Source organism: Synechococcus sp. MU1617 (assembly GCF_020514235.1).
Taxonomy (GTDB): Bacteria; Cyanobacteriota; Cyanobacteriia; order PCC-6307; family Cyanobiaceae; genus Parasynechococcus.
Map to the genome: position 1 here is coordinate 1 of NZ_VTLB01000003.1, position 54,645 is coordinate 54,645.

The following is a 54,645-nucleotide window of genomic DNA, read 5'->3' on the forward strand; positions in this document are numbered from 1 at the left end:
CCTGAGAAAATAGCTCGATGCCAGGTAAAACATTCTCTGAATAGGTTGATGATGCGCTGATTGCTGAAGCAGTCACCATCACCACCTGCGAAGAAGCCACCTCATCTTGAGGTGGCTTTTTTGTTGTAAGGTTTTAGTAGTCTTTTGCGCCAATCTGTGCCAAGACGTTCGCTTCTTCGACGCTTAAGTGGGCAGATATGGCAGGCCTGCCAGCGTTGGAATAACGCTGAATGTGTTGATTTAAGTGCTGCGTTTGCTTATTTCGTTCTTCAGTCGTTCTTCCCGCTGCTTTTAATCGCGTTGTCTGTCGCTGCACGGGTGTTTGGCAAAACGGACAGTGTGGATAATGTTCTGGCCTCCGTGACGCAGGTCTTGCCGCCATCAGCAATCAGCCTGGTTGATTCAACTTTGCGTGGCTTGGTCGATCAAGGCTTCGGGGCTGGAATTCTCGGTGTTGTTGTTTTACTCCTCACAGCTAGTAATGCCTATTTAACGCTCCAGCGTGGAGCTGATCGGTTGTGGTCCGAGATTCTGCCGGAACCATTAATTGGTTTGTCTTGGTGGCAACAAGTTGTGCAGTTTTGTAGAACGCGTATTGAGGCTTTTCTGACTGTTTTTGCGATATCTGTTTTGATTGTTTTTCAACAGTTGGTGCTTAGCGTCGGGCAGCTTCCAGAAGAGATTCTTGGCATTTTGGATGGGGTTGTTCCTGGCTTGATGGGATTTGTGCGCTCCAGTCCAATTCTTCCCCTCGGGCGGATTCTTGTGCCAGCCTTGATCTTGTCCTTGATGGCCTGGCTGCTTCAGGTGGTGTTGCCCAGTCGTCGTGTTCCTTCGATCCCTCTCATCCCTGGCTCCTTGTTGATTGGATTTGGTCTGGCTTTTCTCAATAAAATTTTGAGTTTGAGTATTGTTTCCCTCGGTAATCGCTATCAGGCCTATGGCGTAATTGGCAGTGTTTTGGTTTTGACGCTTTGGGTCTGGTTGGTGGGTGTAATTCTTTATTTTGGCCAGTGTTTAAGTGTGGAATTGGTTGCAGTTCGTCTTGCCAAACCTCGGCTCGGGGAACCGAACAGTGTGACGCCTTGAACTTTGATTCAATTCTGCGAAGCTGATTCAACGGACCCTCTCCGTTGAAGCCAATGAACCGACCACCAGCAGTGTTGTGGATTGCAGTTGTTTTGCTGCTGCTGGTGCCAACCGCTGCCGGTCGTCTCTTGCTTGATCTCGCCGGTGGTGTGCTGCTGGCTCTAATCGCGCTTCCGTTGATCCTCTCGGGGCTGGGCTGGATTGGTTGGAAGCTTTTGCAGTCCAGGATGATCAGCTGTACCGCCTGCGGTGCCACCGGACTGAAGGGGGCTGGAGTTTGTGCAGTCTGTGGAACGCCCTATCCCAGTGCAGGAGACAATCCCGCCAGTGCTGCAGTCCCGTCTACTCCCGCCAGTGATCTCACCATTGACGTTGTCGCTCACGACGTGGATTCCGATTCTTGAGCCTGCAGCTGTCGTTCCCGCAGGAATAAGAAAAACGGAGCAGCACAGGCAAAGGCCACGCCAAAACTTAAGGGGATGGCCAGCCACCAGCCTTTGATCTTTTGACGTGGGCCTTCCACACAGATCCATAGCGTGACGGCACTGGCTCCCACCAGCAGGTCAGCGCTCAAGGAGCGTGAGGCGGCTGTGCTGTTGGAATCGGCGATAAATCGCGCCAAATCAAAGGCCTGTCCACCCCCTTCAGCGATGAACTCCAGGTTGGCTTTCCAGGGCAGGATCGCTCCCAACACAGCCAGAAGCAGATAGATCCAAGGCAGGGCTTTACGCATCGTTTGTGGCTTTGAGGGTTGTGGGATCGAGTTCGATAATCGACTGTTCGACGCTGTCGAGCAGCTTCTGGCAACGGTTCAGATAAACCTCGCCGTGGAGAACTTTTTGCTGCAAGTCCGCCAAGGCAACATTGTCGTTCTGCAGCTCAGCAAGCAGTAGATCCAGAGCCTGCATGGCTTCTTCGTAGCTCAGGCCTTCGGCATCCTTTCGCCAACCTTCGATGCGATCACGGTGCTCTTTGTTGACTTGGCGCTTGCTCATCAGGAGGTGGTGTTGGGTTCACTGCGCTGGATCTGATCGACCCGGGCCTCAAGGCTTCCGTCGCTCATTCGAATGTTGAGCTGATCACCGATCTTGACGGATTCCAGGCCTGAGATGGACTCGCCGGCTTCGTTGCTGATCAGGGCTAAGCCGCGTTTCAGCCAGCGTTCCGGTGAAAGCGCCTTGAGCAGTTGGTGCTTTTGGGCAAGCTCCTGGCGTAAGCGCCTGATCTTCTCCAGTGGAGATTGTTGCTGCAGCGCAACGGTCCGATCCTGAAGCCGCTGACGCTCGCGAAGGATCCTTCCCAGCAGTGCGTCTCTCAATCGGCTTTGCCGTTGCACAAGTGCCTGGCGTTCCGCCTCGCGGTCGGGCAGCAGTGCCACGATCGCCGCCGTTGGTGTGGCTGCGCGATGGTCTGCCACCAGGTCGGCGACGGTGAGATCGTCCTCATGGCCCAAGCCTGTTACGACAGGTATGGGGTAGTCCGCCAGGAGGCGGCAAAGGGCCTCGTTGTCGAACACTGCCAAGTCTTCTCGGCTGCCACCGCCGCGGGCGAGCACCAAAGCTTGAAGTCCCAGCTCGGTGGAGCGTTCGGCCAAGTTCTCCAGGGTGCTGATGATCGTCGGGGCCACGGACCCCTGCACAGGAATCGGCACCACGATCAGTTGGGTCAGGGGCCAGCGTTCCGCCGCGGTGCGGAGCATGTCGGCCAGGGCGGAACTAGGCACGCTGGTGAGCACTGCGATGGACGAGGGTTGGCTCGGAAGCGGCCTCTGACGGCTGGGGTCGATCACCCCTTGCTGTTCCAGCAGTTGACGCACCCGTTCAAAGTCGCGGAGCACCGTGCCGAGACTGGGGCGGATGTCCAGCGCCTGAACCGTAAGGCTGGCCCGCGCTGCCCAGAAATTGAGCTTGCCCACAACGGTGACGCCGTCCCCGTCCTTGGGCTGATAGCTCAACTGCGCCAGTTTCGAAGCCCACACCACACCGGAAATACTGGCGGATCCGTCGGTGAGCGTGAGCCACAGGTGGCCCTTCTTGAGTTGAGGGCGGGAGATTGTTGCCTCCAGCAAAAAACGCGGCGCAAAGCCGCGTTCCAGCAGGCTTCCGATGGCTGTGTTCAGCTCAGCAACGGAATAGGTCGGAAGACGATCAACGCTCAAGGCGGCTGTAGGCGTAACCCCAGTAAATGCAGATAACGGCCGAGATGCTGGTCAGCAGAACGCCCCAGTGCTGGTGGATTTGGGTGGCACCAATCGTGCAGATCACCAAGGCGCTGCTGAGCAGCCTTGATCCATCACGTCTGTTCTGAACGTATAGCGGTGCCAACGATTGCCTCGGTGGAATCCTTCCCACTGTGCTGCATCAGCGGTGGCTGGTGGAGAGACAACAAAAAACCCCCCGGCAGGCCGAGGGGTCTTGTGAATCCGCGGCGCGGAATCAGCCGAGGCCGATCTGGGACAGGATGCCCTGGCCGGTCAGGAGCTCGGTGCCGAGGCCGATCACGATGCCCAGCATGGCCAGACGACCGTTCCAGGTCTCAGCGAAGTTGACGAAGCCGAAGCGTGCGTTGTCGGACATTGGTGTGAACCAGGTGGTTTCTACAAATGTAACAAAGGTTGGAGTTTTGTTGCATGTGCTAAGGGCTACGCAATTGGCCTTCCGCACATTTTTCAAGGTCGTCCTTCGTCCGACCTGCGTTTGGTCCGGGACGTCGGCAGCGCCTCGCGGGGATCGTCGGGCCAGGGGTGCTTGGGGTAGCGTCCCCTCATCTCCCGGCGCACCTCCTGGTAGCTGCCTTGCCAGAAGCCTTTGAGGTCGCGTGTGCGTTGCAGGGGACGTCCGGCTGGTGAGAGCAGTTCCAGCGTGATGGGGATGCGGCCATTCAGCACGTGGGGGCCGTCGTCAGATCCGAACATCTCCTGCAATTTCACGGCGAGGATGACCTCATCGGCGGTGTAAAGGAGTGCCGCCTGGCGGCCGGAGGGTATCGGGATGCGGCGCGGCAGCAGACCATCCAGTTGTTGCCTGAAGCTCCAGTTCAGATCGCCCCAAAGTGCTTCTTCCAAAACTGTGACGCTGATGTCGTTCCAGCCCAGGCAGCCTTCCAGGCTGGGACCAAGCCAGGTGTCAGCCTGCTCCAGCAGTGTTGTCAGATCGCGATCAGGCCAGGGGGCGCCAACCTTTTGGTGCATCAATGCCAGCCTTTGGCGCAGCTGATGGGAGCTGTCTGTCCATGGCAGGGCATCAAGGCTGGCACTCTTCTTCAGCTGCTCAATCAGCAGGGTTCGGCAGAGCGCTGGGGCTGGCGAAGGCTGTGGCGTGCGGCGCACCACCAACGCCCCCAGTTTCAGCTGGCGTTCGGCGCGGACCCGCTGGCGGTCAGGATCCCAGCTGGCCTCGTCCTGCCAGTGGCCGTCCCGCTCAGCGATGCTCTCCAGAGTGCTCTGGCTCAGGGCTACTGCCATCTGGATCCGCGTGTCCCTGCCGCCCATGTCGACCCTGGCAACGGCCAGGGCTGGACTGCCCAGGAGCGGATCCCAGGGCAGCAGCGTGGCTCCGCGGCCCTGACGCAGCTGATAGCGACCGGTCTGGTCTGGACGCTGTTGCGCCAGCCATTCCGGAAAGGCCGCCAGGATCAGATCGCCAGCATTGACGGAAGCGTCTCGCTCCTGGTGTGAGGTGCCAAGTCGTTTCAGTTGACGTCGGAGTTGCTGGCTGAGCGTTCGCAGGGACGGATGGCGCTGGATGTTGTTGAGCCGGGCCTCGAGATCGCTGCCGATTTGGCGGCGATCGAAGGGATCCCGTTCGCTGAGGATTGCCGCCAGATCACACCCCAGCTGTGGGGCGCCCTGTTCATGGGCTTCCAGCAGCAGCATTCCGAGACGGGGGTGAACACCTAGGCCGCCGATCAACCGTCCTCGCTCGCTGATGCGGCCGTCGAGCTCCAGCAGGCCGAGTTGTTGCAGGCCGTGCTGTCCCTCCTGCATGGCTGCTGCGGGGGGAGGGTCCAACCACGGCAACTCTTCTCCTAGCCCAGCTCCCCACTGGGCCAGTTCCATCAGCACCGGCTGGGGATCTGCCAGCAGAAGTTCAGGGGGGTGAAAGGGGGGGCGTCGTTGTTGCTCTGCCGGCGACCAGAGGCGGATGCAGCGGCCCGGACACTGTCGTCCTGCCCGGCCCCGGCGCTGCTCTGCACTGGCCAGGCTGGAGACCACCGTCTCCAGGCCCTCCATGCGGGTGTTGGGGTCATAGCGCAGTTGACGGCTGAGGCCACTGTCAATCACCAGGCGAACTCCATCGATGGTGAGGGAGCTCTCGGCAATGGCGCTGGCCAGGATGATGCTTCCGTCCTGGTTGGGTTCGCAGCGCTGCAGGGCTGAACTCTGCTGCTGCAAGGGCAGTTGACCATGCAGCGCCTGAATCTTCCAGTTCTGCAGGGAAGGGGCGGCCGTCAGGGTCTGCCTGCAGCGTTCAATCTCCGCTAGCCCCGGCAGGAAAACAAGAACACCGCTCCCCTGCGGTTGGTCGAGGGTGTGTTGCTCGATGGCGCGTAACACCTGCTTTGGCAGGGGTTCGTCCGGCCGTGGTGGTTGGTGGTGGGTCTCCACCGGGTAACAGCGGCCCGGGCTTTCCAGCACCGTCGCTTTGGGGAGTCGTTCCCTTAGATCGGATAGATCCAGCGTGGCCGACATCAAGATCACGGCGAGATCGGGATTCAGCAGAGGCCTCGCCTCTCGCAGCAAGGCGAGGGACAGGTCCGCATCACGCCCCCGCTCATGAAATTCATCAAAGATCACGCACCCCACCCCATCCAGCGAGGGGTCGCTCTGCAAGCGCCGCAGGAAGAGGCCGCCAGTGATCACCTCCACCTGGGTGCGCCCGGAACGCTTCTGTTCCCCGCGCACGGCATACCCGATGCGCGCACCGATCTCTTCTCCGAGGCTCGCGGCAAGGCGGGCGGCGGCAGCTTTGGTGGCCAGCCGCCGTGGCTCGATCATCCAGATTTTCTGACGGTCTTTAAGAATGCAATGGCCTTCCGTCAGGGCTCCGATCAGCGCCAGGGGAACCCGTGTGGTCTTGCCCGCCCCAGGCGGTGCCTGGAGCAGAACCGTTTGCCCTGGGCGCACCACAGAACAGATCTGCTCCAACAGGGCATCGATCGGGAACTGGCTCAAAGCGGTGTTGCCGCTCGCTTCACGGGACGAGATTCATCAGACCTAAAAGCATCAGGCTGCTGATGGCGCCGACCGCGGCCAACAGCCGCACAAGCGGGCCGATGGAAACAACAAGGGAGGCCATAAAGACTTTCTTAAAGGCCGAATTGATTCCGGTCTAGCTCCCTTGTCTGTCGCCTCGCTGCATTCATTCGCACGCCTTTACAGAATCCCCGTGCTTGATCAGCGCACGTGACGGGTCCCATCAACGGGGTGATACTCCTCTCCAGTGAGCTCCTCGAACACGATGGCCGGGAGGCCCGTCTCGAACATGGTCTGCAGCGCTTCCTTGAGATAAGGGTTCCAGCCTCCGGTGCTCACCTGGCCGTGGCGGACGGTCCAGTCCCAGGTGCCCTGAAGGTCACGGGGGATCCGGCCTTCCCGGTCACGACGGGCCACCAGATCAAGAGATTCGACAAGGCCCACGGTGATGGGCTCCTTTCCGTAGGCCGGAGTCAGGCTCAATTCCAGGCGAACCGGATCTTCTTTCATCAGCCGAAGCCGAAACCGGGGGGGCAGCTTGATGCCCTTGATGACCGCGGCAACGATGCGTGTTCTCTGATCCACTCAGGCGACCCCTGTCGACTCCAAGCGCCCAATTTATTCAGTGCCGGGTCCAGCGGCCGTCGAGGCTTCGTCATCGTCACCACCAAAGCGCACCGTCAGCAGGGCTTCTTCCGTGATGCGCCCCTCGCTGTCCAGCAGTTCTGGGTGGACGGTGACCTGGCCTGTGCGGTCGCTAGGAGCGTTGCTGGGCACGCTGTTGATCGGACCGCTGGCAGCGCGAAAACCCTTGCTCATCACGCGGAAGGCCTGCCACAACAGGGCCACGAATAGCGCTCCGTAGATGAGGGGAAACATCGAACCGAGCATGACCCTCCGTCCCAGCTAGACGTCTGCATCCTCACGCTATCGGGACCCCGGTCGCATGTGGTCACAGCTTTGACATGGAACGTGGCTTTTTTGGGATCTGCTCTGCGTAGCGTCGAGGCAGCCGATCGCCCTGAAGCTGTGGTCAACTCCCAGTCCCGCCCGCTAGTCGTCTCCGCTTTGGCGGGGGGATTGCTGGTGGCCGGTGTGTCGGTGCTTCCCTTAACCGTTGCGCCTCAGCAGGCCGAGGCCCGCCCGGCCATCCGTCGTGACTCATTCGTGGCAGCCGCTGTGAAGCGCAGTGGTCCGGCAGTGGTCACCCTGGAGACGGCGCGGACCGTCAATCAGTCCAGTGTTGCGGGTGTGCCGCCGGCCCTGATGCGGGACCCCTTGTTTCGCCACTTCTTCGGCATCCCACGCTCCACAGCCCCGCGCTCCCGGGTGCAGCGCGGCCAAGGCAGTGGGGTGATCTTCGATGCCAAGGGCCTGCTGCTGACCAACGCCCATGTGGTGGAGGGGGCAGATCAACTGACCGTGGGCCTCTCCGATGGCAGGAGGGTGCCCGCCCGAGTGGTGGGAAAAGACAACCTCACCGATCTCGCAGTGGTGCGTCTGGAGGCCCCCGGGCCCTGGCCTGTTGCCGATCTGGGGAATTCCGACCGGCTCAGCGTGGGCGACTGGGCGATTGCCGTGGGCAATCCCTACGGGCTGGAAAGCACGGTGACCCTTGGAATCATCAGCAACCTCAATCGCAATGTTGCCCAGCTGGGAATTTCCGGCAAACGTCTTGATCTGATTCAGACCGACGCGGCGATCAATCCCGGCAACTCGGGCGGGCCATTGCTCAATGCCGACGGTGAAGTGATCGGCATCAACACCTTGGTGCGATCAGGACCTGGGGCGGGTCTGGGCTTTGCTATCCCGATTAATCGCGCTCGAACGATTGCTCAGCAGCTGGTCTCCAGCGGCAAGGCCCGTCATCCTGTGATCGGCATCCGTCTGTCGCCGGTGCCCCGGCCCACCCCCACATCCCCGGTGCCGCCAGGTGCGGTGATTCGCGGGGTCCAGCCTGGAGGGCCAGCGGACCGCGCCGGGCTCAAGGTGGATGATGTGATCACGCGTCTTGATGGTCAGGCTGTCGCTGACCCTGCCGCGGTGGTCAGTTCCATTGAACGTCGCGGTGTCGGTGCCTCGATTGTGCTGGAGGTGAAGCGTGGTCAGGAGCTGGTCACGATTGACGTCAAGCCGGTCGATTTATCGGCCTTGACTCCTGGCTGATGCTGCGGGCTTAGGCGTCGTCGGCGTCCCTCAGTTGTTCAACGCATTGGGTGATGCACTCGCCATCGTCGAGCGAGCAGGTGGTGATGCACTCGAAATAGGTTTCCACCGCGTCCCAGGTCTGTTCATGGGGTGCCGGGCCTGGGGTTGATGACCCGCCAACGGTTTCGATGTTGCCTGGGCCGGAAACCATGTTCATCGGTGCTACGGGTCAGTTTTGTCAGCTTATGCAGATGAAAACTGCAGGTAAAGAGAAATAAGTCTTCCTGCCTAAGACTGTGTGAAGTTTTCGGTGCTGCGGTCTGATGCCAGTCAGGCCGCCTTTTTGCGCCGGGCATCTCGAGCTTTTTGCTTTTCCTTGTTGGCTTTCCGCTTGGCTTCTCGCTCCACAGCCAGTTCTTTCTCCTTGGCTTCAGCCCTTTCCTCTTCTTTTTTCTCGAGGTAGTAGTTGTAATCCCCTCTGTACATCACCAGTTCGCCCTCTCGCAGTTCGACGATCCGGTTGGCCACGCGGGATATGAAATAGCGGTCGTGAGAGACCAGCAGCGCCGCTCCTTCGTAGGCCATCAAGGCGTCCTCGAGCATCTGCTTGGCCGGGATGTCGAGGTGATTGGTGGGCTCATCCAAGACCAGAAGATTGCAGGGGGTGAGCAGCATTAGCGCCAGTGCAAGACGGGCTTTCTCGCCTCCGCTGAGCTTTCCAACCTCCTTGAACACCGTGTCGTTGCTGAAGCAAAAACTGCCCAGCAGCGAACGAACTTGGGTCTGGGTCCAATCGGGGACCGCTTCGTACATCGTGTCAATCACGGTCTTGGACAGATTCAGGGCTTCGGCCTGGTTCTGTTCGAAGTAGCCCGCAATCACGTTGTGCTCCCCAAGCCTGGCACTGCCTTCATCGGGGGTTTCAACCCCCATCACCAGGCGCAGCAGGGTCGACTTGCCCGCACCATTGGGGCCGACGAAGGCGATGCGGTCACCCCGTTCAACCTCCAGTTCAGCCCCCAGGAACAGGATTTTGTCCCCATAGCTATGGGTGACGTTGTCGATCAAGGCAACCTGAGCTCCGGAGCGCGGGGCAGGCGGGAACTGAAAACTTGGCCCGGCCACGGATTCGATCGGCGCCTCCACCCGTTCCACCTTGTCCAGTTGCTTCTCTCGGCTTTTGGCTTGGGTGCTGCGGGTAGCGCTGGCACGAAAACGATCGATATAAGCCTGTTGGGTGGCGATGTCTTTCTGCTGGCGTTCGAAGGCCGCCTGCGTGGCCTCCCGTTCCATTTGTTTCTGTTCCAGGTGGGCGGTGTAGTTCCCCAGGTAGCTACGGGACACCCCCCTCTCCGTGGAGACAATTTGATTGCAGACCCGGTCGAGGAAGGTGCGGTCGTGGCTGATCACCACGAGGGCAGCGCTCTGCTCCAGCAGGTAGTTCTCCAGCCACTGGATGGTCTCGACATCCAGATGGTTGGTCGGTTCGTCCAGCAGCAGCAGATCCGGTTCCTGGAGCAGGATTTTCCCCAGGGCGATTCGCATCTGCCAGCCCCCGGAATAGTCCTTCACCTGCAGCTCAGCGCCCTCCGGAGTGAATCCGATCGTGGGCAGGAGCTTGTCGATGCGGGCATCGAGTTCGTAGCCATGCAGTGCTTCGAAGCGGCTCTGCAGCTGTCCCAGTTTTTGGATCAGCTGGTCTAGATGATCCGGATCTTCAGCAGCGCGTTCCGACCCCATGGCTTCTTCCACCTGCTGTTGCCGGTTCATCACTTCGGCGGCTTCGCCGAAGGCTTGAAACAGTTCCTGGCGCACGGTGCGCTCCAGGTCCACGTCGAATTCCTGTTGGAGGTAGGCGATGCGGGGCTCCCCTTGCCGAACCACCTGGCCGCTGGTGGGCTCTTCGTGCCCGGCAATCAGACGCATCTGGGTGGACTTGCCGGCGCCGTTCACCCCCACCAGGCCGATCCTGTCTCCGGGTTTCACCTCCCAGGTCACGGCCCGGAGCACTTCCCCCGTCGGGTAGATCTTGCTGACGTTTTCGAGTCGCAGCACCGGCGGAAGGCGTGATGCCCCCCATCATCCCTGTCGGCAAACTGGTGACGGTTCCCGGAGGCTGGTCGCCATGCTGAAACTGGAGCAGCTGGCCGCTCTCGTGGTGGCTGCAGGCTTGGCGATCGTGAGTTATTTGCTCTTCTTCAGTTGGGCCGGAGGTGGCGGATACGAACGCCGTCAGCGCACTGAGCCCAAGGCATTCCTGACGTCCGAAGCTCCAGAGTTCAAAGACCGCCTCTCGCCTTGACCAGCCAGCGTTGGCTGTCTTCATCATCGAGGCTGGCCAGATGCTCCCGCACCTCTTGGGTCGTGACGGGTAGCCCTAGTTGGTCGCCCAGGCTGCAGATGCTGGCCATGGCGCCGTTGGGATCTTGCAGCGCCTGACGGAACAGCGCCTGGGTCTGCTCCGGATTGCTACTGATTCGGGCGTACAGCTCTGCGGCGTTGGAAGCCATCGCGATCTGAGCAACTGCTCAAACGCTATTCAGAGCCGAAGGTCTTGTCAGGCGGCTTGTTCGATGCCGTCATCGTGCTGCCCCAAGGCCGAGGCGTCCTTCATGCTGCGGGCATCCATGCAGAGCACTTTGCGCAGTTGGGCGTAGTTGGCGGCCTGGGTGCTGCGCCCTTCCTGGGAGGCGTTGTATTCGGCCCTTTGCAACACGTGGTGCAGGTGGGTCAGCAGGTAAGTGCTGACCACAGCTGAAACCAGCACGTCACTGTTTTCAGCGCTGCGACGAGGGCGTCGGGACCGAGGGCGGGAGCCGGCTGGGCTGCGACGGGGGCGTGGTGTGGCTTGTGTCATGGGGTACTCCGAGGAGGACCAATGCCCCCACCATAGTCATGGATACTACCCTTGACCATCTCTGTACACTTTTTAGTAGCAGAGCCTCTTCTTGGGGATCCGGTCGTGCCCACCCGTCAGACCTCATCCAGTGGGAAGCCCAAGTCCCCAAGAATTCAGGTGGTTCTGCCTGAGGATCTTTGTGAACGCTTGACCGCCATGGCCGAGCTGGAATCCCGCACGGTGAGCAACATGGCGCGGGTGCTGATCCAGCAGGGGGTTCAGCGCCACGAACAAGCTCTGGAGGCGTCTGCTCCCGCCCCAACCCGCGAGGAACGCTTGCGGTCGGCTCTGGAATCGCAACAGCCCCGCCGTTTGCGGGGCGCTCCCAGGCGCTTGCGCCTGCATCGGCCCGGTTAGGCCGGATTCACCTGTACGCCGAGCACGGCTTCCCGCCTGGCTCCGGTGACGGCGGGCACATTGCCGGGATGCCCTTTGTGGTGCCACCAGGCCAGTAACGCGAAGACCAGGGCTTCTCGGGCTGCAGTCGGCACCCCCAGCCTGCTGCTTTCGTCGAGCTGCAACCCTCGGCAGCGCCGCCGCAGCTCATCGATCAACACCGGGTTTTGACTGCCACCTCCAGCTGTGATCAGTTCGATTGGTGCGATGCCACGTCTTTGGCGCAGGTGCTCCAGATCCTGGGCGACCACAGCAGCGGGAAAAGCCGTCAGGGTTGCGATGGCGTCCGCCGCTGAGGCTCCACCGAGCTGAAGCAGGCGCCGGTTGAGGTCGTCCTGCCCGAAACACTCCCGTCCTGTGGATTTCGGTGGTGTCAGCTGGAAGTAATCCTCTTGAAGCCAGCGCTGGATCCAGCCCTCATCCGCACGGCCCTGCGCTGCCATCGCTCCACCATTGTCGAAGGGTTGGGCTCCATTGGTGAAGTGGCGCATGCCCAGGTCGATCAGGCTATTGGCCGGTCCGCAGTCCCATCCCAAGACAGCGGTATGGCGGTCGCCTCCACTGCCGGGGGGGATCAGGGTGAGGTTGGCAATGCCGCCCAGGTTCAGCAGTGCCCGCCAGCCCTGCGTGCGTCCCAGCAGCGCCGCATCTGCCCGAGGCACGAGCGGTGCTCCCTGTCCCCCAAGCACCAGATCAGCCGCGCGGAAGTTGTGGATCACCGGCCTTTGCAACAGATGGGCGAGCAGTGGGGCCTGCAGCATCTGCCAGCTGGCCCCTGCTGCCCCTTGGGCCGGGGGGCGGTGCCAGACGGTCTGGCCATGGCAGCCGATCAGCTCAGCTTGTGCATCGGGGTCGCAGGCCCGTGCCGCGTCGGCTTGCACCTCCGTGATGGCTTCTGCCAGCTCTAGCCAGACGGCTGCCGGCATCGGTTCGCCCTGGCCGGCTGCCACCACCTGCTGCTGCAGTTGGAGCGGATAGGGCTGATGGTGGTGGTGAAGCAGGGACCACTGAGGACGCTGGGATGGGCCGTCGAAGCGCGCCAGCACGGCATCAACACCGTCAGCACTGGTTCCGCTCATCAGCCCGAGGCAGTGCATCGGCTCAGTTTTTCGGGAGCCGTTGCAGGTCGTCCACCAGTCCCATCACCACCAGCAGATGTCCCTCCTCCAGCACGTGGGATGCCGGTGGGTTCACCATCAGGCTGCTTTGTGGTCCCGCCGCCAGCACGTTGACCCTGAAGTTTTTGCGCAAATTCAGATCCCTGAGCGAGCGCCCCACAAAGGGTTCTGGAACCTTGATCTCCTCGATGCAGTGCTGTTCATCCAGGGCCAGCCGCTCCATCAGGTTGGGGCGCACCAGTTCCAGCCCCAGGCGCTCGCCCTGCATCCGCGAGGGAAAGATCACTCGGTCGGCCCCCACCCGCTTCAGCATTTTTTCGTGGAGGTCACTCGTTGCCCTCGCGATCACCTGGCGAACGCGGCTCCCCTCGCTGTCTTTGGCGATCAAGGTCGCGGTGATGCTGGCTTCGATCGGTTCACTGATCGCCACCACAACAGTGCCCATTTCCAGCACGCCGGCTTCCCGCAGGGCCTCTTCGTCGGTGCAGTCCACGACGCGGGCCTCCACGCTGGGCTCCACTTGACGAAGTTCATCCACCGCTCGCTCTGAGCGGTCCACGGCCAGCACATCCGCTCCGTTCTGAAGCAGTTCCCGGCACACGGCGATGCCGAAACGGCCCACGCCGATGATCGCGAAGCCGAGGCGATCGCTGCCCTGGACCGGGCTCCACTGCCACCACTCCTTCATCGCTGCCTCCCCCGCTGATCGCGCTCAGACATACAGATCCTCGCTGGGGTAACCGACTCGATTCTGGCGATTCATCTGGATTTGTTCCTGAGTCATCGCTTCCCAGATCGCACTCAGCAGCAAAAGGATGCCCAGTCGTCCCACAAACATTCCCACCATCAGCACCGCCTGGCCGAAACGGGGGAGTTCAACGGTTACCCCCAGATCCAAACCCACGGTGGCAAAGGCGGAGATGCAGGTGAACAGCATTTCCATAAAGGTGAACGAATCCTTGCCGTTCAAATTGCTGGCGATGCTGATCAGCATCGCCATGGCCATCACGAACAGCAGGGAGCCCACCGTGATGCCGACGGCCCGCAGCACCACCTTGTCGCTGATACTTCTGTTGCGGATCACCACCACCTCCCGGCCCCGCAGGGTGGAGCGGGTGGCCGCCATCAAGGCCGCCACGGTGGTGGTCTTGATCCCACCCCCGGTGCCGCCGGGGCTGGCCCCGATGAACATCAGCACCATCAGCAGCAGCAGGCTGGATTCGGTGACGGTGTCGAGCGAGAGCGGAACGGTGCTGAAGCCGGCTGTGCGTGCCGTGACGGATTTGAACAGTGCGGTGAGCCACCGCTCAGACAAGGGCATGCCAGCGAAGATCTCGCCCTGGTTCAACCATTCCGTCAGGGCCAGCCCCCCTGCTCCGAAGGCGATCAAGATCATGGTGGTGCGCAGCACCAGGCGGGAGTGCAGGCTCAGACGACGCCGGCCTTGCCGTCTGCGCAGCAGCTGCGTGCTCAGATCGCTGGTGACCCGCCATCCCAGGCCGCCTGCCACGATCAGCAGCATCACCACGGCATTCACAACGCCATTGCTGCGGTAGCGCTCGAGGCTGTCGCTCCAGAGTCCGAATCCCGCGTTGTTGTAAGCCGAGATGCTGTGGAACAGCGCAGCCCAGAGGCGTTCTGCGTGGTTGGGGATGTCATCGAAGCCGAAGTGATACAGGATCACGGCCCCCAGCAGGATCACCAGCGTCGCCGTCAGGGCAATGCCACGAAACGTGCGCCCGACGCCCCCCACGCCGAATTCATCCAGGGCCTGGCCCCGGTCCAGCCGGCGTCGCAGGGCTGTTCCTTGCACCACAAAGCCCTGCAGAAACGTGGTGATGGCCATCAGGCCAAGGCCCCCCGCCAGGATCATCAGGGCCAGCACCACCTGGCCGAAAGTCGTGAGATCGGTGCCGATGTCGATGATCGACAGCCCCGTCACGGTGATGGCTGATGTGGCTGTGAACAGAGCTTCCCAAAGCCCAACGCGGCTTGAGGAGCACAGCGGAGTGGCCAAAAGCAGCGTGCCGATCAGCACCACTAGCAATCCAGTCACCACGGTGAACTGGGGAACCGTGAGCCGACGATGCCAGCCCTGGCTGCGTTCGATGGCCCTTCCGATCGGCACAGGCGCGCGTGAGATCTGACCAGTGTTGTTCAGGATCCGCCGTAATGCCAGAGAATCAAGGCCGGCACGAGAATGGTCATGATCACCGTCAGGCCAAGTCCGTAGCGGGTGACGTCAAGAAAGCGATAACGGCCTGGGCCGAACACCATCAAATTGGTCTGATACCCCACGGGGGTGAGAAAAGACTGACTGGCTCCGAACAGCACTGTGATCAGCAAGGCGGTGGGGGACAGCTGCAGGGACGGAGCCAGTTGCACTGCCACCGGCGCCAGCAGGGCGACTGAGGCCGCATTGCTCATCACCTGCGTCAACAGCGTGGTGCCGATGAAGACCACCATCAAAGCGGCATAGCTTGGCCAGCCCGCTAGCCCCTGTTGGAGCACCAGGGCGAGGGCATCGGCCAGGCCCGTTTTCTGCATGGCAACACTGAAACTGGTCAGGGATCCCAGCAGCAGGATCACGTCCAGTCGGATTGAGCGCTGCAGTTCACCAAGGCGAAGGCAGCCGGTGGCCACCACGCTCACCATGGCCAACAGCACCGCCGCCACTAGGGGGATGGGGGTGAGAGTCGGCAGCAGCAGCATCGCCAAGGCGATGCTGACGGCCACGGGCTTGCGCCGCACGGTGGGCAGGTCATCCTCCAGACGATCCAGCACCAAAAGGTCGTTGCTGGCCTGCAGGCCGCGGATGGAGTCGATTGGTGCCTGGAGTAGCAGCACATCGCCCTCCCTCAGGATCACCTGGCCGAGGCGTTCCTGAACGGTCTCCTGGCCGCGGCGCAGGGCGAGAACGGTGGCGTTGTGGCGCTGCCGGAACCGTAGTTCCCGCAAACTGGCACCGGCCAAGGTGGAGCCAGCAGGCAACAAAACCTCCACGGTTTTTTGTCCACTGGCCTCTTCGGTGTTCAGGCTGAAACCAGCGTTCTGCCCCTGGGTTGTGAGCTGAATTGTGTGATCCTGCTGGAGCCGCAGCAGATCAAGGCGAGTGACCCGCAACAGCAGATGATCGCCGGCCTCAAGACGACGGTCCGCCAGGGGTGGCAGGAGTCGCTCTCCACCGCGCTGTAGTTCCAGCACGTCAACGTCGAAACGACGTTGCAATCGACTGTTTAGGAGAGAGCTGCCCACCAGCTCCGACTCCGGTGGTATGCGCACTTCCGTGCAGTAGCTGCTGGTCTTGGGGTTGCCGCCGAGGTCATCCGTGCTGGCACCTCGGTCCGGCAACAGCACCCTTGGAGCCAAAACCAGATAAATGGCCCCTGCCAGCCAGACCGGCAGGCTGATCAGGGTGAAGCTGAACAGATCGAGGGAGCCATAGCCCAGTTGTTCACTGATATCGCTAACCAGCAGATTCACAGAGCTGCCCAGCAGGGTGAGGGTGCCCCCCAGAACGGTTGAAAACGACAACGGCAACAGCACCCGGGATGGCGAAATGCCGCGCCTTTGGCACCAGCCCTCCACCACGGGTAGCAGCGATGCCACCACGGGCGTGTTGGGTACAACTCCCGATACCGGGGCGATCACGAAAGCCATCAGCGCGATCAGACGGCGCGAGGAGCGGATCCGCTCCGAGGCGATCAGGGCCCTCAGGCGATCCAGGGCACCGCTTTTGAACAGTGCAGCGGAGACAGGGAACAGGCCCAACAGGGTGATCAGTGCAGGACTGCCGAACCCCGCTAGGGCCTCCTGGGGATTGAGCACACCGGTGGCGATCAGCAGGCTCAGGCTCAGCAACCCGGTGAGCTCCGGGGTAATCACTCCGGTGATGAACAGCACCACCGCCAGCCCCAACACGGCCAGGGTGATCAACGCTTGAGGGTTCTGAAGAGCGCTGCTCAGCTCGGCCATGGCGGCGACTCGCCGATCGTCAATTGCGGCGATTCTGCCCCGGGATCAAAAAATTGCTCGCGCAACCACTGCTGTAGGCCCTGCAACCCATCCCCCCGCACGGCCGAGAGAAAAAGGGCGTCGGGTTCCCGCTGATGAATCGTCTCGATCGCAGTCGCCTCACAGTGGTCGATCTGATTGGCGATCACCCGGCGCAAGGCTGTGCTGTCGAGGTCATCGAGCAGGCGATGCACTGTGTCGAGGTGGCCTTGCCAGTCGGGGTCGGCAAGGTCGACCACCAGCAGCAGCACATCGGCGTCCAGTGCCTCCTCCAGCGTCGCGCGGAAGGCTTCCACCAGTGGGGCGGGGAGATCGCGGATGAAGCCCACGGTGTCAGTGAGCAGAAGCCGTTGGGGTCGTGCCCCAGGGCAGGGCAGGTCGAGTTTCCGCGTGGTGGGGTCCAGGGTGGCGAACAACTTGTTCTCCGCCAGCACGCGATCACTGGCCCGTTTGCCACACAAGGCATTGAGCAGGCTGGATTTCCCCGCGTTCGTATACCCAACCAGTGCCACCCGCGGCAGACCACGCCGCTGATCCCGCAAGCGGCTGCGGTGGGATTGAAGTTGGCGTTGATCTCGAAGCAGTCGTTCGATGCGTCGGCTGATGGCCCTTCGGTCCTTTTCCAGCTGTGTTTCCCCAGGGCCGCGCGTGCCGATCCCGCCGCCCTGCCGGGAGAGGCTGCTGCCACGTCCCAGCAGGCGCGGCAGCCGGTAGCGCAGCTGAGCCAGTTCCACTTGAAGCCGTCCTGCAGCACTGCCGGCCCGCTGGGCAAAGATGTCGAGGATCAATTCGCTGCGGTCGGAGACCGGGCAGCTGAGCAGCCGTTCCAGATTGCGCGCCTGCACGGGGGTGAGCTCCCTGTCGGTGATGACTAGGGAGGCCTGGCAGCGGCGGATCTCGAGGGCGGCTTCCTGAAGTTTTCCGGAGCCCCAGAGCGTTTGGGGATTGGTTTGGCCCCGGCGCTGGCTGGTCCGGGCCACCGGTTCGGCGCCTGCACTGCGCACCAGTCCTTCCAGCTCAGCCAGATCCCGCTGGTCGCGCTGCTCATCGCCACTGGTGAGCGTGAGCAGAAGCACCCGCTCGTCTCCGGCCGCGGCGCTGATGCTTTGGGGTTGAGGTTCGTCCGGTGTGAGGGTGCAAAGGTCCCTCAGATCGCCCTGTTCAAAAGGCCTCCAGCCATCGGGTTGCGATGGGTCAGGGATCAACAGTTCGGCCGGCCGAGCTCCATCGGCCGCCGGGCACGGTGCAAAGCGCAGCCAGTGCCGAGGAGCGATGTCGAGGGCGACCACGGCGTCGCGGGGATCCTGGTGCAGCCCTTTGCGGGCGAAAGGGCAGCTGATCAGTCGCCATCCCCCGCTGCTCCGCCGCGGTGTTGCCGGCAGATGTTGCAGCAGCGAATCGCTGCCGGTGAGAGGCCCCAGCCAGAGCAGGCGGCAGAGCCCACGGCCGTCCAGCACCAGATGCAGTGGCATCTCCAGATCCAGCACCAGATCGGCCAAGCGTTCCAGGCTCAGCAGATCGGCCCCGCAGTCTTCGGGATGACGGCGATGGCTTAAGCGCTCCAGCTGCCGTTGCTGGCTGGGGCGCAGACCACGACAACGCCCGCCGAGGTGGGATTGCTTCAACGGTTCAACAACCAGGCGCCAGCCGAGCGCAGACCCAGGGAGAGCCCTGGCAGGCGCGTGAGATACGTGGCCCGTCGAAGCTGAAAGGCCAAGGGGCCAGCGAGGGTGATCCCCATGCCGGTGAGGGTGGCGTCACCGACACCGAGGCTGAGCATTTCGCCTCGGTCCTCGAACTGGAAGGGTTGAGGCTCTTCGTCCATCCTGAGCTTCGCGATGGCAGCTGCAGTGGTACCGCCCTGCTGCATCGCCACCTGGGCGCTCGCGGGCCATGGGCTGCCTGGCTGGGCTGAGACATCCCCGATGGCGAACGTGTTGGCGTTCCCCACCAGGCGCAGGTCATCGTCAACGGCCAGACGGCCCCGTTCCAGCACAGGCGTGGGAGAGATGGCGGGGATGGAGGGACTGCTCCCTGCTGTCCAGACCAAGCCTGTGTGCCGCAGCACAGCACCATCGGCAAGAACAGCAGTGCAGGACTTCACTTCGCTCACGCTGGTGTTCAGCTGCACCACCACCCCTTTGCGTTCCAGCGCGGCCTGGGCCCGCTCCCGATTGAACGCTGTACTGCCGGGAAGGATTACATCGCCCATCTCCACCAGTCGAACGCTGGCAGCACCGTCGATCAGATCCGCCAGCTTGCAGGCCAGCTCCACGCCGGTGGGTCCCGCGCCAACAATGATCAGACCGGCATCTTCATCCCGTTGCTGATCCAGGTTGTTGATCCATTGCTTGAGGCGGCTCACATCGCTGAGGTCTCGGAAGCCTGAGCTGTGTTCCTTGACGCCTGGAATGCCGAAATCGTTGGCTTTCGAGCCCGTTGCCAACACCAGTTGCGCCCAGCCCAAGCGGTCCCCGGAGGCCAATTCGATGCTTTGGCTGGTTTGATCGATTCCAACAACGCTGTCTTGAATCCAGCAGACGCTGTTGTTCAGTAGTTGGTCATAGCGGGGGGCCACCTCCCAGCCTTGAAGCTCATCGCTAAGCAGTTCGTACAGCAGCGGTTGAAACAGAAAGCGATCCCGCGGTTCGATCAGAACGATGGGGCAGCTGGGCTGTCGTCGCTGAAGAGCAAGTGCTGTGAACAGTCCTCCGAATCCACCGCCAACGATCACCACGGCATCCGATGGGGACGAGGGTGAACGCATGAAAGGAACTGCTGATTCTCAAACGATAGGAACCACCGTCGGTCCCACGACAGGGGAAGATGGCGTGATGACGGAGGCCCCCGAGTCCATGGTGCCCATGGCGGTGCAAAACGAGTTGCTCGAGGGGCGCAAGCTGCTGGAGTCGATGGAGCCTCAGCAGCGGTTGGCTTGGGGACTCGAGCAGTTCGGCGAGAACTTCGTCCTCACCACGAGTTTCGGGATTCAATCGGCTGTGCTTTTGCACATGCTGAGCACCCTCCCCGGCGGTGATGCTGTGCCGGTGATCTGGATCGATACCGGTTATCTGCCTCCAGAGACGTACACCTACGCCGATCAACTCACCCAGCAGCTCAGGATTCGTCTGGTGGTGAGTCAGAGCGAGATGTCCCCAGCTCGTATGGAGGCCCTCCATGGTCGGCTCTGGGAGTCCGGTCGAGTGGAAGACATGGAGATTTATCACCGTATCCGCAAGGTAGAACCCCTGGAGCGGGCGCTCAACAACCTGGACACGCGCTGCTGGGCTAGCGGTGTGCGGCGTGGGCAGACCGATCACCGCCGCTCGATGACGGCATTGGATCCGATTCGGGATCGCTGGTCGTTGCGACCCTTGCTCGAGTGGACGCAGCGCGACGTTTACTACTACATGCAAGCGAACAATCTCCCCCAGCATCCGTTGTTTGAGCAGGGTTATTCCACCGTGGGGGACTGGCATTCCAGTGGACCTGATGTGGGAGAACTGAGTGGCCGCGACACCCGATTCGGCGGACTGAAGCAGGAGTGTGGAATCCATGTACCCCAGGAGGCCAATGAAGGGCTAATGGGTGAAGGCATCTGAGTGGCGGGGTCTGAACGGGGCGGCGGTCGCGCTCTGCTGATTGGCAACAGCCGCTGGCATTGGGCTCAGCGGCATGACCATGGTGTTCGTGTTGATCACGGGGGCCCAGATCCTGCTCGCATCGGGAGCGAACCTCCGATCTGGGCGGCGGTGGGGTCGGTGCCCGAGCAGCTCATGGCCCATCAGGATCTGCGCATTCGCCTTGAGGATGTGCCCTTTCCGCAGGCGCCACCTTGGTTGGGTGTGGATCGAGCCCTCGGGGCCTGGATGGCCTGGCGCTGCAGTCAGGAGCGAAAGCTCGACTGTTCCAGGGGCTTGCTTCTGGTGGATGCCGGCACCGTCTTGAGCATCACCCGGGTGACGGCTGATGGTTGTTTTGGAGGAGGTCAGTTGATTCCCGGCTACCGGCTTCAACTCCAGGCCATGGCAGAGGGAACCGTCGGCCTTCCCTCAACTGCTGACCTCAGCGACGACGACGAGGCCTTCCAAGAGGTCTTCCCACAACTGACCGTCGCAGCCATGCGGCGCGGTGTGTTGGAGGCGATGTTGGCCACCATCACAGCGGCTCAGCAGCATGCCCAAGGGCTGCTGTGGATCTGCGGTGGCGACGCTGCCCTGGTGCAAAGGCACTGGACAGGCTCACCATCCTTGTTGCAGCTGGAGGGCGATCTTCAGTTGCAAGCGCTGCTGAATTTGGGTGCTGGGCTCAGCTCAGGTCGAGATCGCTGATCAGTGTGTCGGCCATGGTGGCCGCTTTCACCTTGAGATAAATCCGCTCGAGTTTTCCCTCTTCATCAATCAGGAAGGTGTGGCGCATCATTCCCATGTATTCGCGCCCCATGAACTTCTTCAACCCATAGCTCTCATAGAGGCTGGCGACGGCACAGGGCTCCTCATCGGTGAGCAGGGTGAACGGAAGTTCGTGCTTGTTGATGAATTTGTTGTGGGAGGTGGCCCCGTCCTTGCTGATGCCCAAGACGGTGATGTTGTGGGCCTTCAGTTCCTCCCAGCGATCGCGGAAGTTGCAGGCTTCTTTGGTGCAGCCTGGGGTGTCGTCCTTGGGATAGAAGTACAGAACAACCTTCTTTCCGCGCAGTGAAGCGAGGCTGATGGGATCGCCGTTTTGATCGGGCAGGGTGAAGTCGGGGGCGGCGTCGCCGATTTGCAGACTCACGGAAGAGGTTTTTTCTGTGGCGGCAGCGTACGGCCTTCAGGACAAGACTGTCTGTGCTGCTTACGTTGCAACCAGCCTGCAGCTTTTGGGCGATGGTGTCGCGGATTCGGGTCGAGCAAATCGCACGCTCTATGGCGGCTCTGGGCCTTTTGACCATGGGGGTGAGTGCACTCGTTGCGCCGCGACAAGGGTTCTCGTTCGATCACGGTGCTCCTCAGCCGTCGCCGGCGGACCTCAGCCGGCGGCTGATGCAGCGTGAAATCACCCTGCATCAGCGCAGCGAAGCCGAAACCCTGCTGATGGAGTTCACCCGCGCGCAGATGACGCGCCATTACTGGGGTGAATTCGCAAGTTCTCTGCAAGATCTGGGCCTGTCCTCCGGGCCGCAGTTGCTGGCGAGGGTGGATCGTGATGCTGTTCGGACCCGGCTGTGGCTTGAGCCCCATCACGGCACGGAGGCCTACCTGGCGGAGGTGGAGCGCTCGGGCGGTCGATTGCGGATGCACCACTGTCGTGGTGATCGGGAGGGAACAGGCCAGGCTGAGGCCGGGCGTTGTCCAGATGGCTGGCAACGCATTCAGTTGAATTGACTTGCGAGTTTTAGTTTTGATCCCACGTTGGGTTCGAGCCGATCTGAATTTTTCAGTTTTAGGTGATTCTCATGTGAGGGAGAATTCTCTTGACTGGCTTGGGTTCCCTAGGCGACCTAGCTGGGTAGGTGATTCCTGATTTGAGCTTTGAGAAGGTACAAATCGGCCTGAATTTTTGAGTCTCGCGCGTCTCTTTCTTTGGAAAGCTAGTGGTATCGGCACTCTTGGATCCTTAAGGCTTTTGGTGATGCACGCAGTTTCTATTTTCAGGGCTACGTTTTTCTTGACGTCCCTTTTTGTCGTCCGTGTTTAATCGTCTCGCTGCTGGCCTGCTGGCCGGTGCATCCCTCGCCGCCTTGGCTGTCCCTGCTGAAGCAGGCACCAAGCGTCCTGTCCGCTGGAACACCGGCGGCGCCGTGTGGACCACCACTTCTTCTGAATTCAAAACCTTCCTCAGCACCGGTGAAATCACCGACCGTGCTCTGGATGCCGGCATCAACAACTCCGGTTGGACTGCCGAAGAAATCCAGGAAGGCATGACCAAGACCTATGCCGTCGACATCATCGGCGTGCATCGCTTCCTGTACTCCGACGACGGCGTCAAGTTCCTGAAGGATCAGACCCGTTCTTACTTCCCCTACTGGAAGATGAAGTCCACCTCCGTGGTAGCCCTTCGTTCCGCGATCATCGCCGACTCCATCGACGGTGAAATCTCCTCCGCCGGCATCATGGCTGAGCTGCCCGTTGACTTCCGCCTGGCTGACACCTGCGGCACTTACGACGGCATCCAGAACGTCTGCGCTCCCGACAAGTGCGAAGGCGACGCCCAGTGCACCTCGCTGCTGTCCTGGTATGTCTTCCTGCCCGCCTGCGTTCAGGCCAACTCAGTGCTGCCTGAGCCCGCTGCACGTCCCGCCTACGTCGCTCCTGCACGTCCCCTCTGGTGATCAGGCCCTGAGCCCTTTGCCTTCACCCCGGCTTCGGCCGGGGTTTTTTTATGGCGTGCTTCGTTCGCCTTGGATCAATTGATGGCGCATCGGCAGTCGCAGGCCAACCTCGCCCAGGCTGTTCAAGGATCGGCGCAACTGCGTCAGCACCTCCGTGCTGATTTCTCCCATGGCCTGCCGGTAGGGCGACCCTTCGGCCAGCCATCGCTCAGCCAGCTCCGTCCCCCCCGGCAGGGTTAGATGCTCCACCCACTCCTCACAACGGAGCTGCCAGCCGGCGTTCGCCAACAACTCGTCCGGACGCAGCTGCAGCTCAAGCCACTGCTGTTCTTGAGCCACCAGATCGCTGAACAGCTCGGCCGTATCTCCGTTTTGCTGGAGCGCACCGGCGGGCCCCATTTCGGCGCGGCTGACCAACAGCCGTAAGCCCGTTGTCGGTAGGGCATGCCGGTTGATCGCCTCCAGCAGCGCTGTCCAGTTCTGTCCTTGCAGGTCGGCCGCGGCGAGCCGTCCTCCGATCCAGTCGAAGGCTTGGCTCGGTGGCAGAGCATTGAAGTCGCCGGTCAAGAGGTCTGGCCGATGCTCCGGTTCGAGCAGATCCATCTGCGCTTCCAAGCGGCTGCGGTCGGCTTCGTTGTCGCAGAGCACGGTCACGCCACCTTCCGGGGCGGCCCTCAATGGATCGAGGGCCCAGATCAGCGAGCGCATCCCTAACAACAGCACCCGATCTCGACGGGTCCAGGGAATCTCTCGCCAAAGCCGCTCGCGCAGGCGCTGCAGTCGTTCCCCCTCCTGCCCGAGTTGACGCTGCACCCAGCGATCCACGCCGGGACGGTCGGGTCCGCTGCTCAGCAGCAAGGGCTGGTCGGCTGCCAGCTCCGCGGCCGCGGCGAGTTGGGCCGCCCGGCGTTCGGCCATCCGCTCGCGCCGTTCTCCTTCCCAGCCGAGTTGGCCGGGCTGCCAGAACACTTCCCCTTGCAGGGATGTGGGGAGGTATTGCTGCTCTACCCAGTGTTCCGCGTAGGCGTGGGGGTAGCGGTAGCCCGCGCCATCGCCAAAGGCGGCTCCATCGCGGTTGGCATCGCGCAAATGACCGGGCACGTCTTGTTTCTGTGCATCGCGCACTGTTTTGAGGGCATCAAAGAAGCCCAGAACGCTGTTGCTCTTCTCTGTGCCCGCCAGGTACAACGCGGCCTGTGCCAAGGGATACAGGCCTTCGGGCAGCCCCACCCGTTCGAAGGCTGCGGCACAGGCTTCCACCACAACGATGGCCTGTGGGTCGGCCAGGCCGATGTCTTCCCCTGCTGCAATCAGCATCCGTCGAAAAATGAAGCGCGGGTTCTCACCGGCTTCCACCATTCGCGCCAGCCAGAACAGCGCCGCATCGGCATCGGAGCCCCGCAGCGATTTGATGAAGGCGCTGATGGTGTCGTAGTGGGCATCGCCGTGCTTGTCGTAAAGCACAGCCCGCTGCTGGATGGATTCCTCGGCGATAGCCAGGTTGATCTGAATCACGCCGTCGCCATCGGGCTCGGAGCTCTCCACCGCTAGTTCAAGGGCATTGAGCAGGCTGCGGGCGTCTCCTCCCGCCACATCAACGAGGTGGTCGGCGGCATCGCGGCTGATGGCGATTGAGCGGTCGCCGTAGCCCCTCTCGTCGTCCGCAAGGGCACGTTGCAGCAGCCTCTGCAAATCCTCCGCCTCCAGCGGCAGTAGACGAAACAGCCGTGAGCGGCTGACCAGCGCCTTGTTGACTTCGAAATAAGGGTTTTCCGTGGTGGCACCGATCAGGGTGACGGTCCCGTTCTCCACCCACGGCAACAGCGCATCCTGTTGGGCGCTGTTGAAGCGGTGCACTTCGTCGATGAACAGGATCGTGCGCAAGCCATGCCGTTCAAGACGCTGGCGTGCAGCATCCACCTCGATTCGCAGGTCCTTAACGCCGGCCAGCACGGCGTTAAGGCTGCTGAAGTGAGCGCGGGTGTGGTTGGCAACGATCCGCGCCAGGGTCGTTTTGCCGACCCCGGGCGGGCCATGCAGGATCAGGTTGCCGACCCGATCGGCCTTGATGGCACGGCGCAGGAGCCGTCCGTCGGCCAGGATCCCGCTCTGGCCTTCAAATTCCTCCAGCGTGCGCGGCCGCATGCGGTCGGCCAGGGGTGCCAGCCGCCGCAGTTGCTGTTCACCTTGAAAAGCGAAGAGGTCCTGAGCCAACAAACCATCGGCGATGACCCAGTGTCCCTGACGTTCTCAATCGGCGCTTGAGCTGGGCCGAATCGAATGTTTTTTGGCGTGCCTGTTTCGAAGCCTGCAGACCTTCGCAGTCAGGCCCCCAAGAACCCTGCATAATCCGGGTCAAAGCCCTATTGCCGTGCGTCATCCGCAGCGACTTCTGCTCACCCTCGCCGCTCTGATCACGGTCAGTTCCTGCAAAAGCGAGGCACCGAAGCCGCCGCCACCGAAGGTACAGGCCGTTCCCGCTCAGCTTGCTGAGTTCACCGAGGGTGTCGACACCGTCAGCACCTTGGAGGCCAGCAACCTTGTCGAGCTCGCTGCCCAGTCGGGAGGAAGAATTCTTGAGTTGAAGATTCGCCAGGGTGATGAAGTTGCACCTGGTCAGCTGTTGGTGGTGCTCGATCAGGTCGAGAAAAAAGCCAAAGCCGACACCGCCAAAGCCAATTACGAGCGTTACGTCTACCTGACCGAGACGGGTGCTGCGTCGCAGAAGGAATTGGATCGCTACCGCACCCAATACATCGCAGCCCAGGCCGAGCTCGACTACAGCAATCTGAGCTCACCCTCTGCTGGCACGGTTGCTGATGTGAAGGTGAAGGTGGGCGATGTGATTCAGCAAGGCCAGGTTTTCACCAGCCTGGTGCAGAACAACGAATTGGAAGCACGTGTTGAGGTGCCCGCCGTGTTCTCGACACGTCTGGCTCTAGGACAGCCGGTGTTGCTCAGTGCTCCAGGCAGTTACGAGTTGATTGCTACTGGAGAAGTCGGCTCGATCGACCCAAGGGTCAACAAACAGACCCAAGGATTGTTGGTGAAGGCGGTCTTCCCGAACACCGATGGGCAACTGAAGGATGGGCAGCGTCTGCGCACGCGGGTGCAGATCAAGGCGGAAGAACAGCTGGCCGTTCCCTTCGCCGCTGTCACCCAGACCTCGGGCCAGAGCTTCGTGTTCCGACTCGGCAGTTTCGAGGAGCTCAAAGAGAATCCTGGCAAGGCCGATCTTGAGACCCTGGAGAAGGGGATCAAGGCCGGCAAACTTCCCGCTGATGCCAAGTTTGCCCTGCAGACGCCGGTCACGGTGGGCGAGCTGGAGAACCAGCTGTATCCGATTACCAAAGGACTGGAAGCCAATCAGATGGTGGTCACCACCAATCTGCTCAACCTGAAACACGGCATGCCTGTGCAGGTGCAACCCGCCAAGGCGAACTGAGGTTGATCGATGTCTGCTTCCAATAACTTCATCACCCGGCCGGTTCTCAGCACGGTCTGCAGCCTGCTGATCGTGATCGTCGGTTTGATCGCGATTCCGATCCTTCCGATTGAAAACCTCCCCGACATTGCTCCTCCCACGGTGAAGGTGCAGGCCACCTACGTGGGCGCTGACGCTGTTGCGGTTGAACAGGGGGTCACCTCCGTGCTCGAGCAGCAGATCAACGGGGTGGAGAACATGGACTTCATCACCTCCAACAGCTCCTCGGATGGTGTGAGTTCAATCTCGGTGTCGTTCGACAGCGGAACCGATGGCAACATCAACCAGGTGAATGTTCAGAACCGCGTCTCCCTGGCTGAACCTCAGCTGCCGGAAGAGGTGCGCAAGTCGGGTGTGACGGTGAACAAGGCCTCCAACTCGATCCTCCTGGTTTACAACTTCGTTAACGAAGACCCCTCCAAAACCGAATATTCGGTGGAGACGATCAGTGGTTATCTCGACAAGAACCTCACCGACAACGTCAAGCGGGTGAAGGGCGTCGGTGATGTCACCTACTTCGGTAACCGCAAGATCGCCTTTCGTCTCTGGCTGGATCCCGAGAAACTGACCGCCAACAATCTTTCGGCCACCGATGTGGTCAACCAGCTGCGCAGTCAGAACCGTCTGGTGCCAGCAGGCAAGATCGGCGGCTCCCCTGCGCCGGAGGGGCAGGAATACACCTTCACGGTACAGCTTCAGGGTCGTCTAACCAGCACACAGGAATTCGAAAACATCATTCTCAGAACCACCGATGCCGGTGGCCTGGTGCGGTTCAAGGATGTGGGGCGGGTGGAGCTTGGCGGTGAGATCTACGGCATCGATGCCATGGATCTCAAAGGCACGCCTTCGGTAGGCATCGCCATCTATCAGCTCTCGGGCAGTAACGCCATCGAGGTCTCCAACGGCGTTAAGGAGGTGTTGGGTGAGTTCGAGAAAACCCTGCCGGTTGGTCTCGGCGTGCAGAAGATCTACGACACCACCGACTTCATCAACCAGTCGATCAAAGGTGTGACCAACTCCCTGCGGGACGCAGTGATCCTGGTGGTACTGATCCTGTTTCTGTTCCTGCAGAACTGGAAGGCCACGCTCGTACCCGCCATTGCTATTCCAGTGGCTTTGATCGGCACCTTTGCCCTGGTGCTGGCTTTCGGTTTCTCGCTCAACCAGCTCACCCTGTTCGGTCTTGTGCTGGCCACCGGCCTCGTGGTGGATGACGCCATCACCGTGGTGGAAGACACCTCTGCCAAGAAGGCTGAAGGGATGACGTCGGTGCAGGCCGCCATGGAAACCATGGATGAGCTGTTCGGGGCTGTGATCGCCACGTCGCTGGTGAAGATGGCGGTGTTCCTGCCGGTGCTGTTCTTCCCGGGTGCCACCGGCACGATCTACAAGCAGTTCGCCGCCACGATCCTTTTCTCGATCGGCATCTCCACCTTCAACGCACTGACGTTCTCGCCGATGCTGTCGGCTTTGCTGCTGTCCCGCGAGACCAAGGAGCTCAGCCGCAATCAGTACGCCACGGCCGGCGTGGTTCTTGGCTTTATCTATGGCCTGCTCAGTGCTGGCAACGGAGCGGCAGCTGCTCTAATTCCAACGGTGATCGGTGCGGTGATCGGCTTCATCGCGGGCAAGATCAGCGCGCTGCCCTTGCGTCTTCCCTTCACCGCTGGTGGAGCGGCAGTGGGTGTAATCACCACAGGCGTGATCTTCTCCAATCCGATCCCGGTGGTGCTGTTTACCGCTATCGGAGGCGGCGTTGGCTACTTCATTCCGGTGATCTTCACCAACTTCAATCGCCTCTACGGCGGTTTTGAAAAGCGCTACGCCACGATCCTCGACGGCGTTCTCAAGGCTCGCCCGATGGTGATGGCAGCCCTGGCTGCGGGCATCCTGCTCACCGGATTTGCCTTCACCCGCATTCCCGGTGGTTTTGTGCCGATTGAAGACCAGGGCTACGCCATCGGTTTCGTTCAGGCTCCTGACGGGGTCTCCAACGAGAAGACCCTGGCGATCAACCGTCAGGTTGCTGAAGTGATGCGCACGGAAGAGGACATCGCATCGGCAGCCCTGTTCAGCGGCGCCAGTCTCGATGGCAACGCGCCCAACAAGGGTCTGTTCTTCATTGGCATGAAGCACTGGGATGAACGGCCCGGTAAAGACCACACCGTGGGTGCTGTGGTGAAGCGGCTCAACGCCAAGATGTACGACGCCATTGATGCCGGACGGGTGTTCGTGGTGGAACCTCCCTCCATTCCCGGCTACGGCACCGGCGGCGGTTTTGAGTTCCAGCTGCTCGACCAGAGCAGCGGTGTGTACTCGCTGAATGAGTTCTTCGGCACGGCCCAGCAGATCATGCAGGCCGGCAATGCCGATCCCATTCTCAATCGGGTCTATTCGCTGTTTTCGCCCCAGGCTCCGCAGTACAAGATCGATGTAGACCGTGAGCAGATGGCATCGCTCGGGGTCGACTTCGGTTCAGCGATGTCGGCTTTCAGCGTCAACTTCGGTGGTCAATATGTGAACGACACCTTCCAGGAGGGCAAGGTTCGTCGCGTCTATGTGCAGGCGGATGAGGTGAGCCGGGCCACCCCACAGCGCTTGTCGGCCATCTATGTCGCCAATACCAAGGGTGAGCAGATTCCTCTCTCGGAGTTCTTCACCGTGAAGCAGACGGTGGGACCCAGCGTCATTCCCCACTTCAACTTGTACCGCTCAATCAAGATTGAGGGCACCCCCAAGGAGGGCAACAGTTCCGGTCAGGCGATTGGGGCGATGAAGCAGATCTTCAACGCCGGCAGTTATCAAGGTCTTGGTTTCGACTGGACTGGCATCTCCCGCGAAGAAGTGAAGGCCGGATCCCTCGCCGTGGTGATCTTTGCTCTTGGCATCCTGGCGGTGTTTCTGGTGCTGTCGGCTCAGTACGAGAGCTATACCGATCCGATCATCATCCTGCTGACCGTGCCGACGGCTCTGCTGGGAGCCCTTGTGTTCCTTGGGGCGGCCGGCCAGGTGCTCAACATCTATGCCCAGGTGGGTCTGGTGATGTTGATCGGCTTGGCTGGCGGTAACGCGATTCTGATTGTCGATCTGGCCAATCAGAAAATGGGCGAAGGTGAGTCGGCTCTGGAAGCCGCCAAGTTTTCGGCCAAGTCGCGTCTACGACCAATCTTGATGACGGCGATCTCTTCCCTCACCGGATTCCTGCCGCTGATGCTCGCCAGCGGTGCTGGTGCGCAGAGTCAGTCATCCCTGGGTCTGGTGGTGTTCGGTGGTCTGTTGGTGGCCACCTTCCTCTCCACCCTGGTGGTGCCTGTCTTCTATGTGGTGATGAAGACCCTGCTGGGAGAGGCCGATGCCAAGCCCCCTGAGGACGGCTCAACGCCCACCCCGCAACCGAGCTGATGGCTGAGCTGAACACTGAGGTGAATCAGCGCAAGCCCTTCAGTGGCATGCGTGTGTTGATTGCTGTGGCTATCGGTGCCGGACTTGGTTTGGCGGTGGCCTATTTCCTCAAGGTGCTGATTGACAACAGCCCTGCCGAGATTGCTCTGGGTCGTTTGCGTCTCTTCTATTTGATGGTGATCACATCAGGCGGTCTGGGGGGATTTGCGATCGAGACGATGCGTCAGTTGCAGGAGCAGGCCACCGATCCTGCCTATCGGCACAGCAATTCACATCGCGGTGGTCGCTAAGACTGGGTCAGTAAACCTCGATGGTTACGGGTGATTTGAATAACGCTGGGTTGTATTCGACAAGCCGTTTGTAGAAGCTGCGGGCTGATCTGTTGTTCTTGAATCGGATAAACCCTGTTCGTGTTTCATTCCCTTCGAGGAAAGAAATGGCGAAATCAATGTCGCCTGTTTTTTTGAAGAAGCGGATGAACTCGCGGCGCCGGCTGTCATAGAGATCAATGCTCTTGACCTCGTCTTTGTCGAGTACGACGAGCTCTGATGGGAAATTAATGATGAGCTGATCGCCTCGGATTTGTGGATGACATGTTGCATAGGCGTTGGAGATTGTGCATAGTGCTTCCACTTTGAAGCTGCCTGACGCTGAATCAGGCATGTTGGCGAGGACCGGTGTAAAACTTGCACTCATGGTGCTGAGTGCCAAGACAATGCTTGGTAGGCGCATGGGCATTCTGATTTCAATTGTGTGATATTTTATCGCGAGCTTTTAACTGTGTTTTGAAGGGCTTCGCCGCGACTCTTTCTGTGATTGCTGCCTCTACAGCGGCGGCTGCTCCTGCTGGGGCAATTTATGCAAATTCTGCAATTTTTTCGAGTCCCGTCGTGGCGGCGCAGCACCTTGCTCAGGTGCGGGGGGGCGAGCGAAATGAGAGAAACACCCGCTCCGATGACCCCGGCACCCCGGTTCAGCCTGCTGCAAGCGCAGAGGATGCACTCCGCAGCATTCGCTTCATCACGAGGGCGAAATTCATCGTGATGCCTGTTTTCGATAAATCAGGTTCTTCGATGCAGTATGGATCTGCGGGTGGGTCGATGACAACCACCAACGAATTCGCTACCGAAGTTCTGAACGATTCAATTCGTGAGGCCGGCGCGACCACAATCTCCTGGTTCAAGGTGAATTCCGCCATGAACAAGAAATTTGGTCAGACAGGTTTGAATCGCGCAGATCTGACCAACGACTCTTTCATTCCCGAATTGATGGAAGTTGGTAAGACTCTCGGAGCGCGCTACATCATTCGTCCAGTCATCCTAAATATGACGGACACCTCAAGTACGGAGACGAAGACGAATCCGGCTGCTTTTGTTCCAGTTTTTGGGATGTTTGCAAGCTCTACAAAAACAAAGACGAAGTCGAGCGCGACTGTAACGTTGAAGATTGATATCATCAGTATTCGGGAAGAAGATATTATCGGCGCTAAGCGTTTTGAGGGCGCTGTGAGAGATGAAAAGACGTCGTCTGGTTTCTCCTATTCCTACGGCGCGAGTTCTTCGGCAGGTGGGATGTCTGCCAAAGCGAAGGGTGCCTTGTTTGATGCGATCTATCAAGCAGTCGACTTTATCTCCGACAAAGTCGACTGATTGCTGTCAGGCTTAACGTCTCATCGAAGGGGTCTTTGGAGGCCCCTTTTTATTTGACTTCTGCTTCTGCGGCCTTGCGTCGTAGGGCTGCAAGCATGGGGTTGACATATTGGGAATCGCTGAAGTTCACAATCATATTTTGCTTGTCTCCAAAGTCATCTCTGTAGTTGATGCTGAAAACATGGCGATGAACTGCTTTTTTGAACAGAAGGCCGATGATGCCGATCCGAGCGGCCAGCTCTGTGTCCATTTTGAGCTTGGTTGAATCGGTGTAATTCCAGGCTCGGATGTTGCTGTATTTGATTTTGGTTGCTCGACCCGTGTCAAACCTTGCCGACATGGATCTGCGCATGAAACTCACATTGCATTGCTCCTCGAGTTCGATTTGCGAAACGCAGTTGGCGTTGAAATAAAACTGCTGAGCTTGAGCACCGGTCGCGCCCAATGCCACCGCCAGAGCGATGGCCGGTGATTTTCTGAGTAAAGATTTCATTTGACGACGTTTAGATCAGTGGATCCTATATCGATACGACCTTTTCGGTCTAGATGTTGATTACTCCTTTGATATTTGGGTTGGAGTGTCGCTGAACTTGTTTTTATTTTTCAGATAGACGCCTTCCCTCAGTCAGAAAAGACGTCTCGCATCGTCACCCTGAAAGGGGCTCAGGTGATCACGGTGGGTTGATCCATGCCCGTGCGTTGCTTGATCTCAGCAAGGTCGTTAATGGCGCTGATCATCTCGGCCAGGGCGCCCTGGGGATCCTGGTTGAGGTCGCCAGTGTTGGGCACATAGCTCTCCAGGTAGACGCGAATCGTTGCGCCTTTGGTGCCTGTGCCGGAGAGACGCACCACCACCCGGCTGCCATCGTCCAACAGGATTCGCAGGCCTTGGCCCTTGGTTACGGACCCATCAACCGGGTCGGTGTAGCTGAAGTTGTCGGCTGTGCTGATGACGCGTCCGGCAAAGGCTTGACCCACCAGGCTCGGCAACATGGCCTCCAGGCGGTCGTAGAGCCCATGAGCGGCGTCGCTGGCGACGGCCTCGTAGTCGTGCCGAGAGTAGTAGTGGCGTCCGAAGCGCTTCCAGTGCTCATCCATGATCTCAGCGACGCTGCAGCGCCGCACCGCCAGGATCTGCAGCCAGAACAGCACAGCCCAGAGACCGTCTTTTTCACGCACGTGGTTGCTGCCGGTGCCGAAGCTCTCTTCCCCGCAGAGGGTGATCTTGCCGGCGTCCAGCAAGTTGCCGAAGAATTTCCAGCCCGTGGGCGTTTCGAAGCAGTCAATCCCCAGTTCCTTGGCCACCATATCCACCGCAGCGCTGGTGGGCATCGAGCGGGCCACACCCGCCAAGCCGTTGGCATAGGCCGGAGCTGATGTGGCGTTGGCCGTGAGCACAGCGAGGCTATCGCTGGGATTCACGAAGCAGCGCTGGCCGAGGATCATGTTTCGATCGCCATCGCCGTCGCAGGCGGCGCCGAAGCGGTAGTCGTCACTTTCGAGCAGCAGCTCGGCCAGCTCGTGGGCGTAGGTGAGGTTGGGGTCGGGGTGACCGTTACCGAAGTCTTCCAGGGGTGTGCCGTTGCGCACGCTCCCCGTCGGTGCACCCAGCAGCCCTTCGAACAAGCGGGTGGCGTAGGTGCCGGTGACGGCATGCATGGCGTCGAAAGCCAGCGGGAAGTCGCTGCGAATCAGTTCGCGGATCTGCTCGAAGTTGAACAGCTCCTGCATCAGAGCAACGAAATCGTCGACGCCGTCGATCACCTCAACTTGCATCGCGCCGATGCTGTGCAGACCAGGGGCATCCTGCGGGATCGCTGCCGCATCAACAATCGTGTAGTGCTCAAGGGTCTTGGTGCACTCGAACACCGCATCGGTGAAGGAGGCGGGGGTGGGGCCACCGTTGGCGCCGTTGACCTTGACGCCGAAGTCGCCGTTCGGTCCGCCGGGGTTGTGGCTGGCGGAAAGGATGATGCCGCCGATGGCCTGGCGCTGCCGGATCAGGTTGGACGCGGCAGGCGTGGAGAGGATGCCTCCGGTGGTGACGATCACCTTGCTGAGGCCATGGGCCGCACCCATCCGCAGGATCACATCGATGGCGCGGCGGTTGCCGTAACGGCCGTCGCCTCCCAGCACCAGGGTTCCGCCTTGCACGCCCGGCAGCGTGCGAAGCGACGCTTCGATGAAGCTCTCGAGGTAATGGGGCTCCTCGAACTGGCGACTGCTCTTGCGTAGGCCGGAGGTCCCTGGCTTCTGGTCGGTGAAAGGGGTGGCCAGGGGCACCTGGCGTTGGGTCGGTTCCGCAGGGGCCGAGGTGGTCATCACAACGGATGGGGGCTATATGCGGAACCTAAACATGGAAATCCTCTTGCAATGCGTCGGGCGCGACCAGTTGACGCCGCTACCCTTTGGCCCGCACCAATCCCGTCGACCATGCATCGCTTTCTGCTGCTGTTGATCGTCGGTATGGCTGGCATGGCTTCGTCAGTTGGTGCATCTCAGAGTTGGAAACGGGCCCTTCCTTTGACTGTGGCTTCCCAGGAGGCAGTCAATGCCGCCAATGCTGTGATCACTCAGTCTGGCTCGGAAGAATGCCTGCGCGGCAAGCTTTCCAATGCCATCGTGCGGTTGTCCAACAGTTGCGATGTGTCTGGCCACTCGTCTACAGCGTGTGAGTTGGCCTCTGAAATTGCTGGTCAGGAAAGCGAACTCAGCATGGGTGAGATGCTTGCCACATCCGAGACCCTGCTCGATCTTCTCGGCGATCAAGCGACATCCCACTGATCAACTCAGTCTTCTGGAGACATTTGGCGGGACAGTTGATTCAAGAATCACCAGCCATGGATTCACGGCTGCAGATGCCTGTGGACACGATCAAGAAGCACCCCGACGTGACCGTGGCGGTTTTGGATACTGTTCGCGGAGAAGTCGCCGCCCTGATGCAGGGCCAGTGATTCAGCTTCGGCTTTGATTGAGGCAGCTCAGGCCTGACGCGCTTTGGGCTTTTCTTTTTTGATCGCAGGCTCGGCGCAAACCCTCGGGATGCGTCGGGCTGTGGTGGTGATGGTGTCCTTACGCCGGAAGTCGTTGGTGTTGGCGACTTTGGCTTCATCCATCAAGGACCACAGCACGTCTTTGCAGAGACCGGGCAACCTGGAGTGATCCATCAGAGGATCGGCGAGCTCACGGGCCCTCGCGCATGCCTCCGTTGAGTTGTCGCGTGAACACGCGTAGGCGGCCTGTTCAATGCTGCGCAATTGATCCTTGCTAGGCCATGGCTCGAAGGGCTCAGCCGCGATTGCGGGACTGGCGATGGCGAGGAGCAGCAGAACGCGTGTGAGCTTGGAAGTCATGGGTACAGTTTGGCGTGCTTTGCGCAGTTGAAGCCAATCAATATTTTGAAAGATAGGTCGGCAAAGTATTTGATGATGACTTGATCGCGTCAGCTTTCGCTCGATCTGCTTTCATTAGAGGGGAAAGATCATTTTCTTTCGCTTCTCGATGATGATGATGGAGTATGTTTTCTCGTTCATTGCATTGATATCCCTTGGTGAAGGTGTCTAGGTGTCTACAACGGTTTGTAGGCCCAGAATTGATACATACTTTGAAAGGTCGATGGATTGTTGTTCTCGAATTCTCCCCAGTTGCTCAGTGAGGTTCCATTGCTGTCCTCTGGAAAATGGTGCTGGTAAGCAGTCTTGATGGATTTCGGAAGCATGAATCCACAAAACACTAATTTCTCGGCTGCTAAAAGTTCTTCCAGGGTCCTGGTGGTGAATTGATGCTCCTGAACGTGAAAGCAAAGGTCGCGGCACTCGGAGAGCGAATAGAAGTCATTCGCAAGGATTGATAGATCTTTTAGTTTATGCTGATTATCGTCAAAGACTTGCTTGCGAAAATCTCTGATGCCTGCCGGTGTGCTTTGAATGCTCAGGTTTTGGATCAGCTCTCGTGCTGCTGAGACTTTCTGTCTGGCAAGTTTGCTGTAGAGGCCGATCTTGAAATAGCCGCCGGGCTTCAGTTTGCTGTTGAGTGTTGCCAGCCCCTTGGCGGGATTTTGCATGTGATGCAGGACGCCGCTGCACTCAATCACGTCATAGACATTCTTGAGTTGATTGGCATCCAGAATGTCGAGTTGCTGGAGCAGAACATTATTCATGTTGTACTCCTGAGATTTTCTTGCTGCGTAGGCCAGGCTATTTTTGCTGATGTCAATGGCAGTGATTTGCGCATTTTTATAGCGACTGGCGTTGATCACTTGGTTTCCCGTTCCGCATCCGGCAATTAGGATCTTTGGGCTTGAGTTGAGTGAGAGTTCATTCGTGAACGCAAGATTTGCAATGGTTGTTTCTAAGGAGATGAACTCAGCTGTTGGTTTTGCGAAATGGGGATGAGTGTGGTCTGCATGTTTGTATCGAGGGTATGGATTTTCTTCGTACATTTGCTGGACTGCAGTTGAGATATCGTCGGTTACTTCCTCGCAGAGGCTGAGGCTCGCTTTGATGCTCTTCTCTGCTTCGACCTCGTTGTATTGGGTGTCGATGAAGGCTTTGCTCTCATCGCTGTTGATGGGGTATTTGCTGATTGCTTCTTGAGTTGTAAGGTCGTGGATGGGTGCATAGCAGCCAATCATGGGTAAATATCGATTGAAAAGCTTTTCGCTTTTCTTCGCTTCTGCGATCAGATCGTTGATCCATTTTTTTTCCTCGTCTGATTGCCAATAGACATATTCATTGAGGAAGCATTGTGTGGCCAGGGCTTCCAGGAGGAGTTGTAGTTGTGGTGTTATTGAGCTGTCGGTTCTGATGTGTACCAAGAATTCCTGCCTTAGGCGTGTGAGGAATTCCTCGATCTTTTGATGAGGCGGTATAAGTAACGTCAGTGATTTTCTAAAGATCCAGTCTGAGGCAAGGCGATGAAGGGCCTGATTCTGGTCTGTGATGATGGGGTTTGATTTGGCTGCTGTTTGTATGTCTTCAAGGTAGTCTTGAACGAAGAGTGTGCAGAGTTTGCGATGGGAGAAGTCTTCGCGATTGAGCAGTATTTCGTAGGCTTTTCTGGCGTGCTCTCTATTTAGTGGGTTGATCTTGATGTCGCTGGCAAGGCTTTTCAAGTTTTGTAGCGCTTCGATGTTGCTTTCATCGAGCTCGATGGCCTTGACGGTAGCTGTTAGCGCTTCATCTGTTTTTCCAAGGTCTCGATAAATGCTGCCCAGATTCATCTGGACAGTTGACGATCGATCGTCAAGATCGAGTGACTTTAATGTGAATTGAAGTGCTTGATCAAGCTTTCCGATGTCCCGATATAGATTCCCAATATTGCTGTAGATCTGCGGGTCGTTCGGCTCGAACTCTATGGCCTGTTCGTAGTTTTCAAGGGCTTCTTGGATTCTGCCACTGTTCTTGCATATGATCCCGAGATTGCAAAAGACTGCGGGATCAGACGTTCCCGCATTGATCATTTTTTTGTAAAGCGACTCGGCTTCCCTGAGTCGACCTGTCTGGTGTGAATAAATGGCTTGGTTGAACCATTTTTGAAAGTTCAGTTGCGGCTTTTTTGTTGATTTACTTGCTTTTCCATTTGCTGCTTCTCCAAATCCAGCCACTTCATTTCTCTTTGCTTGTTTGAGTTTAGAGCTGAGCCAGTGGTCTTCATCTCCTCTCCACCCCATCCCCGCATCGAGTCTTTTGACGATCCAGTCTCCCGAGCCAGGGGACAAGCCATCTGCGCGGACATCTCGTGGGATGTCCAAGAGGGGGATTTGGACTTATCCCTGAATCGATACAGTCCATTGGTGGAGGGTCGAGACAAGTACTTGCTCGATGCGCTCAGGAGACTGGCAGAGAAGAAGAGGCGTGGATTTAGGTAGATGCAATTACTAAGTGTGCGACTTACGATGCAATAGTAAATTTGTATTTTTAAATGGCATGTACTTATTGTTGTTTTTCCTCGCCCTAGCACTATTTATCTTGCGGTGAATCCAAGTATGGGCGCGATTCTTGTTTCGAGGTGTGAGTAGTAAGTTAAGTCTCCAAAGGACTTTTCAAGCAGGGTTTTTAATTCGCTTGTGTAGCCTTTGGCTCTTGTTATTATGTGTTTTGGTTTTAATTCGATTATGTGCTCAAGAAGTTTGAATCCGCTTCCCCTCGATTTTCTCTCTAGGTGTTGGTGAACTGCCAGATAAAAGATTGTGTCGAATTCTCCATCTAATGAATCTAAGTTCTCTTCTTGTGATAGATCAGATTCTATAATCCGAGTCTTGTTTTTCGGCAACATATGACTTAGTACTTCAATGTTTTTTTTATCTAACTCAATGCACGTTATGTGAAGGCATCCTGCTTGAAGTGCTTGTATTCCAAGGTGACCTGTATTTGCTCCGATGTCAAGTATCCTCTTGTTGGCGCAAAAGTATTTCAGGGCTTGTAGGTCTTGAAGTCTTTCATGGCTTGACAGAAGCATGTCTTTCATTTGCTTAGTTGTAGCAATTATCATTGCCTCATTGTATATCATGAAACTATTTGATTCTACTCAAACATCTGCGCCTTCATGATTCGATCGTAAAAGCCATATTGCTTGAGTGCCTGAGTGATTTCATTTTCAATTCCCTGCTCTTGCTCTTTGGTGAATGGGAGTTTATTTTCTCTAGGGAAGTCGCGGAACGCATATTTGTCTTCTCCCTGTAGTCCCATCAAAGAGAAGATATCGTCAGATGCAAGCAGCTCCTGAAAGCCGAATGCTTTGACAAACGCATGCTGCTGAATTTGTTTGATGAATTCTTTGTGCATAGCCGGTGTCAATGCTGATGTGCCGGGGCAATGGCTTTCGAGAGTAATTTGTTTTTGGGTAAATTCAGTAGGGGACAAATCTCTTTCTCCTTGCATTGCCTGCCTTTGAAGAAATGTTCGTAAATATTTGGATCGTAAGTAGCTGATTGGCTCCCGCAGGCAAACTGAAACCAAGGCTTGCCTGCGGGTTGATTCTGATATGGCTTTGCAAGCTGAAATGTAAGCAAACGTTTGGTTGCTATCAATATGGCTTGATCTGCATACTAATGAAGCTGATGTGTCGCACAATCGTTCTGATGATATGACAGCAGGTTTGCCTGATTCGTTTGAGGCTTCTTCTATTAGCTTTATTGATTCTTTGAGAATTTTGAAATATGGATTTTCCCCTAGAGTGGATATTTGGCTGCCCGTTGAGAGAATTGCTGAGTTGATTATTAGTGAATTGAAAAAGTTTGTAGGCTCTTTCCTGGGGTCTATTGTTGAGAGCCAATTTAGTAGTGTTTCTGGATTTGCCCCACCTGCTGATGGATTTGGATTTCCTTTTTTTCGTGTCCCAGATGCTTGGTAGGCTTCTTTTTGGAAAACCAAATAGTTTGCTGAGTTGGGTAGTAGATATTTTTGGATAACAGTTGTGCCTGTTCTTGGTGCTCCAATATGAATAACAGTTTCATGCATAAAATCTATGCCCTTTAGGTTTATTTTAATCCATCTGGCATTACCGAATCCAGCTACTTCATTTCTCTTTGCTTGTTTGAGTTTAGAGCTGAGCCATTGGTCTTCATCTCCTCTCCACCCCATCGCCGCATCGAATCTTTTGACGCTCCAGTTTGCGTTGGATCCGTGGTGTGATCCCCAGCTCAGCGCTGTCCCAGAGGCGATCCATCTCACGGGTGAAATGCGCAGCAAGCTTGGCGGAGTGAATCACCAGCAGCGTTTCGTCGTTGGTGTGAGCAGCGGAGGGGGACCAATTGAAGGATCCCGTGATCACTTTGCGCTGATCGATCACTGCGAACTTGTGGTGGAGCTTGTCGCCGCGGGCGAGACGAGGGGTGCCGATTCCTTTCAGGCCCTGCTGCAGCGGGTGATTGCCAGCTTCCACCTTGCAGCTGTGATCTGGAAGGGTGACCCCCAGGAGATCGAGCACTTCCGAGAAGGGGCGGCTGGCAAAGCCAGGATCCGCAACCAGTCTGAACTCAACGCCTCGCTCGATCTGGTCCCGCAGCACGTTGGTGAGTTGCTGTGCAGAGAACACAAACAGGGCCATATCAATGCGCTCTCGTGCCGCTTCCAACTGGTCAGCCAACAGGTTCAGCCCGTGATTTGCATCTCTTTTCGGATGGGGGGAGAACAGCGCATCCACTCGGGTGCCACCGATCTGCACGGTTTGCACGCCTTCTTTTGCTTTCTGCAGGCCAAAGCGACTGTCCTGCTCGCCACCGGGGCCATCCCCCCACATCTGGGTGAATTCCTTGCGGAACACCAGTGCGAGCTCAGGGCTGTGGAACCGCAGCAGGTGATTCACGTTGCCGCGGCTGGATGGCCGGCCAGCATCACCGTGAAGGCCGGAACTGGTGAGATTGGCGCTGCCCGTAATCACCGTTGTTTGATCGATCACCAGAAATTTGTGGTGCATCAAGCCGCTGCCGCTGCTCCCGTCTTCGGTGTCGTCAATCAGTGGAATCTGCGCGGCTTGAAGGAGCGCCACGGCATCAGCGTGGAAGGCTTCTTCCGGACTCGTGCTGCCATCCCCATTGCTGTCGGCCAGGCGGTTCAACTGATCCCAGCGCTGCCTGCCTCGCTGGTTCAATCGGCTGGGTCGTTGTTCGCTCCAGGCTTGGCTGTAGCTGTTCTCCAGGATGACGGCAATGCGAACACCACGGTTCTCGGCTGCGATGAGGGCCTCGGCAATCCTTGGAAGACTGAGCTCTTGCACGGCCACCAGCACCTCGTCGTTGGCGGCATCAATGGCTTCAATCAGCCATGCCTCCATGTCGTCACCATTGCGCCAGTCGCCTGTGAGGGGTGAGCGGTAGCGCGATCTGGCGTTGTGGTTGAAGACCACATCGATCTGCTTGGGCATCGCTAGATCTGCCGGAGCCGTGCCCACCACCGATCCCGCCTGGCTGCAGCCACTGCAGAGAAGAGCCGCTGCCATCCATCCCAGCTTGCTCTTCAGCATCGAGACCAAGACCTTGCCTTGATCAGAGTTCCCCCGTCTTCAGTGGGGCATCTCCGATGTCTTCAGCATCGCAATAAACCAGAGTCCGCTCAACACGAGGGCGACGCCCACACCAGCTCCGATGCTGACCCGTGCCATCACCAAAGGCACCACCAATGGAAAAACCATCGCCCCCGCGAGGGGGGTGATGGCCACGAACCAGCGCAAGGACGCCGGTGCTTTGGGATCGGAAGGGTTCAGAACCACTCGGCGCGGGCTTCGCTGGCGGGGTTGCTGTTGTCTTCCGGGGTCTCACGTTTGAAGTTGAGCGTGATGTTGCGCTTCTGTTCCCCATCCGAGGCGGTCGCCTCAATGGCGTACATCTGCTCGCCATCCCGGAAGGGCACCTGGATTCGGAATGTTCCGTCGGTGGAGAGAGGCACTTCTTCGCCGCCGATGGTGAGGCGAGCTGAAGGGTCGGTGGCGCCGTAGACGATCAGTTCGGCGTCAGCCACCAGCCAGAAGGAGCGTTGGCGAGGAGCCACACCACCAAGACCAGATTCGTTGCGACCGCTTGCCCAGAGACCAGCTCCCGAATCGTTCAAGCCGCTGCTGTCACCGGAGACGTCAAAACCTTCTTGGAATTCTTCAGAGCCAACCCGACGGCGGCTGAAGTGGACCGTGGCAGTTTGGTAGAGCCGTTCATGCAAGCCACTGTTGCTTGACTCGATCGGCGCGACGGGAGCTGCAGCGGATTCGGCCGGGGCCGCATCGAGGCTGAAGGGCACGAACTGATCAAGAATCTGTTCGCTGGGGTGCAGAGCGGGCACGCGGGCCACTGAGGAGAAGGCCAGAGACATCCAAGTGGCGCCGATGCGATAGCCCAACTCAACCCGGTAATCCCGGTCGCAGAGAGGAACAGGCAAGTACCACTCTGTGCTGTGGCTATCGACGGGCACTTCCTGCAAGGTGTGCGGATGGGCATTGCCGTCCTGCATGCCGGTCACGTCCGCTAGGCGCAGGCAAAGTCGGCTGGCTCCATCTTTTTGGGCCACCTTGCGGTCTGCGTCCGAGATCTCCCAGAACACGTAGGCCCACTGGGGATCACGGGGCAGGAACACCACGCGGGTATCGCTGCTGCCCATGGCCGGTGCGTTGAGTTCCGCCTCGATGGCCTTCAGGTCTCCACCACGCTTCTGCTGACGCTGGGCAACCTCGTCGACCAGGGTCTCCTTGCTCTTGCGGCTGTAGAGCGGCACCCCTAGGTCGCTGGCGATCTGACGTAGTTGACGAAGGGTGAGACGTGCCAGTGATGACAGGGTTGGGGACACGTCCAAAAACTCCATGTTTCGTTTGGGATCATTGTGATCCGAAAAATTCCTTTTCGAAGCGTGAAGGGGCCAAGGGTCAGTGGATCCTGACTACTGGTTGAGCGCTGACCTCGGGGATCACAGTCAGTGACACAAAAAAAGCGGAGCCGAAGCCCCGCTTTTTTGAAGTTGCTTGGGGCCGGGATCAGCGGCCGATGCTGCGGTAGGGCACTTTCGACATGTAGTCCATGTCGGCGCCGCCGCTGGGGGAGACCCCGCGGGGGCCAGACATTTCGGCAGCCCAGGCCATGTAGTCCTGAGGGGAGCCACCTTTGCGGATCTTGGCGCGGGCGGGAACCTTCTTGGCGGGGCCGCCGGTGAAGACGATCTGGGGGAAGCCCAGGATTCCCCGGTAGTACTCGTCGTAGCGGGGGGTCGTGATGTTGAACGGCGTGTCGCCCAGCTCGCGGCCGGGAAGCACGCGGTTGCGTTGGTAGGGAACCGTGTCGTAACCGAAGGAGTCGAGGTACTCGGCGCTGTCGAGCAGAACATCGACTAGGCCTTCCAGGCCTTTGGTCGCAATCACGATGGACCAGGAGAGTTCTTCCCCCTTGCCATTCACCTTGCGTCCCAGGATCCGCTCGCACAGGTGACGGACAACTTTGTAGTTGCTGTTGAAGCCGTAGAAGGTGCGCTTGAAGGTGTCGGAGAGCACCAGGCCGCGAATGAAGTCGCGAACGGTGATCTGGCCATCCTTCAGCTGGGACTCAAGGTTGACGTCCCGATCTGTTTTGAAGGCGTGGAAGAAGATCTGCCGGTAGGCGGCTTCCACGACGGTGTCGAGATTGTCCCGATCGTCTGCGATCTCAAGGGAGTAGGCCCGGGATCCCTCATCGGAGCCGACACGGAGATTCGGAACACCAGTCCTCAAAGAGTTCTGGGTGATCGGTGCGTACTCCAGGAGAGGAATGGCCACGCGACTACAACATCCACTGTCGGCGATCGTAGAAGTGCTGGGTCTTGCCCCCTTCAGCAGCTGTTGCAGCGATTACATGCCGTAATACTTGCTCTAAGTATTTCTGCTTACCAGCCGAAGGGGGCGAGGGCGGCTCCGTTCGAAGCAATCGCTGGGCTGGTCTGATCAACATCGTCCAGCTGCCGGGTCTCGATGCAGAAGGAGGCGTTGTTGGAGAGCCCTTGCACCGTGCTGGTGCGCAGTCGTACGTTCTCGCTGGTGAACCAAAAGCGCTCGAGCGAACTCATCATTTCGTAGTCCGTGGTGAGGATCAGGCCGTTTTCGTCGTCCATGCGGAACTGGCCCGCCACCGGTGCTTTTTCGGCGTAACCGCGATCCCGCAGCAACAGTCCGCGTCGCCCCGTTTCGTCTTCGGGGATCAGTCCGAACATGGTCTGGTCTTCATGGGATTCGCCGGCGCGATCCCAGGCCATCGATCCGCTCCAGCGCACCCAGCAACCGCCAACGATCTGCTCGACGCTGGCGTTGTTGCGCTCGGCGATCTCCGCGAGCCGCTCGTCCCCCTTCAGCAGTTCCTCCACCACGATGAACGAGGCTCCAGCTTCGGCGCGGCGATGCAGCAGGTGGTGTTGGCTGCGCTGCGAGGTCCAGCGGCCACAGCTCAGGCGAAAGAAGCTGAGGGCGTCCGAGATCTCAAGCATCGCCGGCGTTGAGGAACTGGATTGATGATGGCAGCCCGACCGCGTCAGTCACGAGAGCCATGTCAGCCACGGCAGCGGGCTTCGGAGGCGCTGATCAGATCGTCGAGGGTTAGTGCCAGGGGAGGCTTGCCCAGCTCAAGCGCCAGTTGATCCAGTTGCTCGGCGGCAGCATTGAGCTGCAGCAGCAGGGTATCGAGGAACATTTGATCTTCAGCGACAACGGGTTGTTGCTGGCACCAAAGGCGTCGTTGGCTTTCGTCTGGGATCGCGCCAGTGTTCTCTGGAGCAGCCATGGCCTGAAAGCTGTCCAGGCAGTGGCTCAATACCCGCAGGTGATGGCGATCCAGCTGGGGCAGCAGGGTGGCGTCGATGCGTTCAATCGTGGCCCTGTCGATGGCCATCAGCCCTGCGCCAACGGGGTGATGCGGAAGCCGCAGGCGTGGCCGCCCTCGAGTCGCCAATGCACCCGTTCCACCCGGCAGTCCGGCACGGTGCGTCGGATCAGCAGTAATTCCTGGTCGCACACCGCGGGGAATTCTTCGGCAATGCGCTGCACAGAGCAGTGGGCTTCCTCGAGCCTCCAGCTGATGCCGTCGTCATCCCGGCTGCAGACGGTGACGTAGCCCTCGTCGCGCCGCAACAGTGCCAGATGTTCGAGTCGAGCCTCCAGGGAGGCCTCGCCGAGGCTTTGCCGGTACTGGCTGGCCTTCGACTCCGCCTGCTGATCCAGCAGTTGGCGCACGGTCGCTTCGGGGAGATGGCTGCGCATCGAATCCAGCAGGCCGAGGGCGAAGCGGCCGCTGCCATCAGGGAACTGGGCCCGTCCTTCGTCGGTGAGGCACCAGCGGTTGCTGGGGCGCCCCGGACCGCTGGCATTGCTGCTGGCGCAGACCAGGCCGCTGTCGGCGAGGGAGCGCAGGTGACGCCGCATGGCCTGAACGGAAATGCCCACAGCTCCGGCCAGGGCGCCAGCGTCCTCCTCTCCCCGCTCCAGTAGCAGGGAGAGCACGGCGTCGCGGGTGCTGTCGGGGGCCGAGGCGCTCATGACGAGGCGAAACCTCCCCACACGATGCCATCGAATTGCCTCGGCATGTCGGCCGAGTTGAGGGTCACAATGGAGAGCCCGCTGACCGGAGGCCTGTTGGCCTAGGCTTCCAGTAAGGAAACCGCGGGGTTTCGTAATTCGCCGCTCCCTCCACCTCCATGTCCGACGCCCCTCAAGAGCCGACAGCAGAAAGCCTGGAGGTCATCCGCAAGTTCGCTGAAACCTACGCGCAGCGCACCGGCACCTATTTCTGTGCGGACCCCAGCGTTACCGCTGTTGTTCTGAAGGGTCTGGCGCGTCATAAGGACGATCTGGGGGGAGCGCTTTGCCCCTGCCGCCATTACGAAGATAAGGAGGCCGAGGTCTCCCAAGCCTTCTGGAACTGCCCATGTGTCCCTATGCGCGAGCGCAAGGAATGCCACTGCATGCTCTTCCTCACCGAGGACAATCCCTTCGCTTGCCCTGAGAAGACGCAGACCATCACGACAGAAACGATCAACGCCACCGCCGGCTGAGCCGAATGACCAGTACCTCCACACGGGATCTCGTCAGCCAGCCGTACAAGTACGGCTTCGTCACCGAGATCGAGACCGACAAGATCGCCAAAGGTCTCAGTGAAGAGGTCGTTCGCCTGATCTCGGCCAAGAAAGAAGAGCCGGACTTTCTGCTGCAGTTCCGGCTCAAGGCCTTTCGCCACTGGCTCACCCTCGAGGAGCCCGATTGGGCTGCCCTTGGTTATTCCGAGATCGATTATCAAGACATCATTTATTACGCAGCTCCCAAGCAGCAGGAGAAGAAGGCCAGCCTCGATGAGGTGGATCCCAAGCTGCTGGAAACCTTCGACAAGCTCGGCATTCCGCTGAGCGAGCAGAAGCGTCTCAGCAACGTTGCGGTGGATGCTGTTTTCGACAGCGTTTCGATTGCCACCACCTACAAGGAGAAGTTGGCGGAACACGGGGTGGTGTTCTGCTCCTTCAGTGAGGCGGTTAAGGAGCACCCCGAGCTGATCGAGCGCTACCTCGGAACGGTTGTCTCCAGCAACGACAACTATTTCGCCACCCTGAACTCAGCGGTGTTCAGCGACGGATCCTTCGTCTTCATCCCAAAGGGCGTCGAGTGCCCGATGGAGCTGTCCACTTACTTCCGAATCAATTCTGGTGACACCGGACAGTTCGAGCGCACCTTGATCGTTGCCGAAGAAGGTGCCTCGGTGAGTTATCTCGAGGGCTGCACGGCACCGATGTTCGACACCAACCAGCTGCATGCGGCGGTGGTGGAACTGGTGGCCCTTGACGACGCCTCCATCAAATACTCCACGGTTCAGAACTGGTATGCCGGTGATGAAAACGGCGTCGGTGGCATTTACAACTTCGTGACCAAGCGAGGCCAGTGCCGCGGTGATCGCAGCCGCATCAGCTGGACTCAGGTGGAGACCGGTTCAGCTATTACCTGGAAATACCCCAGTTGCGTGTTGCAGGGTGCTGATTCGGTGGGCGAGTTCTATTCAGTGGCCCTCACCAACAACTGCCAGCAGGCCGACACCGGTACCAAGATGGTCCACGTCGGACCGCGCACCCGCTCCACGATTGTGAGCAAGGGCATCAGCGCCGGCCGCTCCAGCAACAGCTATCGCGGTCTCGTGCAAATGGGGCCCAATGCCAAAGGCGCTCGCAACTACAGCCAGTGCGATTCGATGCTGATCGGTGATCAAGCCGCTGCGAACACGTACCCCTACATCCGTTCGCAGCAGCCGCAGGCGGCCATCGAGCATGAGGCCAGCACCTGCCGCATCTCCGAAGACCAGCTCTTTTATCTGCAGAGCCGTGGCATCGGGTTTGAAGAGGCCGTCTCGATGATGGTCAGCGGCTTCTGTCGCGACGTCTTCAACCAGCTGCCGATGGAGTTTGCCGCTGAGGCTGACAAATTGCTGGCCCTCAAACTCGAGGGGTCTGTGGGCTGATCCCCTCCCCCGCTTTGTCTCTGTTTTTTCAACGACGCCTTCCGTGATTCGCCCTGACGCTGAGCTGCTGCTCGATATCCAAGACCTGCATGCCTCCGTCGAGGACAAGCCCATTCTCAAGGGTGTGAACCTGCAGGTGAGGGCGGGTGAGGTGCATGCCGTGATGGGCCGCAACGGCAGTGGCAAGAGCACGCTCTCCAAGGTGCTGGCTGGACATCCCGCCTATCGGGTTACGGGTGGCACCGTCCGCTATCGCGGCCAGGATCTGTTTGAGCTGGAGCCTGAAGAGCGGGCCCGTCTGGGGGTGTTCCTCGGATTTCAGTACCCCGTTGAAATTCCTGGCGTCAGCAACCTGGAATTCCTGCGGGTGTCCACCAATGCCCGGCGGGAAAAGCAGGGGGAGGAGGAGCTCGACACCTTTGCCTTCGAGGACCACGTGCACGAGAAGCTCAAGGTGGTTCAGATGGATCCTGCTTTCCTCGAGCGCAGTGTGAATGAAGGCTTTTCCGGGGGAGAGAAAAAGCGCAACGAGATTCTGCAGATGGCGTTACTGGAGCCTGTGGTGGCGATCTTGGATGAAACCGACTCCGGCCTGGATATCGATGCTCTGCGCATCGTGGCCGGAGGTGTGAACCAGCTGGCGACGGAAGACAACGCCACGCTGCTGATCACCCACTACCAGCGTCTGCTCGATGAGATCACTCCGGACTATGTGCATGTGATGGCGTCAGGCCGGATCCTGCGCACCGGAGGCCGGGAGCTGGCGCTTGAGCTGGAGCAGACCGGATACGACTGGGTGGATCAGGAGCTGGCCGCTCAAGGAGCTGCTTGACCATGGCGAGCAGTGTGCTGGCGCCAGTGCAGGAGCGCGGTCGAGCCGCCCTGGAACAGCTTGGTTTGCCCAACCGCCGCCAGGAGCCCTGGCGTCTCACCGACCTCAAACGGCTTGCTGCTGTATCGGCATTGCCGGCCAGTGCTTCGCCGCTGTCCACATCCCTGCCGGCCAGCCTGGAAGGGGTGACCCGGCTGGTGATTAATGGGTTTGATGATCCCTTGGCTGGGCAGGTTCTTCCGGACGGAATCACAGCGCTGAATGCCGAAGAGCTTGAGCAGGCCCTCGGCCACACCCTGGACCGCTGCGGTTGTGCCCAGGTCTGGCCCGTGGAGTTCAACCACGCCAAAGCCCAGCAAATCCTTGCCCTCAGGGTGCGGGGACGGGTCGGCCCGTTGGAGCTGGTCCTTGCGGCGGGTGCCGGGTTGAACGCCACGCGGGTTTTACTGCTGTTGGAGGAAAAGGCAGAGCTGGAGCTGATGCAGGTGCTGCTGGCTGAGGGGGCGTCGGCTCACAGTCATGTGTTGGAAGTGCATCTGGGGCAGGAGGCCAAGCTGCGCCATGGCGTTCTGGCCACGGCGGATGGCGCGTCATCGCTGATGGCCCATTTGGCTGTCGAGCAGGAGCCTCGCAGCTCCTATGCCCTTACCTCGGTGGTTCAGGGCTGGAACCTGGGACGGGTTGAGCCTCGGGTGGTGCAAGTGGATGGCCAGGCGCAGACCGTGCTCAAAGGTTTGGCTGTGGCCGGCGCCGATCAGCAGCTGGCCACCCACTCCGCGGTGCGCTTCGACGGGCCGGAGGGAGAGCTGGATCAGTTGCAGAAATGCCTGGCCGGTGGTCAATCCCATGCAATTTTCAACGGTGCCATCAGTGTTCCCCGCGATGCTCAGCGCACCAACGCTGCGCAGTTGAGCCGCAACCTGCTGCTGTCTGAACGTGCCCGGGTGGATACCAAGCCCGAGCTGGAGATCGTGGCGGACGATGTGCGCTGCGCCCACGGCGCCACCGTGTCGCAGCTTCAGGACGATGAGCTGTTTTATCTCCAGAGCCGGGGTATCGCTGCGTCGGATGCAACGGCGCTGCTTCTGCGTGGTGCCTGCCAGGAGGTGATTGCCCAGCTTCCTGCTGCGGCTCAGGCTTGGCGCCCCCTGGAGCGCGTGATGGAGAGCCTCGCCTCATGACGATCGCCGCCGAAGCACGATCTAGTGCTGATTTTGTGGATTTATCGTCTCGATATCGTGCCGATTTTCCGATTCTTGAGCAGTGTGCTCCCGATGGTCGGCCGCTGATTTATCTCGATCACGCTGCCACAAGCCAGAAGCCTCGTCAGGTGCTGGAGGCGCTGCAGCAGTACTACAGCTGCGACAACGCCAACGTGCATCGCGGTGCTCACCAGCTGAGTGCCCGCGCCACCGATGCCTTTGAAGCAGCCCGCAGCACGACGGCGGCCTTCGTGGGCGCCGCCAGTGCCCGAGAGATTGTCTTCACCCGCAATGCCAGCGAAGCGATCAATCTGGTGGCGCGCACCTGGGGTGACGCCAACCTCAAGCAAGGGGATGAAATCCTCCTCACGGTGATGGAGCACCACAGCAACCTGGTGCCCTGGCAGCTGTTGGCTCAGCGCACCGGTTGCGTGCTGCGCCATGTGGGTATCTCCGAATCTGGTGAGCTGGATCTGCAGGATTTTCGGGCCCAGCTCAACGAGCGCACCCGACTGGTGAGCCTGGTGCATATCAGTAATTCCCTGGGCTGCTGCAATCCTCTTGATCAGGTGATCCCCGCAGCCCATGCCGTTGGCGCCAGCGTGCTCGTGGATGCCTGCCAGAGCCTGGCTCACAAGCCGATTGATGTTGCGGCTCTCGATGCCGATTTTCTGGTGGGCTCCTCCCACAAGCTCTGTGGCCCCACCGGCATGGGTTTTCTCTGGGCGCGGGAGTCGCTGCTGGAGGCGATGCCTCCTTTCCTGGGCGGCGGGGAAATGATCCAAGACGTTTTCCTCGACCACAGCACCTGGGCGGTGTTGCCCCACAAGTTCGAAGCGGGTACGCCTGCCATTGGTGAAGCGGTGGGCATGGGGGCCGCGATTCGTTATTTGCAAGCGGTGGGTCTGGAGGCGATTCAGGCCTGGGAGGCGCAGCTCACCCGGCATTTGTTCAACCGGCTGCAGGCCATTGATGGTGTGAGGGTCTTGGGCCCCACGCCTGAGCAACAGCCCGAGCGCGGTGCTCTGGCCACATTCCTGGTGGATGGGGTGCATGCCAACGACATTGCCGCTCTGATGGATGCCTCCGGGATCTGCATCCGCAGTGGTCACCATTGCTGTCAGCCCTTGCACCGTCTCTATGACGTGACGGCTTCAGCGCGAGCCAGCTTGAGCTTCACCAGCACCTTTGAAGAGATCGACCGCTTCAGCGAGGAGCTCGCCTCCACGGTTGCCTTCCTGCGCGAACACAGCTGAGCTAGCTCAGGCGGCCAGCTGATCGTTGCTTGCTGCTGATTCGCGTTGCGGCAGGGGGACAACCTTGTTGGTCTCAATGGCGTACTTCACCCAGCGGTAAGAGCGTGCGCCGGGACGGGGTGCCGCGTTGATCGGCTCAGGGCTGGCGTAGCTGTTGCCGCGGTAACGCAGGATCCGCATTAATACTCAAGAGGCTGGCGCCACCCTCTCAGGTTCAACGCTTTTTGTTGGGTTCCGTGGGGCACAGGTTGAAGTTTCCTGCTGGTTGCTGGCTCAACCCATCACATCTGCTGAACGGGGTTGTGTGGGTTGTAACCATCTGCTAGCTCAGCTCTGGTTCTTCGGTGGATGCAGAGGTTTGCCGCTCAATCCGTTTGATCGCCTTGAGGATGAGAAACAGCATCCAGGCCACAAGGAGGGCTTCGATGATGGTGTCAAATAACTTTCCAATCTCAATGGCGCCGCCGAAATAGTCGATTTTGAGATCTTCGAAACTGCCTTTGGGAACCAACGGGTTCAGGAGTGGCATCAACAGGTCTTTGGTGACTGAATCGACGATTCTTGTGAATTGCTGCCCCACAATGAATGCAATCGCGACCGTCAAAGCACTGCCCTTGGTGAAGAAGAACTCGACAAATTCGCGGCGCCAACGTTGAAGCATCAATACGAAACCAAGCTTTTTTTATCGTATATGGACTTTAGATTTGGTCTATTTATTGTCTCGATCTGTCGTGATTTGATGATGCCCTCTGGCCTTCACTTTCGCTGCTCAGACAGGCCCAATTGACGCCGAAAAAAGGCTTCTGTCTCTTCCAGAACCTGGATTTGGGTGGCTTGGTTGCGGAAGCCATGGCCTTCGTCGTCGAAGAGCCGCACCTCCACCGGGATGCCATTGCTGCGCAGGGCTTCGGCCATGCGTTCGGTTTGTTCCGGAGGCACCACCTTGTCTTTCAACCCCTGGAAGAACAGCACCGGACAGCGAATCCGATCGGCATGAAACAGTGGCGACCGTTGCTCATACAAAGGACGCGCTGCGGGCCATTCCCCCACCAGGCGATCCACATAGCGCGCTTCAAACCGGTGCGTGTCTTCAGCCATGGCTGTGAGATCACAGACCGCATAGCGGCAGGCTCCGGCCCGGAACACCTTGGTGAAGCAGAGGGCCGCCAGGGTGGTGAAGCCGCCGGCACTGCCGCCTTCGATGGCGATCTTGCCGGGATCGGCGCGACCGGCCTCGATCAGGGCCTGGGCTGCGGCGGCGCAGTCGGCCACATCCACCACGCCCCAGCCCCCGTTGAGGCGCTCCCGATAGTCCCGGCCGAATCCTGTTGAGCCGCCGTAATTCACGTCCACGACGCCCCAGCCTCGAGAGGTCCAGTACTGAATCGCGAGGCTGAGGCCGCGGCGGGCCATGGCCGTTGGTCCGCTGTGGCTTTTCACCAGCAGTGGGGCGGCCCCTGGTGGGTTGCCGCTGGGGGGGTAATACCAGGCATGGGTGCGTTCCCCTTGATGGCCGTCGAACCACAGCGGTTCGGCCACGCTGATTGCCTCAACCGGTAACGGTGCCGTGATGGCGGGGCTGTGGCTCCAGAGCGGGGTGGCCGGTCGCAGGTCGAGTTCCAGTAGGCCGGCCACGCTGGTGCTGTTGCTGGCCACGGCTACGGCGCGGCCGTGGCATGCGCTCAAGCCCGCGAGGTCATCAAACGGTTGCGACAACGGCTGCACCGTTCCATCCAGACCGAGCCGTTGCAATGACCAGGCCCCGCGGCTGCAGACGGCAGCGATCAGCCGTTCCCCATCCCAGGCCGTGGTGCTCATCCTGTAGATCCACTGGGGCATGGCCGTTTCGGCCGCCATCGGCCAGGGCCTCTCCCAGGCGGCGTCGGCGCTGGACTGGAGCATCAGGTTCCACCAACCCGTGCTGTCCTCCGCCACAAGCAACTGCCCTTCGGGCAGCCATTGGGGTTGAAACACCGAGACGCCGTCGCCTCCGGCCAGCTGACGAGGTCTGAGTAGCCCGCCTGTGTCGCTGAACTCCGCGCACCAGAGACTGCTGCTGTCCCAGGGCATGGCGGGTTGCTGCCACTCCACCCAGGCGAAGCGCTGGCCATCGGCGCTCAAGCAGCCATAGCCGGCAAAGTCCGTCGGTTGGTGCAGCAGCAGCGGCGTCTGATCCGTTGCGTTCAGCTCCAGGGTCACCAGCTCGTCATGGCCGTTGATTTCACGGATTCCGATCCAGCGCTGCCTCGGCAGATCGAGGACGCCATCCGCAAGCTCCCAGTCGCCCTCCCGGCTGAGCCGTTGAGCTGCTGCCAGGGGGGTGGGGTGATTTGTGTTGGTCTGCGGCAGGCGCCAGTCCTGACGCCAGAGGCAGCCGCGCTCGATCCAGGTCAGGATCAACCTGTCCTGCTCCGCAGCAGTGGCGAGCACGCCGCCGCCGTAGTCATGCACGCGACTGCGCAGATTGCTGGGGGCCGGCGTCAGCTCCTGGGGCGTTGCCTCGGAATCGCCGAAACGGCGGATCAAGGCTGTGGTGCGGCCGCGCTCCTGGGGGCGCTGTTCCAGCCAGATCAGCCATAACGTTGCATCGGGTCCACTGACCAGGGACGGTTCCTTGAGTCCCGGCAAACGGCCAACGGCATGTTGCGCGGATAACGGAACGGCTCCCATAACGGCTGATTCAGGCCAATTACCATGCTGAATCAACGCGGCATTGGTCTTGGCAGGAAGCTTTGCAGAGTTGGCCCGTCAGGCCGATAAGTCGCGGGACACGATGCTGGTGCCCAAGACGGCCCTCGAAACTCCTCCTCTGGAGATTCACACCCTGGGCGATGAGGTGTTGAGGCAATCCGCGCGCCGCATCGGCAAGGTGAATGAGCAGGTGCGGGAGCTGGCCCGCGACATGCTGCGCAGCATGTACACCGCGAAGGGCATCGGCCTGGCGGCTCCTCAGGTGGGGATCCACCAGCAGCTGCTGGTGATTGATCTCGATCTTGAAAATGCAGCCACGCCGCCCCTGGTGCTGATCAATCCGGAAATCACGGCGGCCAGCGCCGGGCTCGACACCTACGAAGAGGGATGTCTCAGCATCCCTGGGGTTTACCTCGATGTCGTCCGCCCTACTGCGATTGAACTGAGCTTCCGCGATGAGATGGGTCGGCCCCGGAAGATGAAGGCCGATGGCCTGATGGCCCGCTGCATTCAGCACGAGATGGACCATCTCAATGGCGTGTTGTTTGTTGATCGCGTCACCGATGAAGACGGTCTGCAAAAGGAGCTCAAGGAGAAGGGTTTCGAGCGCCAAGATGTGCGGAGCGTCGCCTGAGTTATGCCGATGAAACCCCTGGCCGGCGTTTTCCTGGCCCTCGCCTGTGTTCTGGGTATCGCCAGCACCGGCTGTGTGTTTGAACTGGCCTACGGCGATCCCGATCTCGGGGTCAAAACCACCAGTTGGATCCTGGCCCTGGCGGCCCCTGGAACCGTGGGGACTCTTCTGTTCGCGATTCGCCTGAACAAACCGGCCTGATCGGGGGCGACCGATCCAGGCATCACTTTTACGATCCGCTCAGTTCCTCCATGGACGTGATGGCACGCTTTCGAATCGTGGCCGCTGCCGGCCTCGCTCTCGCAGCGACCTCTGCACCGGTGGCCCTGGCCCAGGGTTCGCTGTTCACGGCGGTGCCCGTGGAGTTAGGCAATTTCGTTTTGGTATCGGCCCCGATCGGTCAGGGCGAGCGTTCGCAGCTGAACATCTACGAGCAGCGCACCACGAAACGTCCCTGTTTTGCTGTGGCCGCAGGATCACCCGCCATGGTGGATCCCTTGTTGTCCAAGTTTGATTTCACTGGGGTCTGCAACCGCTACATCGATGGCAACGGTTATTCCCTGCGCATCGGGGGTGATGACCTCGGCACCCGATACCGGCTCAGCGTGGTGAACACCGGTAGAGATATCGAGTTGCTGGCCACTCCGACCAAGAATCCCTCCCAGCCGACCATGCTTGTGGCTCGGGCCGGTGGTGCCGCAAGTGGCTTTGTTCAGCTCAAGCTTGAGCCGGGCTGGACCTTGAAGCGACGGGCCTATGGCAAGAAGAGCCTGGGCCATCTCTACGTCTATCGGGACAGCGCACCAGTGGCTGGTTCCAGCCCAAACAAGGCGCCTGCTGAGACTGAACAGATCGAGAGCTCTACTGCTCCGTCTTACTGAGCCAGTACAGAACCGGTGTAAACACCTGTTGTTCTTCTTTGTCAGTGATTTCACACTGAAGGAGGACCCCCCGGAGGCTGTGATGAAAACAACGGTTGTGCAATGGTTCCACTGGTTCGGTGAAGCGATGACCCATGCGCTGGGGTCGTTCGACGACCGCCATCTCCAGCCCCCACCGATCGGCACCCAGCCCTACCGGGACACGCCTGAGAAGCGAGCTCGCGATTACTGAGATCCAGGCTGCTTGAGCAGATCTGTGCAGCGGAAGCAACTCGCTTCCGCCACGGCGTTTCGATCGACGCTGGTCCGGTCGTTGAGGTCGGCAATGGTGCGCGCCACGCGCAACAGTTGAAGGCTGCTGCGTGTGCTCAGGCCGCGCTGGTTGATCAGCTGTTGCCAAAGGTCGAGTGCCGTTGCCTCAATGGCTCCGCTCTGCCGCAGCGCTGCAGCCGACAGCCGCCCGTTGCTCTCTCCACCAGGATTGCGCCTCCGCATCCGCTGCCGGGCC

Annotated in this window: 61 protein-coding genes (1 of these 61 only partly in view); 23 read left to right on the forward strand and 38 right to left on the reverse strand. The window is 59.6% G+C overall.

The features are described from left to right. Positions 1-156: 156 nt before the first annotated feature. The gene (locus FZZ90_RS07155; RefSeq protein WP_226425046.1) at positions 157-1,089 is read left to right on the forward strand and encodes a YihY/virulence factor BrkB family protein; all 933 of its coding nucleotides are present in this window, start codon (positions 157-159) and stop codon (positions 1,087-1,089) included. Positions 1,090-1,142: 53 nt separating this feature from the next. Beyond that, on the forward strand, positions 1,143-1,493 hold the full coding sequence (locus tag FZZ90_RS07160) for a hypothetical protein (protein WP_226425047.1): 351 nt from the start codon (positions 1,143-1,145) through the stop codon (positions 1,491-1,493). Here FZZ90_RS07160 and FZZ90_RS07165 read toward each other — a convergent pair. The 8 genes from FZZ90_RS07165 to FZZ90_RS07200 form a co-directional block, all read right to left on the reverse strand. Then, complete coding sequence (locus FZZ90_RS07165) at positions 1,469-1,822, reverse strand: DUF2834 domain-containing protein (protein WP_226425048.1); 354 nt, start codon at positions 1,820-1,822, stop codon at positions 1,469-1,471. The genes FZZ90_RS07160 and FZZ90_RS07165 overlap by 25 nt on opposite strands. Further along, positions 1,815-2,084: an exodeoxyribonuclease VII small subunit gene (gene xseB, locus FZZ90_RS07170; RefSeq protein WP_226425049.1), complete on the reverse strand. Its 270-nt coding sequence runs from the start codon at positions 2,082-2,084 to the stop codon at positions 1,815-1,817. The genes FZZ90_RS07165 and xseB overlap by 8 nt, the downstream gene beginning before the upstream one ends. After that, positions 2,084-3,247: an exodeoxyribonuclease VII large subunit gene (gene xseA, locus FZZ90_RS07175; RefSeq protein WP_226425050.1), complete on the reverse strand. Its 1,164-nt coding sequence runs from the start codon at positions 3,245-3,247 to the stop codon at positions 2,084-2,086. Before xseA ends, xseB begins: the two co-directional genes overlap by 1 nt. Continuing rightward, on the reverse strand, positions 3,237-3,413 hold the full coding sequence (locus FZZ90_RS07180) for a hypothetical protein (RefSeq protein WP_170951512.1): 177 nt from the start codon (positions 3,411-3,413) through the stop codon (positions 3,237-3,239). The genes xseA and FZZ90_RS07180 overlap by 11 nt, the downstream gene beginning before the upstream one ends. Before the next feature lie 111 nt (positions 3,414-3,524). After that, a complete protein-coding gene (locus tag FZZ90_RS07185) occupies positions 3,525-3,665 on the reverse strand; it encodes a chlorophyll a/b-binding protein (protein ID WP_011365253.1) in 141 nt (46 codons plus the stop codon). A gap of 92 nt (positions 3,666-3,757) precedes the next feature. Then, the gene (gene hrpB / locus FZZ90_RS07190; RefSeq protein ID WP_226425051.1) at positions 3,758-6,262 is read right to left on the reverse strand and encodes an ATP-dependent helicase HrpB; all 2,505 of its coding nucleotides are present in this window, start codon (positions 6,260-6,262) and stop codon (positions 3,758-3,760) included. Between the two features lie 222 nt (positions 6,263-6,484). Further along, positions 6,485-6,868 carry a hypothetical protein gene (locus FZZ90_RS07195; RefSeq protein ID WP_226425052.1) on the reverse strand — a complete coding sequence of 128 codons (384 nt, stop codon included), beginning with the start codon at positions 6,866-6,868 and terminating at the stop codon, positions 6,485-6,487. A 33-nt stretch (positions 6,869-6,901) separates the two neighbouring features. After that, entirely contained in the window at positions 6,902-7,174 is a 273-nt protein-coding gene (locus FZZ90_RS07200; RefSeq protein WP_226425053.1) for a DUF2973 domain-containing protein, read from the reverse strand. 90 nt (positions 7,175-7,264) lie between these two features. Between FZZ90_RS07200 and FZZ90_RS07205 the strand changes: the two genes are divergently transcribed. Beyond that, positions 7,265-8,449: a trypsin-like peptidase domain-containing protein gene (locus tag FZZ90_RS07205; RefSeq protein WP_255613699.1), complete on the forward strand. Its 1,185-nt coding sequence runs from the start codon at positions 7,265-7,267 to the stop codon at positions 8,447-8,449. Positions 8,450-8,459: 10 nt separating this feature from the next. Here FZZ90_RS07205 and FZZ90_RS07210 read toward each other — a convergent pair whose 3' ends face one another. After that, complete coding sequence (locus FZZ90_RS07210) at positions 8,460-8,648, reverse strand: hypothetical protein (RefSeq protein ID WP_226425054.1); 189 nt, start codon at positions 8,646-8,648, stop codon at positions 8,460-8,462. A 113-nt stretch (positions 8,649-8,761) separates the two neighbouring features. Further along, complete coding sequence (locus tag FZZ90_RS07215) at positions 8,762-10,486, reverse strand: ABC-F family ATP-binding cassette domain-containing protein (RefSeq protein WP_370631039.1); 1,725 nt, start codon at positions 10,484-10,486, stop codon at positions 8,762-8,764. Between the two features lie 70 nt (positions 10,487-10,556). Between FZZ90_RS07215 and FZZ90_RS07220 the strand changes: the two genes are divergently transcribed. Beyond that, positions 10,557-10,733, forward strand: coding sequence for a hypothetical protein (locus FZZ90_RS07220; RefSeq protein WP_226425055.1), 177 nt, complete (start codon positions 10,557-10,559; stop codon positions 10,731-10,733). Here FZZ90_RS07220 and FZZ90_RS07225 read toward each other — a convergent pair. Next, the gene (locus FZZ90_RS07225) at positions 10,711-10,941 is read right to left on the reverse strand and encodes a hypothetical protein (RefSeq protein WP_226425056.1); all 231 of its coding nucleotides are present in this window, start codon (positions 10,939-10,941) and stop codon (positions 10,711-10,713) included. The genes FZZ90_RS07220 and FZZ90_RS07225 overlap by 23 nt on opposite strands. 47 nt (positions 10,942-10,988) lie before the next feature. Next, the gene (locus FZZ90_RS07230; RefSeq protein WP_226425057.1) at positions 10,989-11,288 is read right to left on the reverse strand and encodes a hypothetical protein; all 300 of its coding nucleotides are present in this window, start codon (positions 11,286-11,288) and stop codon (positions 10,989-10,991) included. Between the two features lie 105 nt (positions 11,289-11,393). Between FZZ90_RS07230 and FZZ90_RS07235 the strand changes: the two genes are divergently transcribed. Continuing rightward, a complete protein-coding gene (locus FZZ90_RS07235) occupies positions 11,394-11,687 on the forward strand; it encodes a hypothetical protein (RefSeq protein WP_115093073.1) in 294 nt (97 codons plus the stop codon). Here the strand turns inward: FZZ90_RS07235 and FZZ90_RS07240 are convergent. From FZZ90_RS07240 to FZZ90_RS07265, 6 genes are read right to left on the reverse strand one after another with little or no spacing between them, the layout of a single operon-like run. Next, on the reverse strand, positions 11,684-12,823 hold the full coding sequence (locus FZZ90_RS07240; protein WP_226425058.1) for an anhydro-N-acetylmuramic acid kinase: 1,140 nt from the start codon (positions 12,821-12,823) through the stop codon (positions 11,684-11,686). The genes FZZ90_RS07235 and FZZ90_RS07240 overlap by 4 nt on opposite strands. A 4-nt stretch (positions 12,824-12,827) precedes the next feature. Beyond that, positions 12,828-13,532, reverse strand: coding sequence for a TrkA family potassium uptake protein (locus tag FZZ90_RS07245; RefSeq protein WP_226414438.1), 705 nt, complete (start codon positions 13,530-13,532; stop codon positions 12,828-12,830). Positions 13,533-13,556: 24 nt separating this feature from the next. Continuing rightward, on the reverse strand, positions 13,557-14,972 hold the full coding sequence (locus FZZ90_RS07250) for a TrkH family potassium uptake protein (protein ID WP_226425059.1): 1,416 nt from the start codon (positions 14,970-14,972) through the stop codon (positions 13,557-13,559). A 29-nt stretch (positions 14,973-15,001) separates the two neighbouring features. Continuing rightward, entirely contained in the window at positions 15,002-16,819 is a 1,818-nt protein-coding gene (locus FZZ90_RS07255; protein ID WP_226425060.1) for an SLC13 family permease, read from the reverse strand. Further along, positions 16,807-18,483 (reverse strand): GTPase HflX, encoded by a 1,677-nt coding sequence (gene hflX, locus FZZ90_RS07260; protein WP_226425061.1) that lies wholly within the window; start codon positions 18,481-18,483, stop codon positions 16,807-16,809. Before hflX ends, FZZ90_RS07255 begins: the two co-directional genes overlap by 13 nt. Beyond that, on the reverse strand, positions 18,480-19,625 hold the full coding sequence (locus tag FZZ90_RS07265) for an NAD(P)/FAD-dependent oxidoreductase (protein ID WP_226425062.1): 1,146 nt from the start codon (positions 19,623-19,625) through the stop codon (positions 18,480-18,482). The genes hflX and FZZ90_RS07265 overlap by 4 nt, the downstream gene beginning before the upstream one ends. 67 nt (positions 19,626-19,692) lie before the next feature. Between FZZ90_RS07265 and FZZ90_RS07270 the strand changes: the two genes are divergently transcribed. Then, positions 19,693-20,460: a phosphoadenylyl-sulfate reductase gene (locus FZZ90_RS07270; RefSeq protein WP_226425063.1), complete on the forward strand. Its 768-nt coding sequence runs from the start codon at positions 19,693-19,695 to the stop codon at positions 20,458-20,460. Then, the gene (locus FZZ90_RS07275) at positions 20,461-21,189 is read left to right on the forward strand and encodes a type III pantothenate kinase (RefSeq protein WP_226425064.1); all 729 of its coding nucleotides are present in this window, start codon (positions 20,461-20,463) and stop codon (positions 21,187-21,189) included. It begins immediately after the preceding gene. Here the strand turns inward: FZZ90_RS07275 and bcp are convergent. Continuing rightward, positions 21,167-21,634: a thioredoxin-dependent thiol peroxidase gene (gene bcp / locus FZZ90_RS07280; RefSeq protein WP_226425065.1), complete on the reverse strand. Its 468-nt coding sequence runs from the start codon at positions 21,632-21,634 to the stop codon at positions 21,167-21,169. The two genes, FZZ90_RS07275 and bcp, sit on opposite strands and share 23 nt — an antisense overlap. Before the next feature lie 92 nt (positions 21,635-21,726). Here bcp and FZZ90_RS07285 point away from each other — a divergent pair, with 92 nt between their 5' ends. Together FZZ90_RS07285 and FZZ90_RS07290 are read left to right on the forward strand one after the other, a co-directional pair. Beyond that, entirely contained in the window at positions 21,727-22,224 is a 498-nt protein-coding gene (locus tag FZZ90_RS07285) for a thymidylate synthase (RefSeq protein ID WP_226425066.1), read from the forward strand. Between the two features lie 305 nt (positions 22,225-22,529). After that, positions 22,530-23,171, forward strand: coding sequence for an alpha/beta hydrolase (locus FZZ90_RS07290; RefSeq protein ID WP_226425067.1), 642 nt, complete (start codon positions 22,530-22,532; stop codon positions 23,169-23,171). Between the two features lie 48 nt (positions 23,172-23,219). On the opposite strand, the gene FZZ90_RS07295 is transcribed toward FZZ90_RS07290, so the two are convergent. Next, positions 23,220-25,388: an AAA family ATPase gene (locus FZZ90_RS07295; protein WP_370631040.1), complete on the reverse strand. Its 2,169-nt coding sequence runs from the start codon at positions 25,386-25,388 to the stop codon at positions 23,220-23,222. Between the two features lie 154 nt (positions 25,389-25,542). Here FZZ90_RS07295 and FZZ90_RS07300 point away from each other — a divergent pair, with 154 nt between their 5' ends. From FZZ90_RS07300 to FZZ90_RS07310, 3 genes are read left to right on the forward strand one after another with little or no spacing between them, the layout of a single operon-like run. Then, on the forward strand, positions 25,543-26,616 hold the full coding sequence (locus tag FZZ90_RS07300; RefSeq protein WP_226425069.1) for an efflux RND transporter periplasmic adaptor subunit: 1,074 nt from the start codon (positions 25,543-25,545) through the stop codon (positions 26,614-26,616). 9 nt (positions 26,617-26,625) lie between these two features. Then, the gene (locus FZZ90_RS07305; RefSeq protein WP_226425070.1) at positions 26,626-30,057 is read left to right on the forward strand and encodes an efflux RND transporter permease subunit; all 3,432 of its coding nucleotides are present in this window, start codon (positions 26,626-26,628) and stop codon (positions 30,055-30,057) included. Further along, positions 30,057-30,347, forward strand: a complete 291-nt coding sequence (locus FZZ90_RS07310; protein ID WP_226425071.1) for a hypothetical protein — start codon at positions 30,057-30,059, stop codon at positions 30,345-30,347. The genes FZZ90_RS07305 and FZZ90_RS07310 overlap by 1 nt, the downstream gene beginning before the upstream one ends. A gap of 7 nt (positions 30,348-30,354) precedes the next feature. Here the strand turns inward: FZZ90_RS07310 and FZZ90_RS07315 are convergent, their stop codons facing one another. Further along, entirely contained in the window at positions 30,355-30,768 is a 414-nt protein-coding gene (locus FZZ90_RS07315) for a hypothetical protein (RefSeq protein ID WP_226425072.1), read from the reverse strand. Positions 30,769-30,842: 74 nt separating this feature from the next. Here FZZ90_RS07315 and FZZ90_RS07320 point away from each other — a divergent pair, with 74 nt between their 5' ends. After that, positions 30,843-31,706 (forward strand): hypothetical protein, encoded by an 864-nt coding sequence (locus FZZ90_RS07320; RefSeq protein ID WP_226425073.1) that lies wholly within the window; start codon positions 30,843-30,845, stop codon positions 31,704-31,706. A 49-nt stretch (positions 31,707-31,755) separates the two neighbouring features. Here the strand turns inward: FZZ90_RS07320 and FZZ90_RS07325 are convergent, their stop codons facing one another. Both FZZ90_RS07325 and FZZ90_RS07330 read right to left on the reverse strand, forming a co-directional pair. Then, the gene (locus tag FZZ90_RS07325) at positions 31,756-32,199 is read right to left on the reverse strand and encodes a hypothetical protein (RefSeq protein ID WP_226425074.1); all 444 of its coding nucleotides are present in this window, start codon (positions 32,197-32,199) and stop codon (positions 31,756-31,758) included. Between the two features lie 170 nt (positions 32,200-32,369). Then, positions 32,370-34,028 carry an alpha-D-glucose phosphate-specific phosphoglucomutase gene (locus FZZ90_RS07330; RefSeq protein WP_226425075.1) on the reverse strand — a complete coding sequence of 553 codons (1,659 nt, stop codon included), beginning with the start codon at positions 34,026-34,028 and terminating at the stop codon, positions 32,370-32,372. A gap of 111 nt (positions 34,029-34,139) precedes the next feature. On the opposite strand from FZZ90_RS07330, the gene FZZ90_RS07335 reads away from it, so the two are divergent. Next, positions 34,140-34,490, forward strand: a complete 351-nt coding sequence (locus FZZ90_RS07335) for a hypothetical protein (protein WP_226425076.1) — start codon at positions 34,140-34,142, stop codon at positions 34,488-34,490. Between the two features lie 197 nt (positions 34,491-34,687). On the opposite strand, the gene FZZ90_RS07340 is transcribed toward FZZ90_RS07335, so the two are convergent. The 11 genes from FZZ90_RS07340 to FZZ90_RS07390 form a co-directional block, all read right to left on the reverse strand. Beyond that, positions 34,688-35,059, reverse strand: coding sequence for a hypothetical protein (locus FZZ90_RS07340; RefSeq protein WP_226425077.1), 372 nt, complete (start codon positions 35,057-35,059; stop codon positions 34,688-34,690). Positions 35,060-35,274: 215 nt separating this feature from the next. Beyond that, entirely contained in the window at positions 35,275-37,458 is a 2,184-nt protein-coding gene (locus tag FZZ90_RS07345) for a tetratricopeptide repeat protein (RefSeq protein ID WP_226425078.1), read from the reverse strand. A gap of 212 nt (positions 37,459-37,670) precedes the next feature. Then, positions 37,671-38,174, reverse strand: coding sequence for a bifunctional 2-polyprenyl-6-hydroxyphenol methylase/3-demethylubiquinol 3-O-methyltransferase UbiG (locus tag FZZ90_RS07350; protein WP_226425079.1), 504 nt, complete (start codon positions 38,172-38,174; stop codon positions 37,671-37,673). A gap of 56 nt (positions 38,175-38,230) precedes the next feature. Continuing rightward, the gene (locus tag FZZ90_RS07355) at positions 38,231-39,289 is read right to left on the reverse strand and encodes a hypothetical protein (protein WP_226425080.1); all 1,059 of its coding nucleotides are present in this window, start codon (positions 39,287-39,289) and stop codon (positions 38,231-38,233) included. Then, positions 39,270-40,670 carry a phosphatidylserine/phosphatidylglycerophosphate/cardiolipin synthase family protein gene (locus FZZ90_RS07360; protein ID WP_226425081.1) on the reverse strand — a complete coding sequence of 467 codons (1,401 nt, stop codon included), beginning with the start codon at positions 40,668-40,670 and terminating at the stop codon, positions 39,270-39,272. Before FZZ90_RS07360 ends, FZZ90_RS07355 begins: the two co-directional genes overlap by 20 nt. A gap of 39 nt (positions 40,671-40,709) precedes the next feature. Continuing rightward, entirely contained in the window at positions 40,710-40,916 is a 207-nt protein-coding gene (locus FZZ90_RS07365) for a hypothetical protein (protein ID WP_226425082.1), read from the reverse strand. Beyond that, positions 40,907-41,980, reverse strand: coding sequence for a DUF4912 domain-containing protein (locus tag FZZ90_RS07370; RefSeq protein WP_226425306.1), 1,074 nt, complete (start codon positions 41,978-41,980; stop codon positions 40,907-40,909). The genes FZZ90_RS07365 and FZZ90_RS07370 overlap by 10 nt, the downstream gene beginning before the upstream one ends. 184 nt (positions 41,981-42,164) lie before the next feature. Next, a complete protein-coding gene (locus FZZ90_RS07375; RefSeq protein WP_226425083.1) occupies positions 42,165-42,935 on the reverse strand; it encodes a phycobilisome rod-core linker polypeptide in 771 nt (256 codons plus the stop codon). 107 nt (positions 42,936-43,042) lie between these two features. Beyond that, complete coding sequence (locus FZZ90_RS07380; RefSeq protein ID WP_226425084.1) at positions 43,043-43,636, reverse strand: phycobiliprotein lyase; 594 nt, start codon at positions 43,634-43,636, stop codon at positions 43,043-43,045. 62 nt (positions 43,637-43,698) lie between these two features. Beyond that, positions 43,699-44,037 (reverse strand): hypothetical protein, encoded by a 339-nt coding sequence (locus tag FZZ90_RS07385; protein WP_226425085.1) that lies wholly within the window; start codon positions 44,035-44,037, stop codon positions 43,699-43,701. After that, a complete protein-coding gene (locus FZZ90_RS07390; protein WP_226425086.1) occupies positions 44,037-44,681 on the reverse strand; it encodes a metalloregulator ArsR/SmtB family transcription factor in 645 nt (214 codons plus the stop codon). Before FZZ90_RS07390 ends, FZZ90_RS07385 begins: the two co-directional genes overlap by 1 nt. Positions 44,682-44,839: 158 nt before the next feature. Between FZZ90_RS07390 and FZZ90_RS07395 the strand changes: the two genes are divergently transcribed. From FZZ90_RS07395 to FZZ90_RS07415, 5 genes are read left to right on the forward strand one after another with little or no spacing between them, the layout of a single operon-like run. Continuing rightward, entirely contained in the window at positions 44,840-45,196 is a 357-nt protein-coding gene (locus FZZ90_RS07395) for a ferredoxin-thioredoxin reductase catalytic domain-containing protein (RefSeq protein WP_038553034.1), read from the forward strand. Between the two features lie 5 nt (positions 45,197-45,201). Then, positions 45,202-46,641, forward strand: a complete 1,440-nt coding sequence (gene sufB / locus FZZ90_RS07400) for a Fe-S cluster assembly protein SufB (RefSeq protein WP_226425087.1) — start codon at positions 45,202-45,204, stop codon at positions 46,639-46,641. 43 nt (positions 46,642-46,684) lie between these two features. Next, positions 46,685-47,473, forward strand: coding sequence for a Fe-S cluster assembly ATPase SufC (gene sufC / locus FZZ90_RS07405; protein WP_226425088.1), 789 nt, complete (start codon positions 46,685-46,687; stop codon positions 47,471-47,473). A 2-nt stretch (positions 47,474-47,475) separates the two neighbouring features. Then, a complete protein-coding gene (locus FZZ90_RS07410) occupies positions 47,476-48,654 on the forward strand; it encodes a SufD family Fe-S cluster assembly protein (RefSeq protein ID WP_226425089.1) in 1,179 nt (392 codons plus the stop codon). Continuing rightward, positions 48,651-49,931 (forward strand): SufS family cysteine desulfurase, encoded by a 1,281-nt coding sequence (locus FZZ90_RS07415; RefSeq protein ID WP_226425090.1) that lies wholly within the window; start codon positions 48,651-48,653, stop codon positions 49,929-49,931. The genes FZZ90_RS07410 and FZZ90_RS07415 overlap by 4 nt, the downstream gene beginning before the upstream one ends. 6 nt (positions 49,932-49,937) lie before the next feature. Here the strand turns inward: FZZ90_RS07415 and FZZ90_RS07420 are convergent, their stop codons facing one another. From FZZ90_RS07420 to FZZ90_RS07430, 3 genes are all read right to left on the reverse strand, one after another. Continuing rightward, positions 49,938-50,111 (reverse strand): hypothetical protein, encoded by a 174-nt coding sequence (locus FZZ90_RS07420; RefSeq protein ID WP_226425091.1) that lies wholly within the window; start codon positions 50,109-50,111, stop codon positions 49,938-49,940. Between the two features lie 142 nt (positions 50,112-50,253). Then, positions 50,254-50,592 carry an MscL family protein gene (locus FZZ90_RS07425; protein WP_226425092.1) on the reverse strand — a complete coding sequence of 113 codons (339 nt, stop codon included), beginning with the start codon at positions 50,590-50,592 and terminating at the stop codon, positions 50,254-50,256. 95 nt (positions 50,593-50,687) lie between these two features. Continuing rightward, positions 50,688-52,601: a prolyl oligopeptidase family serine peptidase gene (locus tag FZZ90_RS07430; RefSeq protein ID WP_226425093.1), complete on the reverse strand. Its 1,914-nt coding sequence runs from the start codon at positions 52,599-52,601 to the stop codon at positions 50,688-50,690. A 49-nt stretch (positions 52,602-52,650) separates the two neighbouring features. Between FZZ90_RS07430 and def the strand changes: the two genes are divergently transcribed. From def to FZZ90_RS07450, 4 genes are all read left to right on the forward strand, one after another. Next, positions 52,651-53,256, forward strand: coding sequence for a peptide deformylase (def, locus tag FZZ90_RS07435; RefSeq protein WP_006849977.1), 606 nt, complete (start codon positions 52,651-52,653; stop codon positions 53,254-53,256). A 3-nt stretch (positions 53,257-53,259) separates the two neighbouring features. After that, entirely contained in the window at positions 53,260-53,457 is a 198-nt protein-coding gene (locus FZZ90_RS07440; RefSeq protein WP_006850702.1) for a hypothetical protein, read from the forward strand. A gap of 50 nt (positions 53,458-53,507) precedes the next feature. Further along, entirely contained in the window at positions 53,508-54,137 is a 630-nt protein-coding gene (locus tag FZZ90_RS07445) for a DUF3747 domain-containing protein (RefSeq protein ID WP_226425094.1), read from the forward strand. Between the two features lie 82 nt (positions 54,138-54,219). After that, positions 54,220-54,369: a hypothetical protein gene (locus FZZ90_RS07450; RefSeq protein WP_226425095.1), complete on the forward strand. Its 150-nt coding sequence runs from the start codon at positions 54,220-54,222 to the stop codon at positions 54,367-54,369. Here the strand turns inward: FZZ90_RS07450 and FZZ90_RS07455 are convergent. Continuing rightward, positions 54,363-54,645, reverse strand: the end of a protein-coding gene (locus FZZ90_RS07455; protein ID WP_226425096.1) for a YifB family Mg chelatase-like AAA ATPase. It continues 1,265 nt past the right edge of the window; 283 of the gene's 1,548 nt are visible here — the last part of the coding sequence; its start codon lies off the right edge, out of view; its stop codon occupies positions 54,363-54,365. The genes FZZ90_RS07450 and FZZ90_RS07455 overlap by 7 nt on opposite strands.

Excerpts from the sequence above, each read along its gene's own strand:
- FZZ90_RS07160 (WP_226425047.1), top strand. The coding sequence starts at position 1,143 with ATGAACCGACCACCAGCAGTGTTGTGGATTGCAGTTGTTTTGCTGCTG.
- FZZ90_RS07165 (WP_226425048.1), bottom strand. The coding sequence starts at position 1,822 with ATGCGTAAAGCCCTGCCTTGGATCTATCTGCTTCTGGCTGTGTTGGGA.
- xseB (WP_226425049.1), bottom strand. The coding sequence starts at position 2,084 with ATGAGCAAGCGCCAAGTCAACAAAGAGCACCGTGATCGCATCGAAGGT.
- FZZ90_RS07185 (WP_011365253.1), bottom strand. The coding sequence starts at position 3,665 with ATGTCCGACAACGCACGCTTCGGCTTCGTCAACTTCGCTGAGACCTGG.
- FZZ90_RS07200 (WP_226425053.1), bottom strand. The coding sequence starts at position 7,174 with ATGCTCGGTTCGATGTTTCCCCTCATCTACGGAGCGCTATTCGTGGCC.
- FZZ90_RS07210 (WP_226425054.1), bottom strand. The coding sequence starts at position 8,648 with ATGAACATGGTTTCCGGCCCAGGCAACATCGAAACCGTTGGCGGGTCA.
- FZZ90_RS07220 (WP_226425055.1), top strand. The coding sequence starts at position 10,557 with ATGCTGAAACTGGAGCAGCTGGCCGCTCTCGTGGTGGCTGCAGGCTTG.
- FZZ90_RS07225 (WP_226425056.1), bottom strand. The coding sequence starts at position 10,941 with ATGGCTTCCAACGCCGCAGAGCTGTACGCCCGAATCAGTAGCAATCCG.
- FZZ90_RS07230 (WP_226425057.1), bottom strand. The coding sequence starts at position 11,288 with ATGACACAAGCCACACCACGCCCCCGTCGCAGCCCAGCCGGCTCCCGC.
- FZZ90_RS07240 (WP_226425058.1), bottom strand. The coding sequence starts at position 12,823 with ATGCACTGCCTCGGGCTGATGAGCGGAACCAGTGCTGACGGTGTTGAT.
- FZZ90_RS07245 (WP_226414438.1), bottom strand. The coding sequence starts at position 13,532 with ATGAAGGAGTGGTGGCAGTGGAGCCCGGTCCAGGGCAGCGATCGCCTC.
- FZZ90_RS07255 (WP_226425060.1), bottom strand. The coding sequence starts at position 16,819 with ATGGCCGAGCTGAGCAGCGCTCTTCAGAACCCTCAAGCGTTGATCACC.
- FZZ90_RS07265 (WP_226425062.1), bottom strand. The coding sequence starts at position 19,625 with ATGCGTTCACCCTCGTCCCCATCGGATGCCGTGGTGATCGTTGGCGGT.
- FZZ90_RS07270 (WP_226425063.1), top strand. The coding sequence starts at position 19,693 with ATGACGGAGGCCCCCGAGTCCATGGTGCCCATGGCGGTGCAAAACGAG.
- FZZ90_RS07285 (WP_226425066.1), top strand. The coding sequence starts at position 21,727 with ATGGTGTCGCGGATTCGGGTCGAGCAAATCGCACGCTCTATGGCGGCT.
- FZZ90_RS07305 (WP_226425070.1), top strand. The coding sequence starts at position 26,626 with ATGTCTGCTTCCAATAACTTCATCACCCGGCCGGTTCTCAGCACGGTC.
- FZZ90_RS07310 (WP_226425071.1), top strand. The coding sequence starts at position 30,057 with ATGGCTGAGCTGAACACTGAGGTGAATCAGCGCAAGCCCTTCAGTGGC.
- FZZ90_RS07325 (WP_226425074.1), bottom strand. The coding sequence starts at position 32,199 with ATGAAATCTTTACTCAGAAAATCACCGGCCATCGCTCTGGCGGTGGCA.
- FZZ90_RS07330 (WP_226425075.1), bottom strand. The coding sequence starts at position 34,028 with ATGACCACCTCGGCCCCTGCGGAACCGACCCAACGCCAGGTGCCCCTG.
- FZZ90_RS07335 (WP_226425076.1), top strand. The coding sequence starts at position 34,140 with ATGCATCGCTTTCTGCTGCTGTTGATCGTCGGTATGGCTGGCATGGCT.
- FZZ90_RS07340 (WP_226425077.1), bottom strand. The coding sequence starts at position 35,059 with ATGACTTCCAAGCTCACACGCGTTCTGCTGCTCCTCGCCATCGCCAGT.
- FZZ90_RS07350 (WP_226425079.1), bottom strand. The coding sequence starts at position 38,174 with ATGAAAGACATGCTTCTGTCAAGCCATGAAAGACTTCAAGACCTACAA.
- FZZ90_RS07355 (WP_226425080.1), bottom strand. The coding sequence starts at position 39,289 with ATGGGGTGGAGAGGAGATGAAGACCAATGGCTCAGCTCTAAACTCAAA.
- FZZ90_RS07360 (WP_226425081.1), bottom strand. The coding sequence starts at position 40,670 with ATGCTGAAGAGCAAGCTGGGATGGATGGCAGCGGCTCTTCTCTGCAGT.
- FZZ90_RS07380 (WP_226425084.1), bottom strand. The coding sequence starts at position 43,636 with ATGCTTGAGATCTCGGACGCCCTCAGCTTCTTTCGCCTGAGCTGTGGC.
- FZZ90_RS07385 (WP_226425085.1), bottom strand. The coding sequence starts at position 44,037 with ATGGCCATCGACAGGGCCACGATTGAACGCATCGACGCCACCCTGCTG.
- FZZ90_RS07390 (WP_226425086.1), bottom strand. The coding sequence starts at position 44,681 with ATGAGCGCCTCGGCCCCCGACAGCACCCGCGACGCCGTGCTCTCCCTG.
- FZZ90_RS07395 (WP_038553034.1), top strand. The coding sequence starts at position 44,840 with ATGTCCGACGCCCCTCAAGAGCCGACAGCAGAAAGCCTGGAGGTCATC.
- sufB (WP_226425087.1), top strand. The coding sequence starts at position 45,202 with ATGACCAGTACCTCCACACGGGATCTCGTCAGCCAGCCGTACAAGTAC.
- FZZ90_RS07410 (WP_226425089.1), top strand. The coding sequence starts at position 47,476 with ATGGCGAGCAGTGTGCTGGCGCCAGTGCAGGAGCGCGGTCGAGCCGCC.
- FZZ90_RS07415 (WP_226425090.1), top strand. The coding sequence starts at position 48,651 with ATGACGATCGCCGCCGAAGCACGATCTAGTGCTGATTTTGTGGATTTA.
- FZZ90_RS07420 (WP_226425091.1), bottom strand. The coding sequence starts at position 50,111 with ATGCGGATCCTGCGTTACCGCGGCAACAGCTACGCCAGCCCTGAGCCG.
- FZZ90_RS07425 (WP_226425092.1), bottom strand. The coding sequence starts at position 50,592 with ATGCTTCAACGTTGGCGCCGCGAATTTGTCGAGTTCTTCTTCACCAAG.
- FZZ90_RS07430 (WP_226425093.1), bottom strand. The coding sequence starts at position 52,601 with ATGGGAGCCGTTCCGTTATCCGCGCAACATGCCGTTGGCCGTTTGCCG.
- FZZ90_RS07440 (WP_006850702.1), top strand. The coding sequence starts at position 53,260 with ATGCCGATGAAACCCCTGGCCGGCGTTTTCCTGGCCCTCGCCTGTGTT.
- FZZ90_RS07445 (WP_226425094.1), top strand. The coding sequence starts at position 53,508 with ATGGACGTGATGGCACGCTTTCGAATCGTGGCCGCTGCCGGCCTCGCT.
- FZZ90_RS07450 (WP_226425095.1), top strand. The coding sequence starts at position 54,220 with ATGAAAACAACGGTTGTGCAATGGTTCCACTGGTTCGGTGAAGCGATG.